Raw genomic sequence first — 51,770 nt, forward strand, 5'->3', positions numbered from 1 at the left:
GAAGCGCCGACCTTCGGCGTGTATTTCTCCACCTTGAACGGGCCGGTGCCGTCGAAGCTCTTCTCGTAGTCGCCCTTGTAGTCCGCCGGGATGATGACGGCGTTGTAATTGTCCGACGAGACCATGTAGGGAAAATTGCCGTTCGGCGCGTCGAGGTGGAATTCCACCGTGTAGTCGTCGACCTTCTTGCTGGCCCCCTTCGACAGGATACCGGTGAACACCGACAGCGCGTTGGACGAGTTTGCCGGATCGGCCAGGCGGTCGATGCTCGCCACCACGTCCTCGGCCTTCATTTCGCCGCCGCTGTGGAATTTCACGCCCTTGCGCAATTTGAAGGTCCAAACCGAGCCGTTGTCGTTCGGCTTCCAGCTCTCGGCCAATGCGGGCTGCAGCACCAGGTCGGGGCCGTCGACACAGAGGAATTCCGCAACCTGCTGCATGATCAGCAGGCCGCCGGCGTCGGCGATCGTGACGGGATCGATGGCTGCCGCCGGCACGCTGCTGGCGACACGGATGGTGGCGCCGGGTGCGCCCTGGGCGCGCGCCAGCGACGGCATGCCACCAAGGCCGGCAGCCGTGGTGATGCCTCCAAGCAGCGGCAGCGACAGGCCAAGCAGGCTGCCATGGCGGATGAAGTCGCGGCGGCTGACACGGCCGTCGACGAGGCCGTCGATCAGGTGATTTTCAAGCGGCGAGCGATTGCGCCGGATCAGGTCGAGAATGCGGTAGTTCTTGATCATGGGTTTAACCCTTCCCCTGTTTCTTATGGTTTGATGAATGCGTTTTTCAGTTGACGAAGTCCGTGGAGTTCTCCTGTCCCGGCCATCAACGATGTCAGTCGCACGGGACTGTAGCATGCGGTTTTTCCTGGTCCATCCGATCCTTGCGGCGCGGGGGTCAGATTTTCTTGAGCAATGCTTCCACCCGTCCGCTCCTGCCGTCGCCATCGATCGCGGCGGCGGACTCTTGTTCTTGAAATACGTGTTCTTTCCCGTGTCGTTCTCCTAGTTCAGCGGCAAACGGCGATATGTCCCTGGCTTGGCCGGGTCGTGATATTTGTTGCAAGGGCCGTTCTCGGCAAAGTCGCGATGGCACGCCGCGAGATTTTCCCGCGACAAGGTGACGCCAAGACCGGGATCTTCCGGGACACGCACCGTATTGTTCCTGGGGCAAAACGGCCCCTCCTCGGTGATGTCCATAGGTTGCATACGAAACAGCGACTGGTTCGGCTCCCGGATCCAGCCCAGGGCCGCGCACAGATGCAGGTAGGCCGCGCTGCCGATGCCGCTGTCGCCGCTGTAGCACCAGAAATCGATGCCCGCGTGCTCGCAGGCGCCGACAAAGCGTAGCATCCGGCCGATGCCGCCATGCGCGGTCGGGTTGCCGACGAATGCATCCGGCACCTTGAGGTCCATGGCGCGCGCGATGTCGATATTGTGGGTCGAGAACGGGATCGAGCAATGGCGGCGCAGTTCGCGCATCTCCTCTGATGTCGCCACCGGATCCTCCCAGTTGCGCACGCCGAGCTCTTCCAGCGGCCGCGCAAGCCGCCGCGCCGTGCTGAGCGAGTAAGCCTGGTTCGAATCGATGCGGATCATCGCATCGTCGCCGAGTTTTTCGCGGATCAGCTCGACCATTCTCAGCGAGATCCTTGGGTCGTCGGTCGAGAATTTTCCTTCGAAGAAGGTCGTGCCGTGTGTCTCGTGCAGTTCCACGCAATAGTCGGCGACTTCTTCCGGCGTCGTCTCGCCCTTGACACCATCCCCATCGCCGCGCAGCGAGAAATAGTCGGTGAACGGGATGTCCTTGCGCACGGCCCCGCCGAGCAACTGATAGAGCGGCTGGTTCCAGGCCTTGCCGCGCAGGTCCCAAAGCGCCATCTCGATGGCGCCGAAGGCCGTGATGCGGGTGCGGTCGTTGATCGACTGCACGCCGGTCCAAAACGGCAGGCAGACATGTTCGGCGCCGGCAATGTCGAAGGCGTCGCGGCCGACCAGCCGCTGGGCAAGAACATCATTGATGATGGCGGCCGCTGCCGGCGTCGGTGCTTCGCCCAGCCCGACAAGGCCGTCCTCGGTCTCGACTTCGACGATAACAGGCGAAAAACCGTCGAGTTCGCCGAACACCCAGGCATAGGGCGCTTCGAGGCGAAGATTGATCGGCGTGGCCTTGATGCCGCGGATCTTCATCTCAGCGCCCAACTTCGAAGAAGGGCTTGCCGAGCAGGTCTGGAACGACGTCGATGCCAAGGCCTGGGCCGGCGGGAATACCCATGCGGCTGCCGGTGACCGGCGGCGCGTTCGACGCGGTGCGCACCGTCACCCATTCATGGAAGGCGATCGCGTGCAGCCGGCGCTCCTCCGGCGTCGACAGCGACAGATGCGCCATGGCGGATGTGTCGATCTCGGCGCCGCCGGTATCCTCGACCGTGATCATGAAGCCGAGATCGACGGCGACGTCACGGATCAGCCGGGTCTTGGTGACGCCGCCGAGCCGCGAGATCTTCAGCGTCAGCCCGTCCGCCGCGCCGAGGCGATGGATTTCCAGCATCGCCTCCAGCGAGGTGACGGATTCGTCGAGCACCATCGGCTTGTCGAGCATGCGGCGCACCGACATGTTCTCGTCGATCGTCGTGCAAGGCTGCTCGAACGTATAGTCGATCGCCCGCGTCGCGTCAGTGAACTGACGCGCCTGGTATGGTGTCCACCCGGCATTGGCGTCGCAGAAAATGACAGTGCCTTTCGGCACCGAGGCGGCGACCGCCATGACGCGCTCGACGTCGTCATGGACATTGCCGCCGACCTTGACCTGGAGCCGGCGGAAACCATCCTCGACGATGCGCTTGGCAAGTGCGGCCATTTGATCGACCGTGCCATGGGTGACGACCTTGTAGAGTTCGGCCGTGTCGCTTTCCCTGCCGCCGAGCAGCGTCACCAGCGGTACGCCGGCGGCCCGCGCCGCCAAATCCCAGCAGGCCATGTCGAGCGCCGATTTGATGTAGGGATGGCCCTTGAACACCGTGTCCATCAGTCGGCCGATGCTGGTCAGCCCGCACGGGTCCTGGCCGATAAGGTGCGGTGCGATCTCCGGCACGCCGGCCCGGGTGCCGGCCGGGAAGGCGGCCGAGTAGAAATTGCCGAGCGGCGCCGTCTCACCCCAGCCGGTGACGCCGCTGTCGGAGGTGATGGAGACGATCACAGCGTCGAAGCAGTCGGCCACACGCCCCTTGGACATGCGATAGGGGCCGTCAACGAAAGGCTGCACGACGTGATAGGCTTTGATGGTTTCGATCTGCACGTGGAGTATCCATTATCCGCGGTGAGGGGAGGGTCAGGCGCCTTTCGACGGGCGCTTTTCGAGGTCGCGCGCGTAGGCAAGAAGCTCTTCGAAATCGTGGTCGATATGCTCGCGTGCGTGGCGCTGGGCGGCACGCATGTCGTCGCTCTTGAGCAGCCGCACATAAGTCTCGTGAACGTCTTCGGCGGGCACGGCTTCGTTGCGTGCCTGCTGGTGCAGGGCGAAATACATCTGCAACCGGCTGGTCAGCCTTTGCCAGGTTTCCAAGAGCACTGAATTGTCGGCCCATTCATGGATCAGGCCATGCAGTTGCAGCGCGGTCTCAATCTGGCGCGTGGTGTCGCGGTCGCGCGTCGCCTGCTTCACCGCCTCGTGGCGCCGGTCGAGCTCATCGAAAAAGCGCTGGTCGCGCAGTTCCCACATCCGCTCGATGGCGAATTCGTCCAGCACCTTGTTGAGCGAATAGACGTCGTCGATGTCCTTGGCGGTGACATTGATGACGAAGGTGCCTGCATAGGGAATGCTGGTCAGTATGCCTTCCTGGACCAGCTCGCGCATCGCCTCGCGCAGCGGGGCGCGGCTGACCCGCATCTGTTCGGAAATCCTGAGCTCGTTGAGCTTCTGGCCTGGCTCGAGCTGACCGGTCAGGATCGCGCGTCTGAGCAGCGCCACGATTTCGGCACGGCGTGTCGTGTCGGCAATCGGACTGAATTCCGTCTTCACCATCCGGCCCACTCCCGCGAGAACAGAGCAGAGACAATCAGATTGTCGACAATCTAACAAGAGGCTCTGCTCGAATTCTTATCTTCGCTTCGCGGCCCGGGCCGGGGTGCGAAGGGCTGGGTCAAGCCGCACGGCCATAGAAGCCGACGCGCTCCTCCTCGCTGAACATCACGCCTGGCTTCTCATAGTAGGAGAACACCGCGATCATCCGTTCGCGTTCACCTTTGACCGTGGTGACACGATGCGCGGTGTTCTTGCCGCGAAACACGTTCAGCGTGCCTGGTTTCATGCGCAGGATCCTGGCGTCGGGGTCACGTCCTTCGAGCAGCCGGGCGACGCCCTCGTAGTTCGGGTTGTCATCCGACCTGAGATCGGTGCGGTATTCGAGGTCGCCGCCGCGTTGCGCCTGCTGCAGCAGCAAGGTGGTGGTGAATTCCGAGCGGTCGAAGTGCCAGTTCAGCGCTTCGCCGGCGCGATAGGCCATGACATTGGTGCGGGCCAGCGGATCCTCCATGACGTGCAGCTTTGCCTTGCCCATCGTCGCCGCGAGGAAACGCACCAGCGGCTCATACTCATAGATCGCTATCACCGTGCTGCCGGGAATTTGGTCGGCGCAGACCGTGTGGCTGACGGTCTCGACCTTGCGCAATGCGGGATGATCGGGCGCCAGTTCGGGAATGCTCGGCTTGAAGTAGATGTTGTGCATGCGCTTGTGGACATGGGATTGCGTGTCCATGACCGGCTTGATCTCCCGCACCGCCTGTTCGGCGACGCCGGGCTTCAACAAACCTTCGAGATTGAACATGCCGTCGGCTTCCAGCGCCGCGATCGACTGTCCGACGAGGCGGTTCCATTCGACGCTGCCTTCACGGTCGAGCGGATAGCGGTCGAGATCGAGAATGTCTTTCATGTCATGTGCTCCAACGTTAGGCACAGAAGACGGCAAAATATTCTTTCTCTCAACACCGGAAATTATTAGGATTGGCCAAGAAAAACTTCAGGAGCCTGATTTGGACCGGCTGCCGCCGCTGAATGCGATCAAGGCCTTCGAGGTCGCGGCCCGGTCAGGCAGCTTCACCTTGGCCGCAGCCGAGCTCGGCGTGTCCTCGGCGGCGGTCAGCCAGCAGATCCGCAATCTCGAAGCCTGGTTCGGCAAGCAGCTTTTCGTGCGCACGGGCAACCGCATCGCGCTGACCGATGCCGGGCACGCCATGTATCCGCAGACGGCGCGCGCGCTCGGCGACATTGCCGCGATCGGCCAGCGCATGCTGGAAGGGGGCCTGAGGACGCGACTAGTCGTCAGCGTGCCGTTCTCGCTTGCCGAGCTGTGGCTGGCGCCGAGGCTGGCCGTACTCCTGGATGCCTTCCCGCATATGGCGATCGATGTGCGAGCCGAGGATGATCCGATCGATCTGGTGCGCCAGAATGTCGACGTGCGCATCAGCTATGGCGACTATCACTATCCCGGCCTGCGGATGGTCCGCCTGGTCCATGACGAGGTGCTGCCGGTCTGGGCATTGCCCTCGGCCAGCGGGTGATGGCGCAGGCCGATCTGGACGCAGGGCGCCTGATCGCGCTGTCATCGGTCTCGGTGCGCCTTGGTCACCCCTATTGCGCCTTCATGCCGCCAGCCAAGGCCGACCGCGCCGACGTCGCCGCTTTGGTCGGTCTGCTCGTGAAAACGGCGCCCGCGACCTGAGAAAAGGTCGGGGCGCCGCGCGGAAACCGGGCCTGCGGGGGAGTCAGGTAGCCGGTTTCTGTGGCAGGGGCGAAATCGGCATTCCGGGGCCGATCTTCTGCAGATTGCCTGTGATCACCTGGTCGCCTTCAGCGACGCCGCTGAGGATGGCGACCATGTCGCCGCTGGTCGGCCCCAGCGAAACGAGCCGCTGGTCGACCGTATTGCCCTTGCCGACGACATAGAGATACTTGCCGAGTTGGCTTGATCCCAGTGCGACCTGCGGCACCATCAGCGCATCGGGCTGTTGTTTGACGTGCAGCCGCACGCGAACATACTGGCCAGGCAAGAGCGTGAACTTGGCGTTGCCGATTGTGGCGCGTGCGGTGATCGTGCCGGTCGAGTGATCGATCGTGTTGTCGATAAAGGTGAGCTCGCCCTTCTGGTGGGCCTCGGTCTCACCGGGAAGCAGGACCTCGACCTCGATCGGGCCGGCGGCACGCGCTTCCTCGATCTGCGCCAGATCCGTCTCGCTCGGATTGAAGGTGACGTAGATCGGATCGAGCTGCACCAGCGTGTTGAGCACGGTGCCGGCAACGCTGACCAGCGTTCCCACGGAAGCCTGGTTGCGGCCCAGACGTCCAGCGAACGGCGCGTGGATTTCAGCGTAGCTCAAATTGAGCTCGGCCGTGCGCACAGCCGCCTGGTTCAGCGCCAGCGACGCCTGCGCCTCGCGCAAGGTGCTGGTGCGCTGGTCGAAGCTGTCCTTGTCCAGGTAGCCGCTCTTGGCGAGTTCGGTACCGCGGCCGAGATTGGAACGTGCATAATCGAGGGTCGCCGTGTCGCGCTGAACCTGTGCCTTCGCCTGGTCGAGCGAGGCCTGGAAGTCATCGGGCGAGATCCTGTAGAGCAGGTCGCCTTGCCGCACGTCGGCGCCGTCTTGCGCCGTCTGTTCCTGCAAATAGCCGGGGACGCGTGCCTGCAGCGTGATGCTGCGGATCGGCTCGGTCCGCGCGGCATAGTCGAGATAGATCGGGATCGTCTTCTTGACCACGTTCGCCACCGGCACCGGCATGACGAACGCTGCTGGAGCCGGCGCGGCCCCGGCCGTGCCGGCATTCAGGCTGAGATTGCCCATGTCCAGCAGGTGGACACTGGCCACCGAGATCGCACCCAGCGCGACAGCCGTTCCCAACGCGATTTTCCATTTACGCATAATGATTCTCCAATCTTATTCGGCCGCTTCCGCCAGGGGAGGGAAGGCGGGTTTGGCCGCTGGCTCAGTGTGTTGAGAAGCGGGCTCGTCGCCGCCGCGCCGTTCGCGCAGCTGTTCGATGACCGCGTAGAAGACCGGCACGAACACCAGCGACAGGATGGTCGCGGCGACCATGCCGCCGAACACGGTGGTGCCGATGGACTGGCGGCTGGCGGCACCCGCACCGGTGGCGATCATCAGCGGCACCACGCCGAGGATGAAGGCAAACGCGGTCATCAGGATCGGCCGCAGTCTCAGCCGGGCGGCCTCCATCGATGCCTCGACGATGCTGAGGCCTTCCTCGCGCCGCCGTCTTGCGAACTCGACGATCAGGATCGCGTTCTTGGCCGCCAGGCCGATCAGCATGACGAAGCCGATCTGCGAATAGACGTCGATCTGCATGCCGCGCACCCAAAGTGCGGCGAACGCGCCGAACAGTGCGAGCGGCACGGCCAGCAGCACCATGAAGGGCATCGCCCAGCTCTCGTACTGCGCCGCCAGGATCAGGAAGACGAAGACGATGGCGAGGGCAAAGACCACCGACGCGATCGACCCCGCCTTGAGCTCCTGGAAAGTGATGCCGGTCCATTCGAAACCGAAATCCCTGGGCAGCGCGGTCGCCGCGGCCCGTTCCATGGCGGCGACCGCCTGGCCCGACGAATAACCGGGAGCGGCGCCGCCATTGATGGTGGCCGAGGCGTTGTTGTTGTAGTGCGGCACGGTTTCCGGGCCGACGAACGGCACCAGTTTCCCCAACGTGCTGAGCGGCACCATGCCGCCGGAGGCATTGCGCACATAGAGCCGTGAAATGTCGGCTGCACCGGCACGTGAATCCTTGTCGGCCTGGATGGTCACCCGGAAGGTGCGGCCAAACAGGTTGAAGTCGTTCACGTAGAGCGAGCCGAGATAGATCTGCAGCGTGTTGAAGACGTCGGGCAGGTTGAGGCCGAGCAGCTTCGCCTTGGCGCGGTCGAGATCGTAGTTGAACTGCGGCGTCGAGGTCGAGAACGGCGAAAACAGCTGCTGCGGATTGATTTCAGGCTGCTTGCGGGCCTCGGCGATCACCGCTTGCGTGGCGTCGTTGAGGGCCGTGCTGCCGCGGCCGGTGAGGTCCTCGACGACGAATTCGAAGCCGCCCGTGGTGCCGATGCCGGGGATGGAGGGTGGATCGAAGGAGAGCGCAAAAGCCTCCGGAATCTGCATCAGCTTGCCACGCACGTCGCCGACGAGCTTCGAGGCGCTCTGGTCGGGGCCACGCTCCTCCCACGGCTTGAGGATGGCGAACTCGACCGCCGAGTTCGACTGCGCCGCGCTGGTGAGGAAGTTCAGGCCGCTGATCGAGCCGACGATGTCGACGCCTGGCGTTGCCTGCAGGATGTCGCGCGCCTTCTGTGCCACTGCATCGGTACGCTCCAGCGAAGCGCCGTCGGGCAGCTGGATGACGACGAAGAAATAGCCCTGGTCCTCGACCGGAAGGAAGGTCGAGGGCAGCTTTTGCCAGACGAAGTAGGTGGCGACCAGGCCGGCGGCGAAGAGGCCAAGCATGATCCAGCGCAGCCGGATAAGGATGCGCACGCCATTGGCATAGGCATGCGACAGTCTGTCGAAGCCCGTATTGAACCAGCGGAACAGGAAGAATTGCGTTTCGCCGCGATGGCGCAGGAAGGCTGCACTGAGCGCCGGGCTGAGCGTCAGCGAGTTGAAGGCGGAGATGCCGACGGAGATCGCCACCGTCAGCGCGAACTGGTTGTAGAGCTTGCCGGAGACACCGGGAATGAAGGCAACCGGCACGAACACCGCCATCAGCACCGCGGTGGTCGCAATGATCGGGCCGGTGACCTCGGCCATGGCGGCCTTTGTCGCCGCCAGCGGTTTCAGTCCGGCCTCGAGCTGTCGTTCGACATTCTCGACCACGACAATGGCATCGTCGACGACAAGGCCGATCGCCAGCACCATGCCGAGCAGCGAGAGCATGTTGAGCGAGAAACCCATCATCTCCATGATGACGAGCGTCGCCACCAGCGACACCGGAATGGCGATGGTCGGAATGATGGTCGTGCGCCAGCTCTGCAGGAAGATGAAGACCACGGCGACGACGAGCACCAGGGCTTCGCCAAGCGTGATCAGCACGTCATGCATCGAGGCCGAGACGAAGCGCGTCGTATCGTAGTGCATCGCATAGTCGACGCCCTTGGGAAAACGGGCCGACAGTTCCTGCATCTTGTCCTTGACGCGCTGCTGCAGATCGAGCGCGTTGGAGCCGGGCATCTGATAGACGGCGAGCACCACGGTCGGGTCCTTGCCGAAAAAGGCCGAGGACGAATATTGCAGGGCACCAAGCTCGATACGGGCGACGTCGCGCAGCCGCACCAGCGAGCCGGTGTCGGTGTTGGCACGCACGACGATGTCGCCGAATTCCTTCGGGTCGCTCAACCGGCCGACGGCGTTGACCTGCATCTCGAAGGCGGTGCCGGCGGGCGCCGGCGACTGGCCGATCTTGCCGGCCGCCACCTGGACGTTCTGTTCGGCGATGGCATTTTGCACATCGACCGCGGTGATGCCGAGATTGGCGAGCTTGTCCGGATCGAGCCAGACGCGCATCGAATAACGCCGTTCGCCGAAAATCTGCACGTCGCCGACACCAGGCAGCCGCTTCAGCGGATCCACCACCTGCAGATAGGCAAGGTTGGAGAGCGCCACCGGATCGACCGAATGGTCGGGCGAGGTCAGGTTGACGATGAGCACGAAGTTCGGGTTCTGCTTCTTGATCGTCACGCCGCCCTGGTTGACGATCGCCGGCAGCGACGAGGCGGCCTGCGAGACGCGGTTCTGGACGTCGACGGCGGCCGTGCTCAGGGAATAACCGACATCGAAGGTGATGGTGATGGTCGACGAGCCGTCATTGGAGCTCGTCGAGGACATGTAGGTCATGCCTTGCACGCCGTTGATCTGCTGCTCCAGCGGCGTCGTCACCGTGTCTGCCACCACTTGCGCGCTGGCGCCCGGATAGTGGGCGCTGACGACGACTTGCGGCGGTGTGATGTCCGGAAACTGCGAGACGGGCAGCAGGAAATAACAAATCGTGCCGGCGAGGACCATGATGATGGCGATCGCCGAGGCGAAGATCGGACGATGGATGAAGAAGTTTACCACGACACGCACGCCTCTCCGGCCGCTCTTGCCCGCCCGAAGGCGCTGGCGACCCTGGACAACTGCCCGCGCCCGTCCCGGGACCCTTCCCGTGAACGCAGCAACGGCACCTCGCGACGCTGCCCATCGGCAAGCGAACGCAACATGTTCTCGAACGCGCGGGGGTCGACCCCGTCTGCCTTCATGACCAGCCGGATCATCGGATCCCGGACGGCCTCATCTATGGTAAGATCGCGGCGCTGTGGCATTGGCCGGCTCCTTGTCTGTCGATTCGCAGCCCGTGCTCACGAACCGTTTTTCATCTCTTCACCGGCCGAGGCCGCATGATTGGCAATCTTTTCGTCCATCTCGATCTGGTAGGACCAGTTCACGACCTTGTTATTGACGACGGACGATATAGGTGTTACCAGTAAGTAACATTCTGGAAGTTACAGACCGGTAACACCCTAGTCAAGAGGTGGCCGAGGGTTTTTTGGAAACGAAAGGAGATCATGATGACAGACGGCGTCGTGGAGCGCTCTCGTCCCCGGGATCGGATTCTGGAGACGGCGCGTGACATGTTCCACAAGCACGGCATCAAGGGCGTCGGCGTCGACGCCATCACCGAGGCTGCCGGCACGAACAAGATGACGCTCTATCGTCACTTCGAATCCAAGGACGAACTGATCGTCGAATGCCTGCGCGCCAACGCACTGAAAGCTGGCGCGATGTGGGAAACGTTCGAGGCCGAGCATCCGGGTGACAAACTCGCTCAACTTCATGCCTGGGTTCGCAAGGCCGCCGCCATGCTCAACACCGACGGCCGTGGCTGCGACATGGCCAACGCCGCCGCCGAGCTGACCGAACCCGATCATCCGGCAAGGCGCGTCATCAAGGAACTCAAGGAAGCCCAGCGCGAACGCCTGGTCGGGCTCTGCCGGGATGCCGGCATCGGCCAGGCCGAGCTTCTCGCCGATACGCTGTCGCTGCTGTTTGAAGGTGCGCGGGTCAGTGTGCAGACCGTCGGTGCCGAGGGCCCGAGCACGCAGTTCGTGCGGATGGCTGAAGGACTGATCGTTTCCTTCCGGGGCACTGCCGCCGGTTAAGTATTGCCGTGGCTGCTGGTGATTTTGCGGTCGCGTGACCGAAACGATGTCTGCTGCCCTATAGGCAGCACGCTATTTCCCGTTGACTGAACGAAAAAAGCCCGCTGCCGGGAGGAGGTGGCAGCGGGCTCGATTTCGAATGTGGCGCGGGAGGAGGTGCACCCCATTCAGCGTCGGCATCGCATCTGGGAGGAGTAGATGGCCGACAACCAGAACGTACGAGTTGCCCAATGATTCGGCAACAATGAATTGTGCATAGCTGCTGTGCAGATTTGCAGGGGCGGTCAGGTTCCCCAGGAGATGCGGGATCTCACTGCACGGGTACGTTTTCCCGGAAGATCAGTCGCGGCTCGATGAATTTGCGGGTGAGATAGGGCGCCGATGATGCGATCGAGCCGAGCAGTTGGATCACCGACTGCTCCGCGATCAGCCTGGCGTTCTGGTCGATGACGACGTCGGCGAGGTCGTCGACGAGGTAGCCGCGTGTCTCCCTGGTCAGGTCGTGGCAGATGAAGACCGGCTTGCGGTTGGGCCTGGTTTCCCGGATCGCCTTGGCAATGCCGGAGCGCCCGGCGCCGACACAATAGATGCCGAGCAGTTCCGGCTCGTTGCGCAACGCTTTCATGGTTGCGGCATAGCTGGCGTCGGGCTCGTCATTGATCTCGACGGCGCTGCTGACGGTGAGGTTGGGAAACTCCTCGCCAAGCACGGAGCGGAAGCCCATCTCGCGCTCTTCATGGCCGCGATAGGAACGCGAACCGACGACCATCGCCAGCTGCCCCTCGCGGCCGCCGAGAAAGCGTCCCATCAAAAGTGCCGCCGTCCGTCCCGCCACGCGGTTGTCGATGCCGACATAGGCCGAGCGGGGAGCGGCCGGAATATCGGACACCAGCGTCACCAGCCGGATACCGGCCTCGACCATGTCGCGCAGGATGTTGCGCGTCCTGGGATGATCGACCGCGATGACACCGACGCCGTTGGCGCGCAGCGACAGCTTTTCGACCGCGGTCTGCAAGGCATTGGGCGAGATACCGGCGAGATTGTGAATCCGGCAGGACGCCACCAGCGGCAGGCGCGAGGCGTAGTCCTCGATGTGCTTTGCCAGGTCGTGCATGAAGTCGTTCGAGCCGATCGGCAGGAAGAATTCCAGGTTTGCGGGCCTCGAGGGAAGCGTCACCTGGTCGGCGACCGGCAGATAGCCGAGCTGCTTGGCGGCCTCCATGACGCGTTGCCGGTTGGCGGCACTCGCTCCGGGCCGGTTGTTGAGCACCCTGTCGACCGTCGCGGTCGACAGCCCGCAGTTCCTGGCGATGTCGGAGACGGTAGCCTTCATGCCGCAACCCTACACGTCGCTTCGTACGTCCTCAGTGCGCCGGCTTGCCGTCGGCGAGGGCGTCGCGGATGTCCTTGTCCGACATGCCGGTGATGATGCGCTCGACTTCCGTCACGGTTGTCGTCTTCGGATCGATGTCGTCGGCGACCACCTTGCCCCTGCGCATGACGACGATGCGGTCGACCACCTGGAAGACATGGTGGATGTTGTGCGCGATGAAGATGCAGGAGTGGCCGGAATCGCGGGCGTTGCGCACGAAGCTGAGCACGCCTTGGGTCTCCGCCACGCCGAGATTGTTGGTCGGCTCGTCGAGGATGATCAGGTCGCTGTCGAAATGCATGGCGCGCGCGATCGCGACCGCCTGCCGCTCGCCGCCGGAGAGCGAGCCGATCGGTGTCGTCGGCGGGATGTTCTTGGAGATTCCGACCTGTTTGAGCAGATCGCGCGCAACCGTGTTCATGGCGTCCTGGTCCATGCGGTTGAGGAAGCGCGGCGGCTTGATCGGTTCTCGACCCAGGAACAGGTTGCGCGCGATCGACAATTGCGTGACCAGGGCGGAGTCCTGGTAGATAGTCTCGATGCCGTGGGCGATGGCGTCGCTGGTATCGCGCAAGGTGACCTTCTTGCCGCGGATGAAAATATCGCCGCTGGTCAGCGGCACCGCGCCGGAGAGAACCTTGATCAGCGTCGATTTGCCGGCGCCATTGTCGCCCAGAAGGCCGACGATCTCACGCTCGTTGACATGGAAATTGGCGTCCACCAGCGCCTGCACGCGGCCATAGGACTTGCGGATGTTGTGCATGCGGATCAATGGCTCGGCCATGGTTCAAGTCCCCGCCTGGTGCCGGCGTTCCAGCCATGAATGCAGCGCCATCATGCCAAGGATGATCGCGCCGATGAAGATGTTGTAGGCAAGGCCGGGCACGCCGATCAGCACGATGCCGTTGCGCATCACGCGCAGGATCAGGATGCCGAGCACGGTGCCGATGATGGTGCCGCGCCCGCCGGTGAGTGCGGTGCCGCCGATCACCACCATGGCGATCACCTCGAGCTCGTAGCCGGTGCCGCTGTTGGGGTTGGCGGCGGATGTGCGCAGCGAGGAGATGACGCCGGCAAGCGAGGCCATGACCGACGACAGGACGAACAGGCCGACCTTGACGCGATTGACATTGACGCCGCGGGCACGCGCCGCGTTGGGATTGCCGCCCGCCGCCTGGATCCAGTTGCCTGTCCGGCTTTGCGTCAGGACAAAGCCGAGCGCGATCGCCGCGGCGATGAACCAGAACAGCGACATGTAGATGCGGAACGGCCCGATGAAGAAGTCGCCGACCAGAGCCTCCGCCAGCCAGCTGCCTTCGGCACTCCAGGTGCGCTGCGGAAACCCGTCGGTGATGAAAAGCGCGCTGCCGCGCACCACCAGCAGCATGCCGAGCGTCACCAGGAAGGACGGGATCTTGAGCTGCGTGACGAACCAGCCATTGACCAGGCCGATCAAGGCGGCAACCACCAGCGCGACAAGGAAGCCCATTTCCAGCGAGGTGACGCCGGCATTGAACAGCGTCCACATCAGCACGGGCGAGAAGCCGAACAGGGACCCGACGGAGAGGTCGAATTCGCCCGAAGTCATCAACAGCGTCATCGCCAGCGCGATCAGGCCGAGCTCGACCGTGAAGGCCAGCGTGTTGGAGATGTTCTGCGGCGACAGGAAGTCGTGGTTGAAACCCCAGAAAACGGCGATCTCCACGATGAGCAGAATGAAAGGTCCGAATTCCGGCCGCGCGATCAGGCGTTGGATGAGCGAATGATTTTCCACTGGGAACCCGCGACATGGTTGGGACGGGCCGCGAGCTCCACCGCATCGGGTGGCATGCCACGGCGCAGGAAGATATCTGGCGCCGTGCGAAAACGCGCGGCGCCAGGGGATCGCGGATTATTTGCCGGACAGGATCTTGTCGTAGACCGCCGCGGTGTCCTTCTCATAGAGCGCGCCGGTGATGACGTTGAAGCCCGGAGGAATGCCGCTGGCCGCCATGTTGGCGAGCGACAGCGCCACATAGCTGGTCGCCTGCGGATCCTGCCACTGGCCGGCATTGACATAGCCGTTCAGCACTTCCTGGGTGGTGTCGAGCGAGTTGCCCCAGCCGACCACCGGAATTTCGCCCGGCTTGACGCCGACCTGGTCGAACACGCGCTTGATCGAACCGGTTACGAGGTCGCCCAGGCCGATGATGGCGTTGACCTTGCCCTTGTGGGCGGTGAGGTAGTCGACCATGCGGTTGATCACCTCGGCCTGGTCGAGCGTCGCTTCGGTCACTTCATAGGTGATGCCGAGCGGTCCGAAGACGCTCTTGATGCCTTCTTCTTCCTGCACGCCGTAGGTGGCGCCGGGGATCTCGACCGGCATCCAGACGAAGTCGCCCTTCTTCACCAGGCCTTTGTCGACCAGATATTGCGCCCAGTGCTTGCCGAAAGTGACGTTGTCGCCGCCGACATAGGCGTTGAAATTGGCCTTGGGATCGGGCGTGTTGAAGTTGATGATCGGGACGTTGGCCGCGCGCGCTTCCTTGACGATCTCGACCAGGCTGCCCGGATCGGGGCTGGTGGTGACGATGCCGTCGGCCTTGGCCGAGAGGGCGGCACGGACCGCCTCCTGCTGCGAAGCGACGTCGCCATTGTGGAACGACGTGTTGACGGTGTTGCCGGTGTCCTTGGCCCATTGCTTGGCGCCGGCGAGGAAGTAGGTCCAGACCGGGTCGGCCGGCCCGCCATGTGAAATCCAGTAGAACGTCTTGGCCTGCGCGGCTGCCGGAATGATCGTCAGCGCGATCAGCAGGCCGTAGAGCACAAGTCTTAGTCTCGTCAGCATTTGATTTCCTCCCGGTTGAAGATGATCCGTCCCTTGTTCCGGCTTCAGCCGGATTGCGTCTTTTTGCCAGCGCCGCTCGGATACCTAAGAGCATTCCCTTTTTCGGCGAATGGCAAGCCTCCCTCTGCAGATGTAGTTGGCGCCTGACGCGGCGCCATCAGCAACCCCATCAGATCGCATCAGTCTGGATGATTTTTCCCGGGCAGTCGGATGATTGTCACAGAGAGCTCAGCCGGGCGGACTATCCCGATCATGTCCGGGCGGTCACGGGAGGGGGAAAGCCCCCAAAAGCCGCTTAGAGCAGGCCGGCCTTGGCGAGGTCGCGCATCAAATGGCTGGCGCCGTAGGTCCAGTGCGGGCAATCGGGCGACAGCCGCACGCGGTTGACCAGCGCGCCGAATTTCTCCGACGAGATGGTGACGATGTCGCCGACCTTGTGCGTGAACCCCTTGCCCTTTTCGCCGCGATCCTTCGACGGCACGAACATGGTGCCGAGATAGAGCGCCAGCCCGTCCGGATACTGGTGGTGCGGGCCCATGGCCGCGGCAACCAGCTCCTCCGGCGAGCGGCTGATCTCGGCCATCGAGCTCGCCCCCTCCAGCGAAAACCCGTCCTCGCCCTCGACCTTCAGGCGCACGACGGCCTGCTTCACGTCGGCGATGGAGAACGTGTCGTCGAACAGCCGGATGAAGGGGCCAAGCGAGGCCGAGGCGTTGTTGTCCTTGGCCTTGCCGAGCAGCAGCGCCGAACGCCCCTCGACGTCGCGCAGATTGACGTCGTTGCCGATGGTGGCGCCGACGATCCTGCCGCTCGATGCGGCGATCATGGCGATCTCCGGCTCCGGATTGTTCCAGGTCGACACCGGATGCAGGCCGACATCGGCGCCGAAGCCGACCGAGGCCATCGGCTGGCACTTGGTGAAGATCTCGGCATCGGGGCCGATGCCCACTTCCAGATATTGCGACCAGGCGCCGCGCGAAATCAGCTTGGCCTTGATCTCCATCGCCTCTGGCGAACCGGGCTTGAGCTTCGAAAGATCATGGCCGATCAGGCCCGCAATGTCGGCGCGGATGGCGTCGGCCTTGTCGGCCGAGCCACGCGCCTGTTCCTCGATCACCCGTTCGAGCAGGCTGACCACGAAGGTGACGCCGGAAGCCTTGATCGCCTGCAGGTCGACCGGCGACAGCAGAAAGGGTTTTGCCCGGTCGCGCGTGGCTTCGAAACTGTTGGACGCGATATCGTCGAGTGAACCGATCGGCTTGCCCGTGGCCGAGCGCACATGGCCGGCCGGGTCGGCCAATTCGCAGACGTCACGCACGGTGGGCGCCGCGCTGGATGTGATGTCGAAGACGGTGCCGTCGCGCACCGTGACGACCAGGGGGTGCGAGGCATCGCCGCTCCTGGCGCGGCCGACAAACAAGCCTTCAGCGGGCAGATGTGTCGGGTTGGTCATGAGTTGGGTTCCTCGTTGAATCGAAAATGCTGGCCCGGTCGGCGCGGCACTTTCGCCGGATTTCATTCAAAGGTCTATCCCATCCAAGCAGTCGAGCGGTGGCCGCGAATATGCCGACTGGGTCATCCACGATGTCCGGATGTCAAGGACATCACCGGGCTTAGGGTCCGGTTACTCGAACTTGACTCAGAGAATTGTTCGTGTTCTGTTCTGGGCGCCAGAACAGAACGGAGGCGTTCCTTGGCGAGCGTATAGGTGTTCCTTGGCGAGCGTATAGGTAATGTACCAAGACGAACTAGATTTCGGAATTCCAGAACCGCCAAGGCGGCCCAAAAAACCGGATCGTGTCTTCTTCGGCGTGTTTCTGCAGGCAGGGGATTATTCTAGGTTTGCTGATTGTCAAAGCCGACTATGCCACAAATTTGGCATAGCCGGCTCACCGCTGATACCGGAGCGTTTTCATGTCAGCCAGCAGCATGTCGGGGACTACAAGCGGCTGCGGTCGAAAATCATCTTTGCGGCCACCCGATCGGGGCAGCGCGTCGTGATGCCTGCTTTTGAGATCACCTTTCGCCACGCCAGGAGCTTTCCTGGCCGTCCGGCGACAAGAGGCCGACCGGCCAAGCACCCCTTCGTGCTTGTGGCCGATGACGGACCGGTTTGTGAACTGAGCGGGAATCTCGGCGCCGAAATGCTGCGTCAAGGCCTCAAGGCGTCAGACGGGTTCGTCCCTCATCTGACCCTTGCCTATGACCAGAAACTTATCCCACAACTGCCGATCGAGCCGATCAGCTTCGTGGCGCGGGAGTTCATTCTCGTGCACAGCCTGCGCGGGCTGACGCAATATGATTTTCTGGAACGTTGGCCGCTGATTGCGATGTAACGAAGGGGCCGCTGGTTCGCGCGACACCCCATCCTGACAGGGTCATGTCAGCTATCGACCTGTCCGCGATGGCAGGTCCGCAAGCGGTTCCCTACTTGCAATGCGTCTGAACAGGAGGAACAAAAATGACCGTCACGGAAATCGCCAAGGAGTTCACCGAACTTCTCAAGCAGGGCAACAACGAAGGTGCTGCCGAAAAATACAATGCCGACGATATCGCCAGCTACGAAGCGATGGAGGGACCGATGGCCGTCAGTCACGGCAAGGAGGCCCTCAGGCAGAAAAGCCAGTGGTGGCAAGAGAACCACGAAGTGCATGGCGGCTCGGTCGAGGGCCCTTATGTCAACGGCGATCAATTCGCGGTGCGCTTCACCTTTGACATAACGCCCAAGGCCACCGGCGAGCGTGTCACCATGGATGAGGTTGGCCTGTACACGGTCAAGAACGGCAAGATCACCGAAGAGCGCTTTTACTACTGAGGCCGGAAATCGGGCCTTCCTAGCTTTGCTCTCTTTGCGGCAAGGTTGAAAATGAGCACGGCGGCCAGAGGATCCTCTGGCCGCTGGGGGCGTTCAAATCGTCTTCACATACTGCGCAAGTTGATCGGCCACCGTGCCCCAGCCGTCGAAGAAACCCATCTCTTCATGGTTGTCGCGGGTGGCTTGGTCACGGTGAATGGCTGTAGCGGCATAGCGCGTACCCTGGCCATCCGGATGGAGCGAAATGACCGCGGTGATGAAAGGCTCCCCCGAGGGTCGATAGCCGGGCAGCAGCGCATCCGTCCACACCAGCCGCTCGTTGGGCACGATTTCCAGATAGCAGCAGTGGCGGTCACTGACCTCCTTGCCGTCGGGCGACTGCATGCGTGTCCGAAACAGGCCGCCCGGTCTGAGGTCGATCTCGCAGTCGGTGATCAGCCATGGCTTCGGCGTGAACCACTGCCTGACATGCTCAGGTGTCGTCCAGGCTCGCCAAAGCAATTCGCGCGGCGCATCGATTACGCGCTCCAGCGTCAGGTCCAGCCGGGGATCGGGCTCGAAGGAATAACTCATTTTTCCTGCTCCTTGAGGGTCATGACATAGGCATCGAACCGGTCGAGGCGGCGTTCCCAAACTGTACGCTGTTCGGCCAGCCAGCTTTCGGCGAGCTTCAACGGTTCAGGCGCAAGCTCGTAAGTCCTGACCCGTCCGGTCTTTTGCGAACGAACCAGCCCGCAGCCTTCGAGAATCTTGAGATGGTCGATGAAGGATGGCAGGGCCATATCGAAAGGCTGGGCCAGTTCGCTGACCGAAGCAGGGCTCCTGTTCAGCCGCTCCACCACGCGCCGTCGCGTCGGGTCGGCAAGCGCGCGAAAAATGCCGTCGATCGGCGGGAGGCTTGGATTTGCACTCTGGAGGCTGGTCATCGATCGGTCCCGGGTCGTCAAAAAGCGACTAGAAACACTTAGGTAATTTCCTTAGTGTTGGCAAGCGCCAAATTTCCGGCAACGCTGACCAAGCTGCTGGCCAAGCGGGAAGGGCGGTTTTAGGCTGCGAAACGGATTCGACTGTCAGCCCAAGGGAAGAGCACTTTGACGATCACCATGTACGGCATCACCAATTGCGACACGATCAAGAAGGCGCGCGTCTGGCTGGAGAGCCATGATCTTCCCTATCGTTTCCACGACTATCGGGCAGAAGGGATCGAGGCGGGCAAGCTGAATGGCTGGGTCGGCAAGGTCGGTTGGGAAAAGCTGCTCAACAAGGGCAGCACGACGTTTCGCGAACTGCCGGAGGCGGACAGGCAAGGCCTCGACGAGAAGAAGGCGAAAGCGCTGATGCTGGCCAAGCCGACGATGATCAAGCGGCCGGTGCTTGAGGTCGGCGATCGGGTGGTGGTTGGCTTCAAGCCGGAGGTTTATGAGCAGACGGTGGGGAAGTAGGCGGAAGCGTCGCGCCGTCCGATCTCCACCCTGGTGGGGGAGATGTCCCGCAGGACAGGGGGGCGCTGTCCCGCCTGTTTGCGAAGGTCCGAGCGCCTCAACTCGCGCTCAAATACTCCGCCAGCGCCACCGCATTATTGTGCGCCTCGTCATGCGCGCCATAGAGCAGCGTTACCTTGCCCTCGCCAAGCAAGCCGCGCAGCTGCGCAACCGCCTCACCATTCCCGTCGAGCTCAGCCCCGTACCGCTTCCGAAATTCCACCCAACGTGCCGGCTCGTGCCCGAACCACTTCCGCAACTCGTCGCTCGGCGCGATCTCCTTCAGCCACAGTGCCAGCGCGGCATGCTCCCTGCTGACGCCGCGCGGCCAGATGCGATCAACCAACACCCGCTGCCCGTCATCGGCAGCGGGCGGTTCGTAAATCCGCTTGACCATCAGGTCGAAAGCCATTCGACCTCCCTACGCCGAACCCCTCAGGCCCACTCGCCCTTGCGCATCACCGGCACGCGGCTGCCATCCTTGGCGACGCCGTCAATGTCGATCTTGTCCGACCCGATCATCCAGTCGATATGGATGAAGCTCTTGTTGCCGCCGCGCGCCGCGATTTCGTCAGGGCTGAGCGAGGCGCCGTCGACGAAGCATTTCGAATAGCATTGGCCGAGCGCGATGTGGCAGGCCGCGTTTTCGTCGAACAGCGTGTTGAAGAACAACAGGCCGCTGGCCGAGATCGGCGAGGAATGCGGTACCAGCGCCACTTCGCCCAGCCGACGCGCGCCCTCGTCGGTGTCGAGCACCTTCTTCAGCACGTCCTCACCTTTCGACGCCTTGGCCTCGACGATCCTGCCGCTCTCGAAGCGCACCGAGATGTCGTCGATCAGCGTGCCTTGGTAGGACAGCGGCTTGGTCGAGGAGACATGGCCCTCGACGCGCCGCGCATGCGGAGTGGTGAAAACTTCCTCGGTCGGGATGTTGGGATTGCAGGTGATGCCGTTCTTGGCGGTCGAGGCGCCGCCCATCCACTCATGGCCATCCGCCAGCCCGACCGTCAGGTCGGTGCCCGGTCCAGCGAAATGCAGGGCATGGAAATCATGGCCGTTGAGCCATTCGGTGCGGCCGCGCAGCGCCGCATTATGCGCCGTCCAGTTGCCGATCGGGTCTTCCACATCCACCCGCGAGGCGGCGAAGATGGCGTCGGCGAGCTTCGCCACCGCCACGTCGTCGGCATCGCCGGGGAAAACCTGCCTGGCCCAGGCCAGATCCGGATAGGCGACGATGTTCCAGTTGATGTCGAAGCCGGTGATCTTCTCCAGCGCCGGCTGGTAGGCCATCGAATTGGCCTTGTTGGCGCGCGCCACCTTCGCCGGATCCTGCGCCGACAGGAGCGACGGATCCTCGCCGCGCACGGCAAGCCGGGCTGCGTTGTTGGAGAAGGCCTTCGCCATGCCTTCGTAGAGCCAGCCGGCGGCATGGTCGAAGCCAGCATCGGCGCCGAAGCGGTAGCGCGCCAGCGTCATCTCGTCATCGTTGAAGATCGGCGTCACCAGCCCGGCACCGGCCTTGTAGGCGTGTTCGACGATGCGCCTGGTCAGCGGCAGGGCCGCGATCGACGATGTCAGCACCAGGTCCTGTCCGGGCTGCAATTGCAGCCCCACCTTGATGGCGACTTCCGCCAGCCTGTCGAGCTTCACCGGGTCGATCGTTGCGGAAACGCCGCGCGAATGTGTGGTCATGATCCTGCCTGTCGTCTTGGGATGTCCGATTGAACATAGACCGGTGCCGCGGTGCTTTCCACCGCGATCGTGCCGCTGGGCTCCGCGACCGACGATCCGAACCGCGCCATCGTCGCCGCGATCTCTTCCTTGATCCAGATCATGAAGTCCCGGACCTTGCGGCTCTCGGCCTTGGTGGCGGAGGTCACCAGCCAATAGCCGAGGCCGCTCTGGGCGCGGATTCCGAACGGCGCCACCAGGCGCTCGTCGGCCAGTGCATCGGCCGTAAGCAATTGCCAGCCGAGCATAACGCCATGGCCGGCGATCGCCGATTCCAGGCACAGCATCGGGTCGGTGAAGCTCGCGCCTTTCTGGAAGGTAACGGGTTGAACGCCGGCGGCCGCGAACCAGCTTTCCCAGTTGATCATCGCCCGCTCGTCGGTGATGGCGCAGGTCTGGGCGAGGTCGCCGATCGACGTTAGTTTTCTGGCAATCCCGGGCGCGCAGACCGGGAAGACTTCCTGCGCCAAGAGCAGCTCCGCCTTTCCACCCGGCCATTTGCCGTCGCCAAGCCGGATGGCAACGTCGACGTCCGAGTGATCGAGATTGGCCAGCCGCACTGAAGCGTCGATACGCAGCAGCACGTTGGGATGCCGGTCGAAGTGCCGCGCCAACCGTGGCAGCAGCCATTTAGAGGCAAAGGCCGGTGCCGCCGAAACGACCAATGTGCACTGGCTGGCTTCGTCGGCCAGTGCCACGGCCTGGGCAAGCTCGCGAAATCCAGCGCCAAGGCGGGCCGCGAAGACGGCGCCGAATTCGGTCAGTACGAGGCCGCTTGTCGTGCGCTCGAACAGTGCCTGGCCGAGCTGTTTTTCGGTGCGGCTGATCTGCTGGCTTACGGCGCTGACGGAAACATTGAGTTCGCCGGCGGCGGCGGCGAGCGAGCCGAGACGGGCGACGGTTTCCACGGCGCGAAGGCCGTTGAGGTGAACGCGGTTGAGCATGGCCATTTGAGATTTTCTAAACCGATCCGGCCGAAATCTCAATTGAAAGCGATATCGAAACGGCAGACCTTGTCGGTGGAAACAGGCCCCATGGAGCCGGAAATGCTGAGCATGTTGCTGAAGGCCCTGGTGGCGGCCACTTCGCCGGATGACACGCGCTGCGACTTCGATACGCTGAGCTGGCTGACCGATCCGCTTGCCCATCCCGCGCTGGATGTAATGTCGGAGCGCGAACTCGGTGATGTGCCGTTCCGGTTGACGGCGCGCCGGACCGCGTATGAGACCATTTCACCGAGCGCCGGTTTCGGCGATCGCTGCTGAGCGCGCGATCGCGATCCGGGCACTGGCCCAACACGAGGCGGATTGTTTCACCCGCTCGCACATCTATTGTGCACTGCAATGACTTCGCCCCAATCGACAGCGCTGCGTTACGCCTTCGCCGGCATGATCGCCATGGCAGTTGCCATGGGCATCGGCCGCTTCGTCTACACGCCGATCCTGCCTGGCATGATGGAGGAACTGCATCTGTCGCCGGCCAATGCCGGCTGGATCGCCTCGGCGAATTATCTAGGCTATCTCGTTGGCGCGTTGGCGGCGGCGGGCAGCTGGGCACATGGACGCGAGCGTTTGCTGATGCTGGGCGCCCTCGGTGCCAGCGCCGTGCTGGCCGCCTCGATGGGGCTGACCGACGCTATGGCCGCCTTCGTCGCCATTCGTTTTCTGGCCGGTCTGGCGAGCGCTTTCGTCATGGTGTTCATGGCCAGCATCGTTTTCAGCCATATCGCGGCCGCCGGGCGCGGCGACCTGCAGGCCTGGCATTTCGGCGGCGTCGGCCTCGGCATAGCGATATCGGCGGCGATGATGGCGGTGCTGGTCACCGAGCATGCCGGCTGGGCGCAGGGCTGGCTGTGGTCGGGGGCGATTTCGGCTGGCGGCTTCGTCGCCGTGGCGCTGCTGGTGAACCAGGGTCCGCTCATCAATGGCGAGGTCCGCCGTGAACCGGCGCTGCCGAAGGATCGGTCGCTGATGAAGGTGATCGTCGCCTATGGCCTGTTCGGTTTTGGCTATGTGGTGACGGCGACCTTCCTCGTCGCCATCGTCCGCCAAGGCGGCGGCAGCCGCGTCTTCGAGGCCGTGGTGTGGATGGTTGCCGGCCTTGCCGGTTTCCCTTCGGTCTGGCTGTGGCAGAAGATAGCGGCGCGGATCGGGCTTTATGCCGCCTATGCCTTGGGATGCTTCGTCGAAGTTGTCGGCGTTACGGCGAGCGTCGCCACCGGCGGCCGCATGGGGCCGCTACTTGGCGGCGTGCTGCTCGGCGGCACGTTCATTGCCATCACGGCGCTTGGCCTGCAGGCCGCCAGGCAGCAGGCCCCAGCGTCGCCCCGGCGCATCTTTGCCCTGATGACCGCCTCCTTCGGCCTTGGCCAGATCATCGGCCCGATCGCGGCCGGGCTTTTGGCGCAGGCATCGGGCGATTTCTTCCTCGCCTCGATCGTCGCCGCGGCCGTCCTGGTCGTCTCCGGCGCCGTCACATGGTCGGCTGCGCCAAAATCGCCATGATTTGTGGTCTTGCTCTGCACCGGCATTGGGCAGGCATTTTCTTTCCCCCTAATGTGTGACCTTATGCCGGCTCAAACCTGCTGATTTGCGCATCGATCGAGGAATTCGCCACAGTGTTCGTATCCTTCTTCCCGCAGCCGAAGCTGTTCTTCTCTTCGGCCGCCATCTGGAGCCTTGCGGCAATCCTGTTCTGGTTTTTCGGCGGGGAGCAATTGGGAGCGGTTTTCGGCATGCCGCCTGCTGCTCCCGGAGCGCCACCCATCATCGGCATCGCCATTCTCGTATCGAAGCCATTCCTCTGGTTTTATATCTACTTCACGCTTTGCGTGGCCATCTTCTACGCGTTCTGGAGTTGGTATTCGCCGCACCCATGGCAGCGCTGGTCGATCCTGATGACGGCGGTCATCCTGTTCTTCATCTATTTCAACGTGCAGGTAAGCGTCGCCGTCAACGCGTGGTACGGCCCGTTCTTCGACTATGTACAGGGGCTGATGTCGGGGACCGGAAAGTCGACGAACGCCGAGTTCTACACCGGATTGGCCGACTTCTCATGGCTGGCCCTGGTCGGCATGAACGTGCAGGTGGTCAACGCCTTTATCGTCAGCCATTGGATCTTCCGCTGGCGCACAGCCATGAACAACTACTTTATCGAGAACTGGAGCAGGCTGCGCCATATCGAGGGCGCTTCGCAGCGCATCCAGGAAGATACGATGCGGTTCTCGCAGATCATGGAGGATCTCGGTTCCAGCTTTGTCCAGTCGATCATGACCCTGATCGCCTTCCTGCCGGTGATGATCCAGTTGCAGGCCCATATCAGCGAACTGCCGATCATCGGCGCGATCCCGCAGCCATTGGTGGTCGCGGCACTTGCCTGGTGTCTGTTCGGCACGATCTCGGTGATGATTGCCGGCATGAAGCTTCCCGGCCTGCAGTTCCGCAACCAGCGCGTCGAAGCCGCTTACCGCAAGGAGCTGGTCTATGGCGAGGATCATGCGGACAGGGCGCAACCCGCCACCACCGCCGAGCTGTTCGCCAATGTGCGGCACAATTATTTCCGGCTCTATTTCCACTACATCTATTTCAACGTCGTCCGGTACACCTACCTGCAGGCCGACAACATTTTCTCGCTGCTGATCCTGGGTCCGTCGCTGGTCGCGCACAAGATAACGTTCGGCGCGCTGAACCAGATATCGAACGCGTTCGGCAAGGTGACGGGTTCGCTGCAGTTCCTGCTTACCTCATGGTCGACCATCGTCGAGCTGCAATCGGTGCACAAACGCCTGCGCGCCTTCGAGGCGACGCTGCAAGGCGAGCCGTTGCCCGATATCGACCAGCGCTATCTGGCAAGGCAAGGGGCCGGGGATCCGGCCTAGGGATGCTCTGACGAAACGCCGGTTGGCGGCTCAGCCGCCAACCGGCGCCTGCTTCTGGCCGCCATCCTGCCGCGAGATGTAATCTCGAAAGCTGATGCACTCGATATCTGATTTGACGCAGACTTCGCCGGCAAAACGCTCCAGCGCATTCCAGTAGGCGCCGTCATTCATCAGCGTGAAGTGGAAGCCGAGTTCCAGCGGAACGCGCTTGCCCCGATATTGCGCGTCGAAGGCGGCGCGAAACGCCTGATAGGTCCGGTCCGCGAACTCCCCGGCGTTGCTCGGCCGCTCGAAGCCGCCGGAATGGCGGACGTACAGATTGTAGTCCATGGCGATCACCGGGCGTGATTTCGGCCCTTCCGGAATCTGCGGCAGGGAAAAGTGGGTGATGCCGCCAACGGTCGGCGGCAGGGCAGGACCCATTGAAACGCCGCTGGCGTCGAACCGATAACCGGCTGCCGGGAGTGCCTCGTAAAGCGCTTTGCCAGTCGACAGATACGGCGCCCGGAAACCCGCCACCGCATGCCGCGCGAATTCCCGCCAGCCCTCGGGCTCGGGCGCAATGCCGTTGATCGCATAGGCGTTCTCGAAAATGTGCTCGAAGGAGGCGAACTCTTTCAGCCAGTCGGCCTTGCTCCAGTCCTTGCCGTCGAAATGGCCGCAGGCGTGGCTGGCAATGTCGTGACCCTCATGGGCGGCGAGGCCGATCTGTTCCAGCCGCTCTGCCACGTCCTGCCTGGAGGCGGCGAAGCCGATGTTGGATTTGCCCGCCGTCTTGCCCGGCGCGGTGTATTGGCCGCGTGTGTCGGGCGACAGCAGGAAGACGCAGGACAGGAAATAGGTGAAATGTGCGCCGGTGCGCTGGGCCAGCGCCCGGCTGCGCTTCCACTGCGAGATGTCGCGCGCGCTGTCGAAGGAGATGATCACGATCTGCTTCGGCCTTGCCGGTGCTGGTGGCGCGGGCGGATCGGCCAGGGCCACGCCGGCGGTGGCGAGTGAGGCAAGCGAGAACAAAACAACGCGGGACAAACAAGGCATCGGCAAATTCACGGGCTCCGGGTGGTCGGCAAGCCGGCTATCGCGCAAATGTGGCGCCGGTGGGATTGGGTTTTCGTGGGTTTGCCCCCGGGGACAAACATTGGTTTGCCCGGGGGACAAACAGTTGTTTGCCGGGGACAAACATTTGTTTGCCCCGGGAATAGCCGATTTTCCGGCCGAACCCCTTCCATGCCGACAAAATTTCGCTAAAACGCGGGCTCATGAACCGCCCCGGCCCGGGGCAGGAATGGTTTGATTGATGTCCGACGACAGTTTTATTCGCGAAGTCAATGATGAGATGCGTCGCGAGCAGGCGCAGAAGCTATGGGACCGTTTTGGCCCGGCCTTGCTTGTCATTGCGGTGCTTGTGGTGCTCGGCACCGCGGCCTTCGTCGGCTATCGCTATTGGGACGAGACGCGCGCCAATCGCTCCGGCGATGCCTTCTCGCAGGCGCTGAAGCTCGCCAACGACGGTAAGAACGATGACGCGCTGGCCGCGCTCGATCAGCTGGAAAAGGATGGCTACGGCGCCTATCCGCTGCTCGCCCGCATGCGCGCCGCGACCGTCAAGGCCAACAAGGGCGACGTCGCTGGCGCCGTCAAGGACTTCGACGATGTCGCCGCCGACACCGCCATTCCCCAGGGCCTGCGCGACATGGCGCGGCTGAGGGCGGCGTTCCTGCTCGTCGATCATGGCTCCTTCGCCGACGTGTCGAGCCGCGTCGAGGCGCTGACATCGGACACCAACACGCTGCGCCACAGCGCGCGCGAGGCGCTTGGCCTTGCCGCCTGGAAGGAAGGCAAGACCCAGGATGCGCTGAAGCTGTTCGACCAGATCGCCGCCGATGATGGCGCCCCGCGCAACACGCGCGAGCGGGCGACCTTGATGTCCGAGCTGATCCGCGGGTCGGGCAGCGCATCGTGACCCGTTGCCCAAGGCGCGCAGCGGTTTGGCACCACGACATGCGTGGAAGATGTAGGGCCGGATGACATTCAAAGTCGCCATCATCGGCAGACCTAACGTCGGCAAGTCGACGCTTTTCAATCGGCTGGTGGGAAGAAAGCTGGCGCTTGTCGACGACACGCCGGGCGTCACCCGCGACCGCCGCGTCCACGCCGCCAAGCTTTACGATCTGCATTTCGATGTCATCGATACCGCGGGCTTCGAGGACGCCGGCGCTTCGACCTTGCCAGGCCGCATGCGCGCGCAGACCGAAATCGCCATCCGCGAGGCGGATCTGATCTTTTTCACCATCGACGCCAAGTCCGGCCTGCTGCCGGATGACAGGACCTTTGCCGAGATCGTGCGAAAATCCGGAAAGCCGGTCGTGCTGGTCGCCAACAAGGCCGAGGCGAAGGGCGCCCAGGGCGGCATGCTGGAGGCCTGGGAACTTGGCCTTGGCGAACCGATCCCGGTTTCTGCCGAGCACGGCCAGGGCATGCCCGACCTGCGCGACGCCGTGATCGAAGCGCTCGGCGAGGCGCGCGCCTTCGGTGAAGACGAGGATACAGACGACGAAGAGGCCGCCGCCAGCGAGGTGCTGATCGGCGAGGACATCGCCGATCCGGACGCCGAGCCATCCTATGACGACACCAAGCCGATGCGCATCGCCGTCGTCGGCCGGCCGAACGCCGGCAAATCGACCTTGATCAACGCGCTGATCGGCGAGGAGCGGCTGCTGACCGGACCGGAAGCCGGCATCACCCGCGATTCCATTTCAGTCGACTGGGACTGGCGCGGCCGCCGCATCAAACTGTTCGACACCGCCGGCATGCGCCGCAAGGCCAGGATCCACGAAAAGCTGGAAGTGATGTCGGTGCAGGATGGCCTGCGCGCCATCCGTTTCGCCGAGATCGTCATCATCGTACTCGACGCCACCATTCCCTTCGAAAAGCAGGACCTGCAGATCGCCGATCTGATCATCCGCGAGGGCCGGGCACCGGTGATCGCCTTCAACAAATGGGACCTGATCGACAACCCGCAGGAACTGTTGGCCGAACTGCGCGAGAAGACCGAGCGGCTGTTGCCGCAGGCGCGCGGCATCCAGGCCGTGCCGGTCTCGGCCGAGACCGGACGCGGCCTGGACAAGCTGATGGATGCGGTGTTGAAGACGCACAAGGTCTGGAACAGCCGTGTTTCGACCGGCAAGCTCAACCGCTGGCTTGAAGCCATCCTGACGCATCACCCGCCGCCTGCCGTCGCCGGGCGCCGGCTGAAGGTCAAATACGTCACCCAGGCCAAGACCCGGCCGCCGGGCTTCGTGGTCCAGTGTTCGCGGCCGGACGCGATGCCGCAAAGCTATGTCCGCTATCTCTCCAACAGCCTGCGCGAAGCCTTCGACATGCCGGGCGTGCCGATCCGCATCGCGCTGCGTACTTCGGACAATCCGTTCGCCGGCCGCGCGAAGAAGCGTTGACGATAGGGAGCGGCGACCCCCTCCGCCGAGAGCTGCGGCTAAGCGACTTTCAGCAGGTTCTCTTTCATTTCGGCGCCCTCGGGCAACGCTTCGAACGCCGATTGCAGCAGGATGCCGGCCAGCCGCGCCGCGACCGGATCGAGCTCGGCGTCCTTCTGATGCAGATGCAGCGCCATCTTCGGCAGCGGCGGCAGTCCTAGCATTCCGGGCGCGAGCGCCCGGACATTCGCGGGCAGGCCGATATCGGTGCGGATCGTCAGCCCGAGGCCCGCCGCCACCGCAGCCCATATGCCGCCAAGGCTGGGGCTGGAGAACGCCATCCGCCAGGGCCGCCCGGCACGATCCAGCGTCTCGGTCGCCACGGTGCGCAGCAGGCAAGGCGCCTCGAACACGACCAGCTGCAGCGCCTCGCCATCGTGGGGGCCCGCCTCCATCGGTTTCGACGGGCCGATCCAGCGCGCCTGCACGTCGGCGACATGCCGGCTATACGGCAGCGTCGTACCATCATGCCAGGCGAGCGCAATGTCGAGGTTGCCGGAGAGGACACGCTCGGCCAATTCGTGGCTACGTCCAATCCGTGCTTCGATCCGAACCTTAGGGTGGGCGCGAGCGAAGCGACCGAGCACTTCCGGCAACACGGCCTCGCCGAAATCCTCCTGCAGGCCGAGCCGCACCCAGCCCTCCAGTTCGATGTCGCGGATTGCCAGGGCGGCCTCGTCATTGAGCTCGATCAGGCGCCGCGCATAGCCGAGCATCGTCTCGCCGGCTTCGGTCAGTGACAGGCCGCGCCCCGCTTTGCGGAAGATCGGCGTATCGGCCTGCTCTTCCAGTTTCTTCAGCTGCGCGCTGACGGCGGAGGTCGAGCGGCCAAGCCGCTCAGCTGCCCTCGCAAAACTTCCCAGTTCCATGCCGGTGACGAAAGTCCTCAGCACGTCGAGATCGAAGGTGACGCGGCGCATAAGATCATCCCTATTTTCAGGATTATTGATCAAAATATTCCTGATTTTATGGATGAAGCTATGGCGCTATATGCCTCCCGTCAAGGCCGCTCGGCCGGCGTCACGGGAATGGAATCATGTCTGCCACCGTCATTCGCAACGATTGCCAGCTATCCGGGCGAGGCATCGCCGCGGCCGGCCGGACCTTCGGCCCCAACCACCGCTGGAAGGTTCTTGGCATCGGGGTTGCCGCGAATGCCGGTTTCTCGGCCACTTTCTCCGGCATACCGGCAACGGCGGTCGTGCTTCGCCAGGGCTATCATTTGAGCAATGCCGAGCTTGGCCTGGCCCTCGGTCTTCTTGGACTGGGGGTTGCGCTCAGTGAGCTGCCATGGGGCCTGCTCACCGACCGCTGGGGGGATCGCCGCGTGCTTCTGATCGGCCTCGGTGCAACGGCGGCCTGGCTGCTTGCGATGGCGATGCTCGTCGTGCCGACAAGCTCAAGCATTCCCGATGTCACGTTGCTGGCGGCAAGCCTGCTCGTCACGGGATTGCTCGGCGGCAGTGTCAATGGCTCGAGCGGCCGCGCAATCATGGCCTGGTTCCGGCAGAATGAGCGTGGTTTTGCCATGAGCATCCGGCAGACGGCGGTGCCGCTTGGTGGCGGCCTTGGCGCGCTCGTCCTGCCTTCGCTTGCCCTGGCTTTCGGTTTCGCCGCGGTGTTCGGGCTTCTGGCGGCGGCATCCGCTCTCTCCGCCCTGTTCGCCTGGCGTTGGCTGCACGAACCGCCGATGGCGGGCGACGCCGTCTCATCTGATGTGGCCGGACCGGCACCGTTGCGCAACATCGAGGTCTGGCGCATCTCGACCGCCATCGGCCTGCTCTGCTTTCCGCAGGTGGCGGTCCTCACTTTCGCATCGGTGTTCCTGCACGACTTTGCCGGGCTTGGCACGACGGCGATCAGCGCCAGCCTCGCCGCTGTACAGGTCGGCGCCATGGTCATGCGCGTCTGGAGCGGCCGCTTTACCGACCGCCACGGCAACCGCCGTCAATTTCTTCGCTTGTGCAGTGCGCTGAGCGCGCTGGCCTTCGTGGTGCTCTGGTTGCTGGTTCTGGCCGCTCCCGCAACGCCTTGCAGCCAACCTTTCCTGATCGCTGTCCTGCCCCTGGTGCTTGTCGTTGCCGGCATCTCGGTCTCCGCCTGGCACGGCGTTGCCTATACCGAGCTTGCCACGCTTGCCGGTGCAGGCCATGTCGGAACCGCACTCAGCCTTGCCAACAGCTTTGTCTTCGTCGGCTTCTTCCTGGTTCCGGTGGCCATTCCAGGGCTGCTGCACCTCTGGTCATGGCCCGGCGTGTGGCTGTCGGCAGCCGCCTGCGCCCTGGTCGCCTGGCCGATCTTCCTGCGGCGGACCTGAGCCTCCCGCCGCAAAATCGCCCGACTTCGAACCCACGACCTCTAGCCGACCGAGAAAACCTGACCGACCTCGTTAACGTCCCATCAAGGTTAATGCATCATTTTGCTCTCCAGTGGGGTCAGTTGCGTTCCTGGAGAGAGTTCCGTGCATCGACGTGTCTTGAAGCGGCTGATGGCCGTCGCCGGTGAGAAACGCAGCCTTGTGTCTCCGTTCATCATTGGTCTCGGTATCTGGATCGGCTTTCCGACCGTCGCTGCCTACCAAGACATGACCAGCCTCGTTTCCGGCCTTGAATCGCCGACCACGCGCTGGAATTCCTATGTCGAGAAATCCGTCGCCGGTTCGGTCCACGCCGCCGAGATGCCGTTCGTCGATTCCGACATCACCAGCTCGATCTCGGGTTCCGGTGTTCGCCTTCCCGGTGTCGGCGCCGTCTCGTTTCGCGGCAAGGGCGGCAAGGTCAGCGGGTCGCCCGACGAGGATCGCGTCGTGCGCGCCGACAAGAAGGGCCGCATCGTCCAGGTCTCTCCCGTGGCGCCACCGAAGAACTTCAATGCCGGCTCGATCTTCCAGCGGACCTCCTCGCTGATGCGGCCGAGCATGGACGGCGATCTGAAAATGGCCTTCGCCAAGCCGCGGATCAAAGGCAAGGAAATCCAGATCGCCGCGGCATTCCATGCGCGTGAGGACAAGAAGCCGGATCCCGGCGTGCCGGCCATGCTTGCGGCCCTGGTCAACAACGACCATCCCGATGTGCTGGCGACCGCCTATGCGCAATCCGCGCCGGACTATGCCAAGGCTTCGCCCTTTGAAGCCCTGCTTCAGGATGAAGAGCCCAACAGCGGCCGCTTCATTCCGCCGATGGCCAAGGGCGACCATTCATGGATCCAGAATCCGCTTCCGGCCAGCGTCTTCTCCAAGCCGGAGCAGAAGTGCCTGGCCAACGGCATTTATTTCGAGGCCCGCGGCGAAGCCGTGCGCGGTCAGGCCGCCGTCGCCCAGGTGATCCTCAACCGGGTCCGCAACCCCGCCTATCCCAATTCCATCTGCGGCGTCGTCTACCAGAACGACAGCTGGTTCAACCGCTGCCAGTTCTCCTTCGCCTGCGACGGCAGGAAGAAGCGCATCGACAATCCGGTCGCCTACAAGACCGCTCAGGATGTCGGCATGGCCGTCACCGCCGGCAAGATCTTCATTCCGGAAGTTGGATCGTCGACCCACTACTATGCCAATTACGTCCATCCCGGCTGGGCGCGCACGATGCAGAAGATGACCAAGATCGGCCTGCATATCTTTTACCGGACCTATGGTGGTGGCTGGAGCTGAACGGTCCGCCGCCCGCCCGTCTTTTCGCGCGGTCGCACGGTCGATCGGAGAGCCATTGTCGCGGGGATTCGCGCGGCGCATCCCGCCTATCGCAAAGGGCACGATGTCGCACCTTTGTAACCGTTTGATTTTGCTATCTAAAATACACAGCGCGGAACTTCCCTCCGTGGCTTGACGGGCGCAAACCCTCTAACTATGTTGCCGGCGACTTTAGAAGCGGACGGACGGTGACGGTCTGCCCGGGCAGGGGGGTTGCGATGGCCGAGAAAAACAGGCCAGACGGAACCGGAGAAACCGGCCGCGGCAAGCAGCATGACCCCGAAATCCGCGACGACGATCTTGAGCGACGTCGGCGTGAACTTGGAGCATCGCTTGCGACAAGGCTGCCGAACCGGCTCGAGGGGAAAGACGACGCGAAACCAGTGACCGGATACGGTCAGGCGATCAAACTATCCAGCGAGTTTATCGCCGGGGTGGTGGTAGGCGCCGGCATCGGCTGGATCATCGACCGTATGGCGGGGACATCGCCGTGGGGTCTGATCGTTTTCCTGCTGCTTGGCTTTGGCGCCGGCGTGCTCAATGTCATGCGTTCAGCTGGCGTTGTGGCGGAATTCGGACAAGGTGCGAAGTCGCGCCGCGACCTGGACGACAGCAAATGACCGCCCTTCAGGCGGCATTTGGAAATAGCCGCCTTCCATGCGGCAATGGTAATTTAGCCGTACGCGGCATTGACGGGGTTTGAACGTGGCAGCTGACAAGGTCGATCCGATCCACCAGTTCCATATCATCAAGCTGGTTCCGATCGAGATCGGCGGCTATGATCTGTCCTTCACCAATTCCGCGCTGTTCATGGTCGCGACCGTGATCATTGCCGCGGCCTTCCTGTTTCTGACGACGTCGAGCCGCAGCCTGGTCCCCGGCCGGCTGCAGTCGGTCTCCGAAATGGCCTATGAGTTCGTCGGCAACATGCTGCGCGATGCCGCCGGCACGCAGGGCATGAAATTCTTCCCCTTCGTGTTCTCGCTGTTCATGTTCGTGCTGGTCGCCAATCTGCTCGGCCTGTTCCCGTATTTCTTCACCATCACCAGCCACATCATCGTCACCTTCGGTTTGGCCATCATGGTGATTGGCACCGTGATCGTCTATGGATTCATGAAGCATGGCCTTGGCTTCCTGAAGCTGTTCGTGCCGAAGGGCGTGCCCCTCCTGATGATGGTGCTTGTCGTTCCGATCGAGGTGATTTCCTTCGTGTCGCGCCCGGTCAGCCTCTCGGTTCGTCTGTTCGCAAACATGCTCGCCGGCCACATCACGCTGAAGGTTTTTTCGGGATTTGTGGTCAGCCTCAGTGCGCTGGGTGCGCTCGGCATTGCGGGTTCGATTCTGCCGCTGGCCATGGCGGTGGCGTTGACGGCGCTCGAATTGCTGGTGGCGCTGTTGCAGGCCTATGTCTTTGCGGTGCTGACCTGCATGTATCTCAACGACGCCCTCCATCCTTCGCACTAATCAGGTTTCCGGCACGACGCCGGATGGAATAGCAACGGAATTTTCAGATCCAAAGGAGTTGAACAAATGGACGCAGAAGCAGCAAAGTACATCGGCGCCGGCATCGCTTGCCTGGGCATGGGTGGCGCGGGCATTGGCCTGGGCAACATCTTCGGCAGCTACCTCTCGGGCGCGCTGCGCAATCCGTCGGCCGCCGACGGCCAGTTCGGCCGCCTGATTTTCGGCTTCGCCGTGACCGAAGCTCTGGGCATCTTCTCGCTTCTCATCGCGCTGTTGGCCCTGTTCGGCTGAGTACTGAGAAGATTGGACAGGCCGGCCGCGCAAGCGGCGGGCCTGATATCTGGGGATAGTCCATGTTCGTGACATCTGCCTTCGCGCAAGAGTCCGCGCCTGCCGCCGACACCAGCCACGCTGCGACCGGAGGCGACACGCATTCCGGCACCAGCGTGCCTGCCGAAGCGCACGGCACGTTTCCGCCATTCAATCCGGAGACGTTTCCGTCGCAGCTTCTGTGGCTGGCGATCACGTTCGGGCTGTTCTACCTGTTCCTGAAGCGGGTCGTGATGCCGCGCGTCGGCGGCATCATCGATGTCCGCAACGACCGCATCAGCCAGGATCTCGACCAGGCGGCCAAGTTGAAGGGCGAGGCCGACGCCGCCGTTGCCGCTTACGAACAGGAACTGGCGGAAGCCAAGAAGAACGCGAACTCGATCGGTCAGCAGGCCAGCGATGCGGCGAAGGCGGAAGCCGACGCCGCGCGCAAGAAGATCGAGGCCGCGCTCGATGAGAAGCTTGGCGAGGCCGAGGCACGCATTTCTTCCATCAAGGCCAACGCCATGAAGGAAGTCGGCAGCATCGCCGAGGATACCGCTTCGGCGATCGTCGAGGCACTCGTTGGCGGCAAGGCCAGCAAGGCCGAGATCGCGGCCGCGGTCAAATCCGTGGCCCGGTGAGGAGCGCATCATGGACGCTACATCTCTCGCAACGCTCTGGGCCACCATTGCCCTGATCATCTTCCTGGCCATCGCCATCTACATCAAGGTGCCCGGCATGATCGCCAAGGCGCTGGACGCCCGCGCCGCCAGGATCAGCAGTGAACTCGACGAGGCCCGCAAGCTGCGCGACGAAGCCCAGCAACTGCTCGGCCAATACAAGAAGAAGCGCAAGGAAGCCGAGCAGGAGGCCGCCGACATTGTAGCGGCCGCCAAGCGCGAGGCCGGACTGCTGGCTGCCGACGCCCACAAGAAGACCGAGGATTACGTCGCCAGGCGCACCGCGCTTGCCGAGCAGAAGATCGGACAAGCCGAGCGTGACGCGGTTGCCGAAGTGCGCGCCAGCGCCGTCGACATAGCCGTCGAGGCGGCACGCGCATTGCTCGCCGCCAAGGTTGACGCCAAGGCCGGAGCCGACCTGTTCAGGTCCGCGCTGCAGGATGTGAAAGCCAAGCTGAACTGAGCGTTCTTCGGTCGCTGGCATGAAGCCGCCCGGGCAACCCGGCGGCTTTTTTCGTTCGGGAAAGCGCGGAGCGTCGAAGCTGCCGATCTCCCCCACGAGGGAAGATCGGCATTGCCACTGCCGTCGCCCTACTCCAGCCCGGCCAAGCTCTCTTCCTCAACCACTTCAGTCCCGCCCAGCCGGAACGGCGCGAACGAGGTGCGATGCAGCCGAGCCACTGGCCCATGCGCCTCGATCGCCGTGCGGTGCCGGACCGTGGCGTAGCCCATATGGATTTCGAAGCCGTAGCGGCCGTGATGATTGCCGCAGCCGCGCATCATGCGGTCGCGCATGACCTTGGCGACGATCGAGGCTGCGGCGATCGATTGGGAGCGCTGGTCGCCCTTGATCAGCGCGCGCCCCTCGCAGGGCAATCCCGGCGGCACGTCGCGCCCATCGGCGAGCGCGAGCTTAGCCTGCACCGGCAGCCCGACCAGTGCGCGGCGCATCGCTTCGAGGCTCGCCTTGAGGATGTTGCTGCCATCGATGCCCTCGGCGCTGATCGAAGCCATCGAGACGCCGAGAGCGGAGCCGATGATGTGCAGGAAAAGCGCTTCGCGCTGCAGGTGGCTAAGCCGCTTGGAATCGTCGAGACCCTCGGGAATATTGGCGGGGTCGAGCACCACTGCCGCCGCGACCACGGGACCCGCGAGCGGGCCGCGACCGGCTTCGTCCATCCCGGCGACCGGCCACAAACCATCGGCCATCGCCTTCGTCTCGAAGGAGAAATCGGGTTTCTCGACGATTTCGAAGAGAGGCGGAGAATCAGAACGCGCGCGAGCCATGTTGCGGCGAGGTTCGCATCGGCTCCGATTCTCCGCAAGTCCCTCCGGGTCGGGTGGGGCGCCGGACCGGGAGGGCACCGTCTGCAGGCCGGGGCAGGCCGGACGGGGTTTCTTTGCCACGGCGGCAATGAACAGCCGAGGCGATTTTCGGTTCAGAGCAGCATCAACTGCTCCTGGTCCTTGCCGGCAGCGACGAACTGATCGGTCCGCAGCGTACGCCGCTCGGCATTGAGGCCGAGCCGCTTTGCGGTGATTTCGAAGCGCCGGCCGATCTGCCAGGCATAGGGTCCGGCGCCCTTCATGCGCTTGCCCCATTCCGAATCGTAGTCCTTGCCGTCGCGCATCGAACGGACCAGCGACATGACGTGGCGGTAGCGGTCGGGATAGTGGCGCAGCAGCCAGTCCTTGAAGATCGGGCTGACCTCCAGCGGCAGGCGCAGCACCACGTAGCCGGCCTCGCGCGCCCCGGCATGGTGCGCCGAGTCGAGGATGCGTTCCATCTCCTGGTCGGTCAGGCCCGGAATGATCGGCGCCACCATCACCGAAGCGGGGATACCGGCATCCGAAAGCTGCCTGATCGCCTCCAGCCGCTTGGTCGGCGTCGATGCCCGAGGTTCCATCGTCCTAGCCAGCATGCGGTCAAGCGTCGTCACCGACAGCGCCACCTTGGCCAAGCCCCGCTCCGCCATGCGCGACAGAATGTCGATGTCGCGCACGACCAGGGCTGACTTGGTGACGATGCCGACCGGGTGGCCGCGCGCCTCCAGCACTTCGAGGATTTCGCGCATGATCCGGTACTGCTTCTCGATCGGCTGGTAGGGATCGGTGTTGGTGCCGATGGCGATGGTGCGCGGCTGGTAGCCATCCTTTGACAATTCCTTGTCGAGCAGGCGTGCCGCGTCGGGCTTGGCGAACAGCTTGGATTCGAAGTCCAGGCCCGGCGACAGGCCCATGAACGAGTGTGTCGGCCGCGCGAAGCAATAGACGCAACCGTGCTCGCAGCCGCGATAGGGATTGATCGACCGGTCGAAGGAGATGTCGGGCGATTCGTTGCGGGTGATGATGGTGCGCGGCTTTTCGACCTGCACCTCGGTCTTGAAGGGAGGAAGTTCCTCCAGCGAACTCCAGCCGTCGTCGAAGACATGCCGGCTGACAGGTTCGAACCGGCCGGACGGATTGATGCCTGCCGACCGGCCGCGGTTGCGGTCCGGACGGACCCGCATGCCGCTCTGCTCGATCATCGCGTTGGCCATTTCGGCTCGCCCTGCTCCGAAGGCTGCAATGTCGGCGCGCATGATCGGTTCCATCTTCGCCCGCTCCCAGGGACTGTCCATGTTGTGTCGAATCGCTCTGCTCATGAAACTATTCCTATTTTGTCGATGAGAACAAATCAAGAACTTTCTATGGTGCGCTGCAAAAACTGGCGCCGACCAACGCTTTCCGCTATTCGGCTAACCATGCTCAGTGTTCTGATTGAAACGCACAATAACGAGGAGGGTCTCGCCCGTACGCTGTCGACGCTGATTGGCGGCGCGGTCGAGGGCGTGGTGCGCGAGGTTGTCGTCTGCGACACGGGCTCCAGCGACCAGACGCATCGCGTCGCCGAGCATGCCGGCTGCCACTATGTGGGGAGCGGGGGCATCGCCGCCGGCATCCGCCAGGCCAAGGGTGACTGGCTTCTGTTTCTCGAACCGGGTGCGAGGCTGGTGGAGGGCTGGATCGACGCCGTCGTCGCCCATACGGCCAGGCAGACAATGGCGGCCCGGTTCTCGCGGGCGCGGGGCAGCCGTCCACCGTTCCTGGCCCGGGTCTTTTCGGCAAACCGCGCGCTCGCCGACGGACTGGTGATCAGCAAGCGACAGGCGGCGTCGCTGTCCAAGAATGACGGCACCGCCGAGGCCTTAGCGCGCGGGCTGGCGACCAGGCGGCTCGACGCCGAAATCTGGCCAGCGCAGCCGAAGCAGCAGCACCGCTCTCGGGGGTGATTTTTGCAACGGCTCTGCGTGGCGTTGCTTACGACGCCGATTTGCCGCGCCGCAGATGTTCGTCCAGGCGCGGCATGATCTCGACGAAGTTACAGGGCATGTGCCGGTAATCGAGCTGTGGCTCGAGGATACCGTCCCAGGCGTCCTTGCAGGCGCCGGGCGAGCCCGGCAGCACGAAGACGAAAGTGGCGTTGACGACACCGCCGGTCGCCCGGCTCTGGATCGTCGAGGTGCCGATCTTGTCATAGGAAATGCGGTGGAACACTTCCGAAAAGCCGTCCATGCGCTTTTCGAAGATCGGCTCCAGCGCCTCGGGCGTCACATCGCGTCCGGTAAAACCGGTTCCGCCAGTGGTGATCACGACGTCGACGGCCTTGTCCCGCGACCACGCCAGAACGGTGTCGCGGATTTTTTCGCGGTCGTCGGTGACGATATCGCGGGCGGCCAGGATGTGGCCGGCCTTGGTAATGCGATCGGCCAGTGTCTGGCCGGATTTGTCGTCGGCCAGACTGCGTGTGTCGGAAACAGTCAGCACCGCGATGCGCACCGGAATGAAGGCACGGCTCTCGTCAATTCTGGCCATCTCGCCCAGCCTCCGACGCCATGCTGCGCGTTGCCGCGACGAACCAGTCGGGCTGGCGGCCGCGGATCTCGGCCGCCGCGCGCTTGGCGACATTGCCGGTCTCGAACAGGCCGAAGCACGTCGCGCCCGATCCGGACATTCGTGAAAAGCCCGATCCGGCCTTATCAAGCCATGAAAGCGCCCTGCCGATGGCGGGCTGCATCGCAAGGGCTGGCCGCTCGAGATCGTTGCGGGTGATTTCCAGCCAGTTGCGCAGGCTGTGAAAATCGATGCTGCGCGGCAGCGGCGGCAGCGGCTCATTATCGCGACGGGAGAGTGCGGCGAAGATTTCCGTCGTCGAGACCGGCACGCCCGGATTGACCAGCACGAGACCCAGTGCTGAAAAATCCGGCACCATCGACAGTTCCTCACCGATGCCGCGCGCGACCAGCGGCTTTGCCGCCAGGCACATCGGCACATCGGCGCCAAGCGAAAGACCGATCCGCGCCAGTTCGGCGCTGTCGAGCTCCAGCCCCCAGCTCTCGGTCAGCCCGCGCAGCACGGCCGCCGTGTCGCTCGACCCTCCGCCCACGCCGGATGCGACCGGAAGGTTCTTTTCGAGCCTGATGCTTACCGGCGGCGTGCTCCGAACGCCGGCGGCCTGCCGCAGGGCGTCGCGGCCCTTCAGCACAAGATTGCCGCCATCGAGCGGTACGTCCGCCGCATAGCGGCCGGACACGCTGAACTCATCGGCGTCGGTCGGCGCGATCTCAATCCTGTCGCCAAAGCGCGTGAACACAGCCAGGCTTTCGATGAGATGATAGCCGTCGGCGCGCCTGCCGGTGACGTGCAAAGCTAGGTTTATCTTGGCGGGTGCGGCCCATGTCCGGACACGCTGACCGGATTCCGCAGTCTCGATTGCGAGTGAAATGAGGGTCAGTCCTTGGCCAGCCGGTATTCGCCGGTCTGCGGATCTTTGACCAGCGTTCCCATCGCGCCGTTGGCCGCCTGTTTTTCGGTGCGCCGCACCTTGGCCGTCACGCGTTCAGCCTCGCGCACGAAGGTGCGGTAACCGAAATAGGCGGCGACGCCGACGACGGCGAAAAAAATGAGCTGCGGCATGTCAAACTCCTACCACGCTGGGCCGGTAAGACCGGCCGGTCGGGTCTTTCGGGCAACCATGCTAGACGCTTTCATGGCTTTTTCAAAGCCCGAAGCGCGCCCACGATGCGCGCTCTTCCGCCGCATTGATGACGCCGCTGGCGGCAGCCGCCGCGATATCGGGCGCCGAAAAGCCCTTGCTCGAGCCGAACAGGCCAAAGCGGCCGAACAAACCGCGCGGCGCCGCCACCAGCCTGAGCTGGGTCTTCGGCCCGAAGCGGGTCTTCAGCACCGTGCGCATGTCGCCCAGCGCATCGACGAGGCCGAGCTCCAGGCCTCGCTTGCCGGTCCAGAACAGCCCGGTGAACAGGTCCGGATCGTCCGCCAGCTTCGTACCGCGGCGCTCCTTGACCAGATCGATGAAGGTCTCGTGCACTTCGAGCTGCAGCACCTTGAGCCGCTCGACGTCTTCCTTCTTCTCGGGCTTGAACGGATCGAGCACCGCCTTGTTCTGGCCGGCGGTGTGGACACGGCGCTCGATGCCGATCTTCTTCATCAGTTCCGGGAAACCGAACGAGGCCGACACCACGCCGATCGAGCCGACGATGGAGGAGGGATCGGCGAAGATCTCGTCGCCGGCGACCGCGATCATGTAGCCGCCGGACGCCGCGACATCCTCGACGAAGACCAGGACCTTTTTATTCTTCTCGACCGCAAGGTCGCGGATGCGCTTGAAGATCAGCCGTGACTGCACCGGCGAGCCGCCCGGCGAATTGATCGAGATCGCGACCGCCGGCGCCTCGAAGGAAAACGCCTTTTCGATCAGTCCGGCGGTGGAAGCAAGCGACAGGCTCGGCCGGAACTGGCCTCCGCCGGCCATGATGGTGCCGTGCAGTCGGATGACCGGAACGGTGACGACGGAGGAGCGCCAGGACTTCGGCAGCAGGCGGTTGAAAAGACGTTTCACGATGGCGTGGTCTCCGGCGATGGTTGCAGGCATGTAGGGATTTCCCGGCCAACGGCAATGTGTAGGCCGCCAACAGCTCAGTCTCCGAACAGCGAGGCGAGCCCGTTGGTGATCATTTCGCTGCGCTCGTCGGGGCCGTTGCCCGATCGCGCGTGAAGCATCAGGGGCGGACGGATGGCGAGCTTTCCTCGTGCCCCAAGTGCTGCCCGCACGATAATGCGGATTGCGGCCGCGTCCGGGCGAGGGTGCACGGCGAGCATCTCGGCTTCGCCGAAGCGGCCTGAAATCGCGTCGAGAATGGCGCCGAGCTGTTCGGGCCGGGCGATGACGGCAAGCCCGCCGCGCGGCCTGACAACCGCCGCCGCACTGCGGATCCAGCTTTCGAACAGTCCGTCCTCCATGACATGCGCTTCCTTTCTTAGCGGCTCGGGAGTGGCGCGGTCCCGTGCGGCGTTGAAAGGCGGGTTCATGATGACGAAGTCGAAATCATTGTCGGCAAGGCCGGTGGCGGCCCGGGCGCGGCCCGACACGGTGACATCGGCGACGAGCACGGCAGCGCGATCGCTGAGGTGCGCGTTGCCCGGATGGGCAAGCGTGGCTGCCGCGAAGGCCGCCATCTCAGGCGCGCGTTCGACCAGCACAGCCTGGGCACCCGGACAGCGCGACAGCACCGCAAGACCGGCAGCACCGGCGCCGGCCCCGAAATCGGCGAGCCGTCCGCCAAACGAGGACGGTACGGATGCGGCCAGCATCATTGCATCCATCCCGGCGCGATGGCCGCCATGCTTGGGCTGCACGAGCCAGAACCGGCCGCGGTGGAACGCGTCGACCGTGTGGGCCGGCGTATCCGGGACAAGGGCGGCTGGCGCGGCCGACATTATTTCCCCCGGATCTCGTTGGCGATGCCGGCATCGGTCAGGATGCGGCGCGCGGCGTCGGCCTGGTCGGCATCGACCATGACGCGTCGCGGCAGGATACCAAGCGAGCCGTCGAGCACGCTCATGTTCTGGTCGGCGACGAAGCAGCCGATCCCGGCATCGCGCATCAGCGATTCGACAAAGGAGATGATGACGGCGTCGTTGGTGCGGATGAGCTCTATCATCGCAAGAAACTCGCAGGTTGCGGCGTGCATGTAAACGTGCGGCCGCATTCCCGCATTTCCCGGCGTTGACACGCTGTCGCCGCCGCCGCGCCAATTCGCCACTTGCCGTGGCCGTGCCAGCGGCCCTAGAGTCTTGTCGGGACTAAGGGTGCCGTCGCACGCGTTATACCAAGACGGGAGTGATTGTCGTGGGTGTCGTTCTCAACATCGAAAACGGGAAGCGGGAGCCCGCCTCCATCAAGGATCTCATCGATCTGACTGCTGCCGATATGGGACGTGTCAACGAGCTGATCCTGTCCAAGGCCGGCTCCGACGTCGAGATGATCCCCGAGGTCGCCAATCACCTGATCTCGTCCGGCGGCAAGCGGCTCAGGCCAATGCTGACGCTGGCTGCGGCACAGATGTTCGGCTATGCCGGCGAGGGCCACGTCAAGCTCGCCACTTCGGTCGAATTCATGCATACGGCCACGCTTCTGCATGACGACGTGGTCGATGAAAGCGGCATGCGGCGCGGCAAGAAGACCGCCCGCATGATCTGGGGCAACCAGGCCAGCGTGCTGGTCGGCGACTTCCTGCTCGGCCAGGCCTTCCGCATGATGGTCGATGTCGGCTCGCTCGAAGCGCTCGACATCCTGTCCAGCGCAGCCTCGATTATCGCCGAGGGCGAGGTCATGCAGCTGGCCGCCGCCAAGAACCTCGAAACCACCGAGGACGAGCATTTCGCCGTCATCAAGGCCAAGACCGCCGCGCTGTTTTCGGCCGCCGCCGAGGTTGGCCCAGTCATCGCCCAGGCGACCCGCAACGACCGTGCGGCGCTGCGTTCCTACGGCATGAATCTCGGCCTTGCCTTCCAGCTGATCGATGATGCGCTGGACTATGGCGGCACCAGCAAGGATCTGGGCAAGAATGTCGGTGACGATTTCCGCGAGGGCAAGGTGACCTTGCCGGTCATCCTCGCCTACCGGCGCGGCAGCAAGGCCGAACGCACCTTCTGGAAGCGCGCCATCGAGGACAATGTCACCGACGACGCCGGGCTGGAAAAGGCGATCGGCCTGATGACCCGCCACGGCGCCATTGCCGACACGATCGGGCGCGCCCGCCATTTCGGCGAGATCGCCCGCGACGCGCTGGCGCCGCTGGAAGAGACGCCGCAGAAATCGGCGCTGATCGACGTCATCGACTTCTGCATCAGCCGCGTGAACTGAGCGCCTGACGGCTTCCTGCCGGGGGCCGTCAGTGAAAAGACGCCTGTGAATTCGCCCTGCCGTCTCGACAGGCAGACCAGTCGCGAATTATCTATAAAACATGGCTAAGGGCACTGACGACACCATAGCGGTACGCATTGGCAAGGCGTTGGCGGATCGCATCATCTCCGGCGCGATCGAGCCGGGGGCGAGGTTGCGGCAGGATCATGTCGCCGAGGAATTCAACACCAGCCACGTTCCCGTGCGCGAGGCCTTTCGCCGACTCGAGGCGCAGGGCCTCGCCGTCAGTGAGCCGCGTCGTGGCGTGCGTGTCGCGGCCTTCGATCTGGGCGAGGTCAAGGAGGTCGCCGAAATGCGGGCCGCACTCGAAGTGCTGGCACTGCGCCAAGCCGCGCCGCATCTGACCTCGGCCATTCTCGACCAGGCCGAGGAGGCGACAAAAGCCGGCGACAAATCCCATGACGTCAGGTCGTGGGAGGAGGCCAATCGCGCCTTTCACCGGCTGATCCTGACGCCCTGCGGCATGCCCCGCCTGCTTGCCACCATAGACGACCTGCACGCGGCAAGCGCGCGCTTCCTGTTCGCGGCTTGGCGCTCGGAGTGGGAGACGCGCACCGACCAGGACCACCGGGCGATCCTCACCGCCTTGCGGCAGGGAAACACCGAATCGGCCGCGGCAACATTGGGACGGCATGTCCAATGGATTGGCCGCAAGCCGGTCAAGACAGCCTCCGGCGCCACGCGCGAAGCTTTCGCGATCGTGGGTTGAACGATCTTTTCCCAAGCCCAGGCTTGCTATCGCTCCAGAAATGTGGATTCGATAATAGATCGAAAACAGAAATTATCTATAATTTCGGATCGACCGAAGGGAAGCCTATGACCAACCTCGCATTCTCGTCCGCCAGACCGTCCTTCAGCCCGCTGCGTCTCCAGCAGCGATCGCTCGGTTGGCAGGCCGGCGCCGTCGTGCTCGGCACGCTCTTCCTGGCGCTGTCCTCTTACATCGAGGTTCCGATGGTGCCGGTTCCGGTGACCATGCAGACCTTCGCCGTGACGCTGATCGGTGCGCTCTATGGCTGGCGGCTTGGCGCGGTGACGATCGCCGCATGGCTGGTCGAAGGTGCTGTCGGCTTTCCAGTCCTGGCCGGCGGCGCTGCCGGCATTCAGCATTTCGTGGGCCCGACGGGTGGCTATCTCTTTGCCTTTCCTGTCACCGGCGCACTGGTCGGTTGGTTGGCCGAGCGCGGCTGGAACGGCAACAGGGTTTTGCCTGCCTTCGCCGCCATGCTGCTCGGCAATCTTGCCTGCCTGGCTCTCGGCACAGCCTGGCTTGCCGTCATGATCGGCGCCGAGAAGGCCATCACCTTCGGCTTCGTGCCGTTCATCGTCGGCGGGTTGCTGAAATCGGCGCTTGGCGCCGCGACGCTGATGGCGCTCCCGCGCGGCAAGATGAACTTGCCGAAGCCGTGACGGTCAGGCTGCGCGCCCACCATCTCCTTTGCCTGCTCACCTATGTGGGCAAGGGATACAGCCCCGCTTTCACCGCCAATTATGACGGAATCGCGGAGCGCTTGAGCCGGGGCGAGGACATCCTCCTCGTTTCCGGACCAGACGACATCTGCGCTCCGTTGCTTGGCGAGCCGGAACCGCACTGCCTGCGTGACGGCGCGGCCGGGCGGGACCGGCAGGCCGCGGAAGACGTGGAAGCGCTGCTGGCTCGGCCGATCCGGCACGGCATCCGCCTCGATCTCGATGCCGCCATCCTGACAAGGCTGCGGCAGGCGTTTTCGACCGGCCACGTGCGCAAGGCGTGCGGCGGCTGCGAATGGAGCGGGCTGTGCGGCGCGGTGGCAAGCGGCGGCTATCGCGATACGCGGCTGCGGCGGCCTGTTGACGCGCAAAACCGTCCCATTTAGCCATGGTTTGTTAATCGGGTGACCCGATTGTGAATTTCAGGCGGATTGAAGCGCGACCCCAAAAAGGCCATGCTTTGCCTGGAAAGATCGAGTCTGGGTCGATCCGCTGACGCGGAGATGGCGCCTGGCTGAAAGGGATATGATGCAGCAAGGACGTGCGCGCTGGCTGACAAGGCTGGCAATTGTGACGGGCATGGCGATTTCGGCATTGCCGGCCTATGCCAAGCAATCCACCGAACCGGTCAAGATCTCGTCATTCTCGGGCGCCTATCTGGCTGCCAGGATCGCCGAGGGCGACAACGACCTCGACAGCGCCATCGCCTATTACAAGCAAGCCCTGGCCTTCAATCCTGGTGACACAGCCCTGCAGCAGAGCCTGATGCTGTCGCTGATCGCTCAAGGCCGCTTCGACGAATCGCTGGTCTATGCCGACAAGCTCAAGGAAGTGCCCGATGTCGAGCGCTTCTCGCGCCTGGCGCTGGCGGTCGACACCTTCCACAAGAAGGATTTCACCAAGGCACAGTACTGGCTCAAGCTGTCGCTGGAATCCGATCTCGATCGGCTGATCTCCGGCGTCATGTCCGGCTGGGCCGAGCAAGGTGCCGGCCAGGCCAGCGAAGCGATGGTTTCTATCGACAAGCTGCAGGGGCCGGACTGGTTCGGCCTGTTCAAATCCTTCCACCGCGCCCTGATCGCCGATGCGTCTGGTATGCCTGAAAAGGCCGAGGCTATCTATGCCGCGACGATGCAGGACACCACCGCCGGCGGTGCGGCGCCTGAAACCTGGATGCGCAATGCGCAGGCCTATGCCTCGTTCCTGGCCCGTAAGGGCGACAAGGCCAAGGCGATGTCGGTTCTCGACCAGGCCGAGGCGTTCTCGCCGGGCAAGCTGGAAATCGTCGCCTTGCGCGACAGGATCAGCAAGGGCGACAAGATCGCGCCCTTCGTGTTCGGTCCGTCCGACGGTGCTTCCGAAATCCTGCTCGATCTTGCCACCGCGCTCAACCGTGGCGGCGGCGAGCCATTCGTGCGCCTCTATTTGCAATATGCCTTGGCCCTGAAGCCCGACAGCGACGCTGCCCTCGTGCAGCTCGCCGCCGTTGCCGAACAGCTGAAGAACGGCGAGGGCGCCATCGCGCTCTATCGGCGCATCCCCGACTCTTCGCCGCTGAAGGCAATTTCGGACCTGCAGCTTGGCCTCAACCTTGCCGATCTCGACCGCCATGACGAGGCGATCACGCATCTGAAGGCCTTCGTCGAAGCTCATCCCAACGACATGCGCGCCTATCTGGCGCTCGGCGGTGTCTACTCCTCGAAGGATGATTTCCGCTCCGCCGCCAATCTCTACGACAAGGCCGTCGAGGTGCTGAAGACACCGACCGCCGCCAACTGGAACATCTTCTATCAGCGCGGCATCGCCTATGAACGGCTGAAGGAATGGCCGAAGGCCGAGCCGAATTTCCGCAAGGCGCTGGAATTGCAGCCAGACCAGCCGCAGGTGCTGAACTATCTCGGCTATTCCTGGGTCGACATGAACACCAATCTGAAGGAAGGCCTGGAGATGATCCAGAAGGCCGTCGATCTCAAGCCGAGCGACGGCTACATCGTCGATTCCCTGGGTTGGGCTTATTTCCGCCTCGGCCGGTTCGATGACGCGGTGCGCGAAATGGAACGCGCGGTCTCGCTGAAGCCGGAAGATCCGGTTCTGAACGACCATCTCGGCGATGCCTACTGGCGCGTCGGCCGCAAGCTGGAAGCCACCTTCCAATGGAACCAGGCCCGCGACCTGAAGCCGGATCCCGACGTGCTTGCCTCCTTGCAACAGAAGCTGATGAAGGGCCTGCCGCCGATCGAGTCCAACACGGCGCAGGAGACCCCGAAGGTCAAGCCGGAGCCGGTTCCCGCCCCGAAGGGGTGAGACGCCTTTTTGGAATCCGAACGGGGCTCTCGGAGCCCCGTTTTCGTTTTGATGTCCGTCTGCTCAGAACGCGCTCAGAACATCTTTCGATAGACGACGAAGCCAGAGCGTTCGCCGACCTTGTCATAAAGCTTCATCGCCGCGTGATTGGTTTCATGCGTCAGCCAGTATACTCGGCCGGAACCGGCCACCTGGGCGCGCTCGTAGACGCCTTCGATCAGCGCCCGGCCGACGCCTTTGCCGCGCGAGGCTTCGTTGGTGAAAAGATCCTGCAGATAGCAGTTCGGCGCGATTGCCGTCGTGCTGCGGTGGAACAGGTAGTGGACGAGGCCAAGCAACTCGCCTTCGTTTTCCGCGACCAGCGCATGCACTCGCTCATAGGCGTCGAAGAAGCGGGACCACGTCATTGCCGTGATGTCGCTTGCCAGCGCCGTCTCGCCCGAACGGCCATAGAAAGCGTTGTAGCCGTCCCACAGCGGCAGCCATCGGTCGAAATCCTGGCGCGTGACGGGGCGGATGGTGACGGGGTTGGACATGGCTTGACCTGTCGTCGTTGACATGGGTGATACAGGGCTTCGAAGAGAGCGCAGGTCGCCACGTCCGGCAATGGGCCAGCCGCTCGCGAAGCTTTCGACCGGTCCTGCAAAGGTCGCGGGCGCGCGCCTTGCTTGACGCTTCGCCGCCGTGTCTCTAGGACGTGGCCGCAAGCTAGCCCGTGTCGCCGAGGCCACCGTGACGATTGAAATCCCAGCCCATATGCATCCCAGCCGCTCATTCCAGGGGCTGATCCTCACTTTGCACAATTACTGGGCGGCTTATGGCTGCGTCATCCTCCAGCCCTATGACATGGAGGTCGGCGCCGGCACCTTTCACCCGGCAACGACGTTGCGCGCGCTAGGGCCCAGGGGCTGGAACGCCGCCTACGTCCAGCCTTCGCGCCGTCCCAAGGACGGCCGCTATGGCGAGAATCCCAACCGGCTGCAGCACTATTACCAGTACCAGGTGATCCTGAAGCCCAATCCACCGAACCTGCAGGAGCTTTACCTCGGCTCGCTTGCGGCGATCGGCGTCGATCCTCTGCTACACGACATACGCTTCGTCGAGGACGATTGGGAAAGCCCGACTTTGGGCGCCTGGGGGCTTGGCTGGGAATGCTGGTGCGACGGCATGGAGGTGTCGCAGTTTACCTATTTCCAGCAGGTCTGCGGCATCGAATGCGCGCCGGTGGCGGGGGAACTCACCTACGGCCTGGAGCGCCTGGCCATGTATGTGCAGGGCGTCGACAATGTCTACGACCTCAACTTCAACGGCCGCGAGGGCGCCGACAAGGTGACCTATGGCGATGTGTTCCTGCAGGCCGAGCAGGAATATTCGCGCCACAATTTCGAATACGCCGACACGGCGATGCTGCTCAGGCATTTCGAGGACGCCGAGGCCGAGTGCAAGGCGCTGCTCGAGGCCGGCGCGCCGGCGTCGAACGACAATCTGCCGATGCACAAGATGGTCTTCCCGGCCTATGACCAGTGCATCAAGGCCAGCCATGTCTTCAATTTGCTGGACGCGCGTGGCGTGATCTCTGTCACCGAGCGCCAGAGCTACATTCTGCGGGTGCGCAATCTGGCGAAGGCCTGCGGCGAGGCGTTCTTGAAGACGCAGGCCGGTGGATTGGCGGCCTGAGCCTCAAGCGCCCTCGATCATTCCGAGGGAAGCATGGATCGGCGGCAGGATCTGGCCGCTCTGGCCAGCCATTGTCCGTAGCGCCTGCCGCACGCCCGGCATCGAGAAGGCGCCGTGGGCCTGCGCGGTGAAGCAGGCGCTGAGCGCAAGGATTTGAAGAAGTCTGGATGCCGTTTTCATCGTCGTTCAGCCAATAGTTCCCTGCCTGAGCGTGGGTCGCTTCAGCGCAGCTTTCGGTTCATGGAAATCTTTGATCCAAGGACGGGCGGGTTCGGCTCGTCCCGACAGAGTGGCCAAAATTTATGGAAAGGGTGACAGCGGCCAGCCGAGTTGCTATGCCCCGCCCGGACCACTCACCCGCATGAGCTGACCCCGATGCCTGACCTGCTTCTTGAACTTCGTTCCGAGGAAATTCCTGCCCGCATGCAGCGCAAGGCGGCGGGCGATTTGAAGAAGATGCTGACCGACGGTCTGGTCGAGGCGGGTCTCACCTATGAGGCGGCGCGTGAGTATTGGACGCCCCGGCGCCTTACGCTCGATATACGCGGGCTCACCGCACGCTCGAAAGACATTCACGAGGATATCAAGGGGCCGTCGACATCGGCGCCAGAACAGGCGGTCCAGGGCTTCCTGCGCAAGGCCGGCCTGTCTTCGATCGCCGAGGCGCATGTCCATTCCGACCCGAAGAAGGGCGACTTCTACGTCGCCCATATTTCGAAGCCGGGCAGGGCGGCTGAAGAGATCATCGCTGGACTCGTGCCTGGCATCATCCGCAATTTTCCGTGGCCGAAGTCGATGCGCTGGGGACCGGCCTCGGCCAAGCCGGGCTCGCTGCGCTGGGTGCGCCCGCTGCAGTCGATCCTGTGCACCTTCGGCCCCGAGACCGAGGAGCCGGTGGTGGTCGATTTCGAGATCGACGGCATCCGTTCGGGCAGCATCACCTACGGCCACCGTTTCCTCGCGCCCGGCGAAATCACCGTGCGCCGCTTCGACGATTATGTGGGCAAGCTGGAGGCGGGCAAGGTCGTGCTCGACGCCGACCGTCGCAAGGAGATCATCCTCGCCGACGCCCGCAACCTCGCCTTCGCCAACGGGCTCGACCTGGTCGAGGATGAGGGGCTGCTTGAAGAAGTGTCGGGGCTGGTCGAGTGGCCTGTCGTGCTGATGGGCGAGTTCGAAGAGGCTTTCCTGGCCATTCCGGCGGAGGTGATCCGCCTGACCATCCGCGCCAACCAGAAATGCTTTGTGACGCGGCCGCAGGGGGAAAGCGATGCGCTCTCCAACCGTTTCATTCTCACCGCCAACATCGAAGCCAGTGACGGCGGCAAGGAAATCGCGCACGGCAACGGCAAGGTGGTGCGCGCCCGCCTGTCGGATGCGCTCTATTTCTGGACCACCGACCAGGGCGATTTGCCGGACCTTGACCAACTCCAGGCATCGGCCGAAAAGTTCGGGCTCGATCTGAAAAAGCCGCTCGACCAGCGCATGGCCCGGCTCGACCATCTCAACGTGACCTTTCACGCCAAGCTCGGCACGCAGGGCGAGCGGGTGGAGCGCATCAAGCGATTGGCGGAGGAATTGGCGCCGGTCGTTGGCGCCGATCCCACGCTCGCGGGCCGTGCGGCGGTTCTCGCCAAGGCCGATCTCACCACCGAAGTGGTCGGCGAGTTTCCCGAATTGCAGGGGGCGATGGGCCGCAAATATGCGCTGCTGCAGGGCGAGCATCCATCCGTGGCCGCGGCCATCGAGGAGCACTACAAGCCGCAAGGGCCGTCCGATTATGTGCCGAGCGATCCAGTGTCGGTCGCCGTGGCGCTCGCCGACAAGCTTGATACGCTGGTTGGTTTCTGGATCATCGATGAAAAGCCGACTGGGTCGAAGGACCCCTACGCATTGCGCAGAGCCGCGCTTGGGATGGTGAGGCTGACTCTGGAGAATGGAACACCGCTATCGCTTCTTTCCACCATGGCCAAACATCGAAAGACCACTGTTGACCAGATCGATGAAAGGCACGCCAGGGAGCAGGCCGAGTCAGGCGGCGACCATGCGCACGGGCGCGGGCAAGTCGGCGACGGGAAGTCTGTGGATCGAGACCTCCTCGCCTTCTTCCACGATCGCCTGAAAGTCTACCTTCGCGACCAGGGCGCGCGCCACGACCTCATCGATGCGGTCATTACTCCACAGTCCGATGACCTCCTGCAGATCGTGCGCCGCGTCGAGGCGCTCGGCTCTTTCCTCGACACCGAGGACGGCAAGAACCTGCTCGCCGGTACCAAGCGTGCTGCCAACATTCTGGCGGCCGAGGAGAAGAAGAAAACGGCGGTCGCCGAAACCGTCGAGCCGGCGTTGTTCCAGCAAGATGCGGAGAAGTCGCTGTTTGCCGCGGTGAATCAGGCCGAGAAGCAAGCCGGCGAAGCGATTCAAAACCAAGACTTTTCGGCTGCCATGCTGGCGCTTAGCGTGTTGCGTGAACCCGTTGATTCATTCTTTGAGCATGTTCTCGTGAATGATGAGGACCTGTCCGTGCGTGCCAACCGACTGGCGCTGCTCGCGCGCATTCGCACGGCTACCGGTCAGGTCGCGGATTTCTCGAAAATCGCTGGTTGAGAAGCACTTTTCCGAAAAGTCGGCACCGATTTTCTCAGGACAAACGGTTTCCGTTTGTCCTGAGATCACGCCGGGATAGAGGGGCCTCAGGCCCCTGGAAAAATATGTTCCGGCCGGCCCTTCGAGCCGGCTTACAGTCATATGACGATGATCTCTCCGTGGCAAAAGGGGCGTGTTCCCCACCCCAACGGAGGCTTCCATGAATTCCGATCACGAAATCGAAGTGACAGAAGAAACCTCGGCTCCTGCCGAGCCGCTTGAATCCGCTTCCGAAACCGCCCTCGATCACGCCGCTGCGATCACGGTCGAAGCCGCTGATCTGTCTGACGAAGACGGAGATGGCGATGACGAGGAAGGCGACGATGAAGACGGCGAAGAGTCTGACGAAGACGACGCCGATGACACCGTGAAGGCCGAAGGCGATGACGCCGAAGAATCCGAAGACGGCGAGTCCGAAGACGACGACGACAAGGAAGAAGCAGCCTGATTTTTCAGTTAACAGGTTCTCGAGGGGGGGGCG

The 51,770-nt window shown here is 63.4% G+C and carries 56 protein-coding genes (1 of these 56 running past the window's edge); 27 read left to right on the top strand and 29 right to left on the bottom strand.

The features are described from left to right. The 5 genes from LB554_RS01610 to LB554_RS01630 form a co-directional block, all read right to left on the bottom strand. Window positions 1-740: the 5' portion of an ABC transporter substrate-binding protein gene (locus LB554_RS01610; protein ID WP_015318889.1), read on the bottom strand. Its footprint begins 925 nt before the window's first position; only the first 740 of its 1,665 coding nucleotides appear in the window; the start codon lies at window positions 738-740; the stop codon falls past the left edge of the window. Between the two features lie 264 nt (window positions 741-1,004). Then, window positions 1,005-2,189, bottom strand: a complete 1,185-nt coding sequence (locus tag LB554_RS01615) for a mandelate racemase/muconate lactonizing enzyme family protein (protein WP_140823363.1) — start codon at window positions 2,187-2,189, stop codon at window positions 1,005-1,007. Between the two features lies 1 nt (window position 2,190). Then, complete coding sequence (locus tag LB554_RS01620; RefSeq protein ID WP_140823362.1) at window positions 2,191-3,297, bottom strand: mandelate racemase/muconate lactonizing enzyme family protein; 1,107 nt, start codon at window positions 3,295-3,297, stop codon at window positions 2,191-2,193. 33 nt (window positions 3,298-3,330) lie between these two features. Then, window positions 3,331-4,023 carry a GntR family transcriptional regulator gene (locus LB554_RS01625; protein ID WP_140724693.1) on the bottom strand — a complete coding sequence of 231 codons (693 nt, stop codon included), beginning with the start codon at window positions 4,021-4,023 and terminating at the stop codon, window positions 3,331-3,333. A 118-nt stretch (window positions 4,024-4,141) separates the two neighbouring features. Continuing rightward, window positions 4,142-4,930, bottom strand: coding sequence for a 2OG-Fe(II) oxygenase (locus LB554_RS01630; RefSeq protein ID WP_140788060.1), 789 nt, complete (start codon window positions 4,928-4,930; stop codon window positions 4,142-4,144). 100 nt (window positions 4,931-5,030) lie between these two features. Here LB554_RS01630 and LB554_RS01635 point away from each other — a divergent pair, with 100 nt between their 5' ends. Together LB554_RS01635 and LB554_RS01640 are read left to right on the top strand one after the other, a co-directional pair. Beyond that, on the top strand, window positions 5,031-5,558 hold the full coding sequence (locus LB554_RS01635) for a LysR family transcriptional regulator (RefSeq protein ID WP_224582862.1): 528 nt from the start codon (window positions 5,031-5,033) through the stop codon (window positions 5,556-5,558). Beyond that, window positions 5,558-5,719, top strand: a complete 162-nt coding sequence (locus tag LB554_RS01640) for a hypothetical protein (RefSeq protein WP_224582864.1) — start codon at window positions 5,558-5,560, stop codon at window positions 5,717-5,719. The genes LB554_RS01635 and LB554_RS01640 overlap by 1 nt, the downstream gene beginning before the upstream one ends. Before the next feature lie 43 nt (window positions 5,720-5,762). On the opposite strand, the gene LB554_RS01645 is transcribed toward LB554_RS01640, so the two are convergent. Both LB554_RS01645 and LB554_RS01650 read right to left on the bottom strand, forming a co-directional pair. Continuing rightward, complete coding sequence (locus LB554_RS01645) at window positions 5,763-6,914, bottom strand: efflux RND transporter periplasmic adaptor subunit (protein ID WP_015318882.1); 1,152 nt, start codon at window positions 6,912-6,914, stop codon at window positions 5,763-5,765. A gap of 15 nt (window positions 6,915-6,929) precedes the next feature. Next, window positions 6,930-10,106, bottom strand: a complete 3,177-nt coding sequence (locus LB554_RS01650) for an efflux RND transporter permease subunit (protein WP_140661637.1) — start codon at window positions 10,104-10,106, stop codon at window positions 6,930-6,932. Between the two features lie 491 nt (window positions 10,107-10,597). On the opposite strand from LB554_RS01650, the gene LB554_RS01655 reads away from it, so the two are divergent. Then, window positions 10,598-11,188 carry a TetR/AcrR family transcriptional regulator gene (locus LB554_RS01655; RefSeq protein ID WP_015318879.1) on the top strand — a complete coding sequence of 197 codons (591 nt, stop codon included), beginning with the start codon at window positions 10,598-10,600 and terminating at the stop codon, window positions 11,186-11,188. A gap of 310 nt (window positions 11,189-11,498) precedes the next feature. On the opposite strand, the gene LB554_RS01660 is transcribed toward LB554_RS01655, so the two are convergent. The 5 genes from LB554_RS01660 to LB554_RS01680 all read right to left on the bottom strand — a co-directional run bounded on the left by LB554_RS01660 (window position 11,499) and on the right by LB554_RS01680 (window position 16,840). Next, window positions 11,499-12,521 (bottom strand): LacI family DNA-binding transcriptional regulator, encoded by a 1,023-nt coding sequence (locus LB554_RS01660; RefSeq protein ID WP_015318878.1) that lies wholly within the window; start codon window positions 12,519-12,521, stop codon window positions 11,499-11,501. A 31-nt stretch (window positions 12,522-12,552) separates the two neighbouring features. After that, the gene (locus tag LB554_RS01665; RefSeq protein WP_015318877.1) at window positions 12,553-13,344 is read right to left on the bottom strand and encodes an ATP-binding cassette domain-containing protein; all 792 of its coding nucleotides are present in this window, start codon (window positions 13,342-13,344) and stop codon (window positions 12,553-12,555) included. Between the two features lie 3 nt (window positions 13,345-13,347). Beyond that, window positions 13,348-14,334: an ABC transporter permease gene (locus tag LB554_RS01670; protein WP_140661452.1), complete on the bottom strand. Its 987-nt coding sequence runs from the start codon at window positions 14,332-14,334 to the stop codon at window positions 13,348-13,350. Window positions 14,335-14,451: 117 nt separating this feature from the next. Next, complete coding sequence (locus LB554_RS01675) at window positions 14,452-15,387, bottom strand: substrate-binding domain-containing protein (RefSeq protein ID WP_140788064.1); 936 nt, start codon at window positions 15,385-15,387, stop codon at window positions 14,452-14,454. Between the two features lie 295 nt (window positions 15,388-15,682). After that, window positions 15,683-16,840, bottom strand: a complete 1,158-nt coding sequence (locus LB554_RS01680; RefSeq protein ID WP_140788066.1) for a fumarylacetoacetate hydrolase family protein — start codon at window positions 16,838-16,840, stop codon at window positions 15,683-15,685. 280 nt (window positions 16,841-17,120) lie between these two features. Here LB554_RS01680 and LB554_RS01685 point away from each other — a divergent pair, with 280 nt between their 5' ends. Together LB554_RS01685 and LB554_RS01690 are read left to right on the top strand one after the other, a co-directional pair. After that, the gene (locus LB554_RS01685) at window positions 17,121-17,723 is read left to right on the top strand and encodes a 2'-5' RNA ligase family protein (RefSeq protein WP_224582865.1); all 603 of its coding nucleotides are present in this window, start codon (window positions 17,121-17,123) and stop codon (window positions 17,721-17,723) included. Window positions 17,724-17,848: 125 nt separating this feature from the next. Then, entirely contained in the window at window positions 17,849-18,202 is a 354-nt protein-coding gene (locus tag LB554_RS01690) for a SnoaL-like domain-containing protein (RefSeq protein ID WP_015318872.1), read from the top strand. Window positions 18,203-18,295: 93 nt separating this feature from the next. Here LB554_RS01690 and LB554_RS01695 read toward each other — a convergent pair whose 3' ends face one another. Both LB554_RS01695 and LB554_RS01700 read right to left on the bottom strand, forming a co-directional pair. Beyond that, entirely contained in the window at window positions 18,296-18,775 is a 480-nt protein-coding gene (locus LB554_RS01695) for an SRPBCC family protein (protein WP_224582866.1), read from the bottom strand. Beyond that, window positions 18,772-19,128: an ArsR/SmtB family transcription factor gene (locus tag LB554_RS01700; protein WP_141906572.1), complete on the bottom strand. Its 357-nt coding sequence runs from the start codon at window positions 19,126-19,128 to the stop codon at window positions 18,772-18,774. Before LB554_RS01700 ends, LB554_RS01695 begins: the two co-directional genes overlap by 4 nt. A 165-nt stretch (window positions 19,129-19,293) precedes the next feature. Here LB554_RS01700 and LB554_RS01705 point away from each other — a divergent pair, with 165 nt between their 5' ends. Next, a complete protein-coding gene (locus LB554_RS01705) occupies window positions 19,294-19,644 on the top strand; it encodes an ArsC family reductase (RefSeq protein ID WP_224582867.1) in 351 nt (116 codons plus the stop codon). 97 nt (window positions 19,645-19,741) lie between these two features. Here LB554_RS01705 and LB554_RS01710 read toward each other — a convergent pair whose 3' ends face one another. Genes LB554_RS01710 through LB554_RS01720 form a run of 3 tightly spaced genes read right to left on the bottom strand, consistent with a single transcriptional unit; the run spans window position 19,742 to window position 22,364 of the window. Beyond that, window positions 19,742-20,095, bottom strand: a complete 354-nt coding sequence (locus tag LB554_RS01710) for a DUF488 domain-containing protein (protein ID WP_224582868.1) — start codon at window positions 20,093-20,095, stop codon at window positions 19,742-19,744. A gap of 23 nt (window positions 20,096-20,118) precedes the next feature. Next, window positions 20,119-21,375 carry an aminopeptidase gene (locus LB554_RS01715; protein ID WP_140823357.1) on the bottom strand — a complete coding sequence of 419 codons (1,257 nt, stop codon included), beginning with the start codon at window positions 21,373-21,375 and terminating at the stop codon, window positions 20,119-20,121. After that, window positions 21,372-22,364, bottom strand: coding sequence for a LysR substrate-binding domain-containing protein (locus LB554_RS01720; protein ID WP_224582869.1), 993 nt, complete (start codon window positions 22,362-22,364; stop codon window positions 21,372-21,374). Before LB554_RS01720 ends, LB554_RS01715 begins: the two co-directional genes overlap by 4 nt. Before the next feature lie 84 nt (window positions 22,365-22,448). Between LB554_RS01720 and LB554_RS01725 the strand changes: the two genes are divergently transcribed. The 3 genes from LB554_RS01725 to sbmA all read left to right on the top strand — a co-directional run bounded on the left by LB554_RS01725 (window position 22,449) and on the right by sbmA (window position 25,291). Further along, window positions 22,449-22,679, top strand: a complete 231-nt coding sequence (locus tag LB554_RS01725) for a hypothetical protein (RefSeq protein ID WP_224582870.1) — start codon at window positions 22,449-22,451, stop codon at window positions 22,677-22,679. Window positions 22,680-22,757: 78 nt separating this feature from the next. Then, window positions 22,758-23,918, top strand: a complete 1,161-nt coding sequence (locus tag LB554_RS01730) for a YbfB/YjiJ family MFS transporter (RefSeq protein WP_224582871.1) — start codon at window positions 22,758-22,760, stop codon at window positions 23,916-23,918. Between the two features lie 113 nt (window positions 23,919-24,031). Next, window positions 24,032-25,291 carry a peptide antibiotic transporter SbmA gene (gene sbmA, locus LB554_RS01735; protein WP_015318863.1) on the top strand — a complete coding sequence of 420 codons (1,260 nt, stop codon included), beginning with the start codon at window positions 24,032-24,034 and terminating at the stop codon, window positions 25,289-25,291. 30 nt (window positions 25,292-25,321) lie between these two features. Here the strand turns inward: sbmA and LB554_RS01740 are convergent, their stop codons facing one another. Continuing rightward, on the bottom strand, window positions 25,322-26,329 hold the full coding sequence (locus tag LB554_RS01740) for a polysaccharide deacetylase family protein (protein WP_224582872.1): 1,008 nt from the start codon (window positions 26,327-26,329) through the stop codon (window positions 25,322-25,324). Window positions 26,330-26,588: 259 nt separating this feature from the next. On the opposite strand from LB554_RS01740, the gene LB554_RS01745 reads away from it, so the two are divergent. Beyond that, window positions 26,589-27,254, top strand: a complete 666-nt coding sequence (locus tag LB554_RS01745; protein WP_224582873.1) for a tetratricopeptide repeat protein — start codon at window positions 26,589-26,591, stop codon at window positions 27,252-27,254. A 61-nt stretch (window positions 27,255-27,315) separates the two neighbouring features. Next, entirely contained in the window at window positions 27,316-28,746 is a 1,431-nt protein-coding gene (gene der, locus LB554_RS01750; protein WP_224582875.1) for a ribosome biogenesis GTPase Der, read from the top strand. Between the two features lie 38 nt (window positions 28,747-28,784). Here the strand turns inward: der and LB554_RS01755 are convergent, their stop codons facing one another. Continuing rightward, complete coding sequence (locus LB554_RS01755; protein ID WP_140617334.1) at window positions 28,785-29,705, bottom strand: LysR substrate-binding domain-containing protein; 921 nt, start codon at window positions 29,703-29,705, stop codon at window positions 28,785-28,787. A gap of 116 nt (window positions 29,706-29,821) precedes the next feature. Here LB554_RS01755 and LB554_RS01760 point away from each other — a divergent pair, with 116 nt between their 5' ends. The 7 genes from LB554_RS01760 to LB554_RS01790 all read left to right on the top strand — a co-directional run bounded on the left by LB554_RS01760 (window position 29,822) and on the right by LB554_RS01790 (window position 35,386). After that, window positions 29,822-31,102, top strand: coding sequence for an MFS transporter (locus LB554_RS01760; protein WP_224582877.1), 1,281 nt, complete (start codon window positions 29,822-29,824; stop codon window positions 31,100-31,102). Between the two features lie 144 nt (window positions 31,103-31,246). Further along, window positions 31,247-32,428, top strand: coding sequence for a cell wall hydrolase (locus LB554_RS01765; RefSeq protein ID WP_140715058.1), 1,182 nt, complete (start codon window positions 31,247-31,249; stop codon window positions 32,426-32,428). 257 nt (window positions 32,429-32,685) lie between these two features. Continuing rightward, a complete protein-coding gene (locus LB554_RS01770; RefSeq protein WP_224582879.1) occupies window positions 32,686-33,087 on the top strand; it encodes an AtpZ/AtpI family protein in 402 nt (133 codons plus the stop codon). An 85-nt stretch (window positions 33,088-33,172) separates the two neighbouring features. Beyond that, window positions 33,173-33,931, top strand: a complete 759-nt coding sequence (locus LB554_RS01775; RefSeq protein WP_224582881.1) for a F0F1 ATP synthase subunit A — start codon at window positions 33,173-33,175, stop codon at window positions 33,929-33,931. A gap of 66 nt (window positions 33,932-33,997) precedes the next feature. Continuing rightward, window positions 33,998-34,222: a F0F1 ATP synthase subunit C gene (locus LB554_RS01780; protein ID WP_013896722.1), complete on the top strand. Its 225-nt coding sequence runs from the start codon at window positions 33,998-34,000 to the stop codon at window positions 34,220-34,222. Between the two features lie 62 nt (window positions 34,223-34,284). Continuing rightward, window positions 34,285-34,884 (top strand): F0F1 ATP synthase subunit B, encoded by a 600-nt coding sequence (locus LB554_RS01785; RefSeq protein WP_224582883.1) that lies wholly within the window; start codon window positions 34,285-34,287, stop codon window positions 34,882-34,884. A 10-nt stretch (window positions 34,885-34,894) separates the two neighbouring features. Continuing rightward, window positions 34,895-35,386, top strand: coding sequence for a F0F1 ATP synthase subunit B (locus LB554_RS01790; protein WP_224582885.1), 492 nt, complete (start codon window positions 34,895-34,897; stop codon window positions 35,384-35,386). 128 nt (window positions 35,387-35,514) lie between these two features. Here LB554_RS01790 and LB554_RS01795 read toward each other — a convergent pair whose 3' ends face one another. Then, complete coding sequence (locus LB554_RS01795) at window positions 35,515-36,210, bottom strand: ribonuclease HII (protein ID WP_224582888.1); 696 nt, start codon at window positions 36,208-36,210, stop codon at window positions 35,515-35,517. 152 nt (window positions 36,211-36,362) lie between these two features. Then, window positions 36,363-37,517: a PA0069 family radical SAM protein gene (locus LB554_RS01800; RefSeq protein WP_041163509.1), complete on the bottom strand. Its 1,155-nt coding sequence runs from the start codon at window positions 37,515-37,517 to the stop codon at window positions 36,363-36,365. Between the two features lie 150 nt (window positions 37,518-37,667). Between LB554_RS01800 and LB554_RS01805 the strand changes: the two genes are divergently transcribed. Further along, window positions 37,668-38,195: a glycosyltransferase gene (locus tag LB554_RS01805; RefSeq protein WP_224582890.1), complete on the top strand. Its 528-nt coding sequence runs from the start codon at window positions 37,668-37,670 to the stop codon at window positions 38,193-38,195. A gap of 28 nt (window positions 38,196-38,223) precedes the next feature. Here LB554_RS01805 and moaB read toward each other — a convergent pair whose 3' ends face one another. The 6 genes from moaB to LB554_RS01835 form a co-directional block, all read right to left on the bottom strand. After that, on the bottom strand, window positions 38,224-38,778 hold the full coding sequence (gene moaB, locus LB554_RS01810) for a molybdenum cofactor biosynthesis protein B (RefSeq protein WP_224582891.1): 555 nt from the start codon (window positions 38,776-38,778) through the stop codon (window positions 38,224-38,226). Further along, window positions 38,765-39,688 (bottom strand): 4-(cytidine 5'-diphospho)-2-C-methyl-D-erythritol kinase, encoded by a 924-nt coding sequence (locus tag LB554_RS01815; protein WP_224582915.1) that lies wholly within the window; start codon window positions 39,686-39,688, stop codon window positions 38,765-38,767. The genes moaB and LB554_RS01815 overlap by 14 nt, the downstream gene beginning before the upstream one ends. Window positions 39,689-39,693: 5 nt before the next feature. Next, window positions 39,694-39,879: a membrane protein gene (locus LB554_RS01820; RefSeq protein ID WP_015318848.1), complete on the bottom strand. Its 186-nt coding sequence runs from the start codon at window positions 39,877-39,879 to the stop codon at window positions 39,694-39,696. An 82-nt stretch (window positions 39,880-39,961) separates the two neighbouring features. Further along, a complete protein-coding gene (locus tag LB554_RS01825) occupies window positions 39,962-40,825 on the bottom strand; it encodes a S49 family peptidase (RefSeq protein WP_041163897.1) in 864 nt (287 codons plus the stop codon). Window positions 40,826-40,902: 77 nt separating this feature from the next. Then, a complete protein-coding gene (locus tag LB554_RS01830; RefSeq protein WP_015318846.1) occupies window positions 40,903-41,703 on the bottom strand; it encodes a tRNA1(Val) (adenine(37)-N6)-methyltransferase in 801 nt (266 codons plus the stop codon). Continuing rightward, window positions 41,703-41,927, bottom strand: a complete 225-nt coding sequence (locus LB554_RS01835; RefSeq protein WP_015318845.1) for a DUF2007 domain-containing protein — start codon at window positions 41,925-41,927, stop codon at window positions 41,703-41,705. Before LB554_RS01835 ends, LB554_RS01830 begins: the two co-directional genes overlap by 1 nt. Before the next feature lie 188 nt (window positions 41,928-42,115). On the opposite strand from LB554_RS01835, the gene LB554_RS01840 reads away from it, so the two are divergent. The 5 genes from LB554_RS01840 (at window position 42,116) to LB554_RS01860 (ending at window position 46,966) form a co-directional block, all read left to right on the top strand. Next, on the top strand, window positions 42,116-43,132 hold the full coding sequence (locus LB554_RS01840) for a polyprenyl synthetase family protein (RefSeq protein WP_015318844.1): 1,017 nt from the start codon (window positions 42,116-42,118) through the stop codon (window positions 43,130-43,132). 100 nt (window positions 43,133-43,232) lie between these two features. Beyond that, a complete protein-coding gene (locus tag LB554_RS01845) occupies window positions 43,233-43,901 on the top strand; it encodes a GntR family transcriptional regulator (RefSeq protein WP_224582893.1) in 669 nt (222 codons plus the stop codon). A gap of 107 nt (window positions 43,902-44,008) precedes the next feature. Continuing rightward, on the top strand, window positions 44,009-44,602 hold the full coding sequence (locus tag LB554_RS01850) for a biotin transporter BioY (RefSeq protein ID WP_140661438.1): 594 nt from the start codon (window positions 44,009-44,011) through the stop codon (window positions 44,600-44,602). Next, window positions 44,599-45,048: a DUF1284 domain-containing protein gene (locus LB554_RS01855; RefSeq protein WP_140661437.1), complete on the top strand. Its 450-nt coding sequence runs from the start codon at window positions 44,599-44,601 to the stop codon at window positions 45,046-45,048. Before LB554_RS01850 ends, LB554_RS01855 begins: the two co-directional genes overlap by 4 nt. 142 nt (window positions 45,049-45,190) lie before the next feature. Then, window positions 45,191-46,966 carry a tetratricopeptide repeat protein gene (locus LB554_RS01860; protein ID WP_224582895.1) on the top strand — a complete coding sequence of 592 codons (1,776 nt, stop codon included), beginning with the start codon at window positions 45,191-45,193 and terminating at the stop codon, window positions 46,964-46,966. Between the two features lie 74 nt (window positions 46,967-47,040). Here LB554_RS01860 and LB554_RS01865 read toward each other — a convergent pair whose 3' ends face one another. Next, window positions 47,041-47,502, bottom strand: coding sequence for a GNAT family N-acetyltransferase (locus tag LB554_RS01865; RefSeq protein WP_224582897.1), 462 nt, complete (start codon window positions 47,500-47,502; stop codon window positions 47,041-47,043). Window positions 47,503-47,698: 196 nt separating this feature from the next. Here LB554_RS01865 and LB554_RS01870 point away from each other — a divergent pair, with 196 nt between their 5' ends. Beyond that, window positions 47,699-48,643 carry a glycine--tRNA ligase subunit alpha gene (locus LB554_RS01870; protein WP_140617319.1) on the top strand — a complete coding sequence of 315 codons (945 nt, stop codon included), beginning with the start codon at window positions 47,699-47,701 and terminating at the stop codon, window positions 48,641-48,643. Between the two features lie 3 nt (window positions 48,644-48,646). Here the strand turns inward: LB554_RS01870 and LB554_RS01875 are convergent, their stop codons facing one another. Continuing rightward, a complete protein-coding gene (locus LB554_RS01875) occupies window positions 48,647-48,823 on the bottom strand; it encodes a hypothetical protein (protein WP_224582898.1) in 177 nt (58 codons plus the stop codon). A 195-nt stretch (window positions 48,824-49,018) separates the two neighbouring features. Between LB554_RS01875 and glyS the strand changes: the two genes are divergently transcribed. Both glyS and LB554_RS01885 read left to right on the top strand, forming a co-directional pair. Beyond that, window positions 49,019-51,250, top strand: coding sequence for a glycine--tRNA ligase subunit beta (gene glyS / locus LB554_RS01880; RefSeq protein ID WP_224582900.1), 2,232 nt, complete (start codon window positions 49,019-49,021; stop codon window positions 51,248-51,250). 199 nt (window positions 51,251-51,449) lie between these two features. Next, on the top strand, window positions 51,450-51,737 hold the full coding sequence (locus LB554_RS01885) for a hypothetical protein (RefSeq protein WP_015318835.1): 288 nt from the start codon (window positions 51,450-51,452) through the stop codon (window positions 51,735-51,737). The last annotated feature ends 33 nt before the right edge of the window (window positions 51,738-51,770 follow it).

The organism is Mesorhizobium sp. CO1-1-11 (assembly GCF_020164995.1).
Taxonomy (GTDB): Bacteria; Pseudomonadota; Alphaproteobacteria; order Rhizobiales; family Rhizobiaceae; genus Mesorhizobium; species Mesorhizobium australicum.

Coding starts and splice junctions, on each gene's coding strand:
- LB554_RS01780 (WP_013896722.1), top strand. CDS start 33,998: ATGGACGCAGAAGCAGCAAAGTACATCGGCGCCGGCATCGCTTGCCTG.
- LB554_RS01755 (WP_140617334.1), bottom strand. CDS start 29,705: ATGCGCCGCGTCACCTTCGATCTCGACGTGCTGAGGACTTTCGTCACC.
- LB554_RS01690 (WP_015318872.1), top strand. CDS start 17,849: ATGACCGTCACGGAAATCGCCAAGGAGTTCACCGAACTTCTCAAGCAG.
- LB554_RS01715 (WP_140823357.1), bottom strand. CDS start 21,375: ATGACCACACATTCGCGCGGCGTTTCCGCAACGATCGACCCGGTGAAG.
- glyS (WP_224582900.1), top strand. CDS start 49,019: ATGCCTGACCTGCTTCTTGAACTTCGTTCCGAGGAAATTCCTGCCCGC.
- LB554_RS01885 (WP_015318835.1), top strand. CDS start 51,450: ATGAATTCCGATCACGAAATCGAAGTGACAGAAGAAACCTCGGCTCCT.
- LB554_RS01640 (WP_224582864.1), top strand. CDS start 5,558: ATGGCGCAGGCCGATCTGGACGCAGGGCGCCTGATCGCGCTGTCATCG.
- LB554_RS01760 (WP_224582877.1), top strand. CDS start 29,822: ATGTCTGCCACCGTCATTCGCAACGATTGCCAGCTATCCGGGCGAGGC.
- LB554_RS01695 (WP_224582866.1), bottom strand. CDS start 18,775: ATGAGTTATTCCTTCGAGCCCGATCCCCGGCTGGACCTGACGCTGGAG.
- LB554_RS01800 (WP_041163509.1), bottom strand. CDS start 37,517: ATGGAACCGATCATGCGCGCCGACATTGCAGCCTTCGGAGCAGGGCGA.
- LB554_RS01655 (WP_015318879.1), top strand. CDS start 10,598: ATGACAGACGGCGTCGTGGAGCGCTCTCGTCCCCGGGATCGGATTCTG.
- LB554_RS01845 (WP_224582893.1), top strand. CDS start 43,233: ATGGCTAAGGGCACTGACGACACCATAGCGGTACGCATTGGCAAGGCG.
- LB554_RS01770 (WP_224582879.1), top strand. CDS start 32,686: ATGGCCGAGAAAAACAGGCCAGACGGAACCGGAGAAACCGGCCGCGGC.
- moaB (WP_224582891.1), bottom strand. CDS start 38,778: ATGGCCAGAATTGACGAGAGCCGTGCCTTCATTCCGGTGCGCATCGCG.
- LB554_RS01730 (WP_224582871.1), top strand. CDS start 22,758: ATGACTTCGCCCCAATCGACAGCGCTGCGTTACGCCTTCGCCGGCATG.
- LB554_RS01700 (WP_141906572.1), bottom strand. CDS start 19,128: ATGACCAGCCTCCAGAGTGCAAATCCAAGCCTCCCGCCGATCGACGGC.
- LB554_RS01720 (WP_224582869.1), bottom strand. CDS start 22,364: ATGGCCATGCTCAACCGCGTTCACCTCAACGGCCTTCGCGCCGTGGAA.
- LB554_RS01660 (WP_015318878.1), bottom strand. CDS start 12,521: ATGAAGGCTACCGTCTCCGACATCGCCAGGAACTGCGGGCTGTCGACC.
- LB554_RS01820 (WP_015318848.1), bottom strand. CDS start 39,879: ATGCCGCAGCTCATTTTTTTCGCCGTCGTCGGCGTCGCCGCCTATTTC.
- LB554_RS01740 (WP_224582872.1), bottom strand. CDS start 26,329: ATGCCTTGTTTGTCCCGCGTTGTTTTGTTCTCGCTTGCCTCACTCGCC.
- LB554_RS01805 (WP_224582890.1), top strand. CDS start 37,668: ATGCTCAGTGTTCTGATTGAAACGCACAATAACGAGGAGGGTCTCGCC.
- LB554_RS01745 (WP_224582873.1), top strand. CDS start 26,589: ATGTCCGACGACAGTTTTATTCGCGAAGTCAATGATGAGATGCGTCGC.
- LB554_RS01830 (WP_015318846.1), bottom strand. CDS start 41,703: ATGTCGGCCGCGCCAGCCGCCCTTGTCCCGGATACGCCGGCCCACACG.
- LB554_RS01860 (WP_224582895.1), top strand. CDS start 45,191: ATGCAGCAAGGACGTGCGCGCTGGCTGACAAGGCTGGCAATTGTGACG.
- LB554_RS01675 (WP_140788064.1), bottom strand. CDS start 15,387: ATGCTGACGAGACTAAGACTTGTGCTCTACGGCCTGCTGATCGCGCTG.
- LB554_RS01615 (WP_140823363.1), bottom strand. CDS start 2,189: ATGAAGATCCGCGGCATCAAGGCCACGCCGATCAATCTTCGCCTCGAA.
- LB554_RS01835 (WP_015318845.1), bottom strand. CDS start 41,927: ATGATAGAGCTCATCCGCACCAACGACGCCGTCATCATCTCCTTTGTC.
- LB554_RS01625 (WP_140724693.1), bottom strand. CDS start 4,023: ATGGTGAAGACGGAATTCAGTCCGATTGCCGACACGACACGCCGTGCC.
- LB554_RS01645 (WP_015318882.1), bottom strand. CDS start 6,914: ATGCGTAAATGGAAAATCGCGTTGGGAACGGCTGTCGCGCTGGGTGCG.
- LB554_RS01680 (WP_140788066.1), bottom strand. CDS start 16,840: ATGACCAACCCGACACATCTGCCCGCTGAAGGCTTGTTTGTCGGCCGC.
- LB554_RS01665 (WP_015318877.1), bottom strand. CDS start 13,344: ATGGCCGAGCCATTGATCCGCATGCACAACATCCGCAAGTCCTATGGC.
- LB554_RS01875 (WP_224582898.1), bottom strand. CDS start 48,823: ATGAAAACGGCATCCAGACTTCTTCAAATCCTTGCGCTCAGCGCCTGC.
- LB554_RS01850 (WP_140661438.1), top strand. CDS start 44,009: ATGACCAACCTCGCATTCTCGTCCGCCAGACCGTCCTTCAGCCCGCTG.
- LB554_RS01725 (WP_224582870.1), top strand. CDS start 22,449: ATGGAGCCGGAAATGCTGAGCATGTTGCTGAAGGCCCTGGTGGCGGCC.
- LB554_RS01785 (WP_224582883.1), top strand. CDS start 34,285: ATGTTCGTGACATCTGCCTTCGCGCAAGAGTCCGCGCCTGCCGCCGAC.
- LB554_RS01865 (WP_224582897.1), bottom strand. CDS start 47,502: ATGTCCAACCCCGTCACCATCCGCCCCGTCACGCGCCAGGATTTCGAC.
- der (WP_224582875.1), top strand. CDS start 27,316: ATGACATTCAAAGTCGCCATCATCGGCAGACCTAACGTCGGCAAGTCG.
- LB554_RS01710 (WP_224582868.1), bottom strand. CDS start 20,095: ATGGCTTTCGACCTGATGGTCAAGCGGATTTACGAACCGCCCGCTGCC.
- LB554_RS01630 (WP_140788060.1), bottom strand. CDS start 4,930: ATGAAAGACATTCTCGATCTCGACCGCTATCCGCTCGACCGTGAAGGC.
- LB554_RS01790 (WP_224582885.1), top strand. CDS start 34,895: ATGGACGCTACATCTCTCGCAACGCTCTGGGCCACCATTGCCCTGATC.
- LB554_RS01685 (WP_224582865.1), top strand. CDS start 17,121: ATGTACCAAGACGAACTAGATTTCGGAATTCCAGAACCGCCAAGGCGG.
- LB554_RS01795 (WP_224582888.1), bottom strand. CDS start 36,210: ATGGCTCGCGCGCGTTCTGATTCTCCGCCTCTCTTCGAAATCGTCGAG.